The 57,671-nt window shown below is 67.9% G+C and carries 44 protein-coding genes and 2 pseudogenes (1 of these 46 only partly in view); 27 read left to right on the forward strand and 19 right to left on the reverse strand.

The window, feature by feature from the left end:
* The 5 genes from ACFVHY_RS07000 to ACFVHY_RS07020 all read left to right on the forward strand — a co-directional run.
* Positions 1-1,580, forward strand: a 1,580-nt coding sequence (locus tag ACFVHY_RS07000; protein WP_390270068.1) for a phosphoenolpyruvate carboxykinase (GTP), incomplete at its 5' end; no start/stop codon positions are given.
* A 75-nt stretch (positions 1,581-1,655) separates the two neighbouring features.
* Positions 1,656-2,663 (forward strand): esterase-like activity of phytase family protein, encoded by a 1,008-nt coding sequence (locus tag ACFVHY_RS07005; protein ID WP_390270071.1) that lies wholly within the window; start codon positions 1,656-1,658, stop codon positions 2,661-2,663.
* Positions 2,664-2,996: 333 nt separating this feature from the next.
* On the forward strand, positions 2,997-3,812 hold the full coding sequence (locus tag ACFVHY_RS07010) for an ABC transporter ATP-binding protein (protein ID WP_277243527.1): 816 nt from the start codon (positions 2,997-2,999) through the stop codon (positions 3,810-3,812).
* Positions 3,813-3,833: 21 nt separating this feature from the next.
* Complete coding sequence (locus ACFVHY_RS07015; protein WP_390270379.1) at positions 3,834-6,380, forward strand: ABC transporter permease; 2,547 nt, start codon at positions 3,834-3,836, stop codon at positions 6,378-6,380.
* A gap of 55 nt (positions 6,381-6,435) precedes the next feature.
* Entirely contained in the window at positions 6,436-7,257 is an 822-nt protein-coding gene (locus tag ACFVHY_RS07020) for a hypothetical protein (RefSeq protein WP_390270075.1), read from the forward strand.
* Between the two features lie 84 nt (positions 7,258-7,341).
* Here ACFVHY_RS07020 and ACFVHY_RS07025 read toward each other — a convergent pair whose 3' ends face one another.
* Entirely contained in the window at positions 7,342-8,109 is a 768-nt protein-coding gene (locus tag ACFVHY_RS07025; protein ID WP_390270078.1) for a class I SAM-dependent methyltransferase, read from the reverse strand.
* 103 nt (positions 8,110-8,212) lie between these two features.
* Between ACFVHY_RS07025 and ACFVHY_RS07030 the strand changes: the two genes are divergently transcribed.
* On the forward strand, positions 8,213-9,373 hold the full coding sequence (locus tag ACFVHY_RS07030) for a glycosyltransferase family 4 protein (protein ID WP_390270081.1): 1,161 nt from the start codon (positions 8,213-8,215) through the stop codon (positions 9,371-9,373).
* On the opposite strand, the gene ACFVHY_RS07035 is transcribed toward ACFVHY_RS07030, so the two are convergent.
* The gene (locus ACFVHY_RS07035) at positions 9,330-11,060 is read right to left on the reverse strand and encodes a hypothetical protein (protein WP_390270083.1); all 1,731 of its coding nucleotides are present in this window, start codon (positions 11,058-11,060) and stop codon (positions 9,330-9,332) included. The genes ACFVHY_RS07030 and ACFVHY_RS07035 overlap by 44 nt on opposite strands.
* Before the next feature lie 13 nt (positions 11,061-11,073).
* Entirely contained in the window at positions 11,074-12,012 is a 939-nt protein-coding gene (locus ACFVHY_RS07040) for an HpcH/HpaI aldolase/citrate lyase family protein (RefSeq protein WP_390270382.1), read from the reverse strand.
* A gap of 197 nt (positions 12,013-12,209) precedes the next feature.
* On the opposite strand from ACFVHY_RS07040, the gene ACFVHY_RS07045 reads away from it, so the two are divergent.
* Both ACFVHY_RS07045 and ACFVHY_RS07050 read left to right on the forward strand, forming a co-directional pair.
* A complete protein-coding gene (locus ACFVHY_RS07045; protein ID WP_390270086.1) occupies positions 12,210-13,394 on the forward strand; it encodes a polysaccharide biosynthesis protein in 1,185 nt (394 codons plus the stop codon).
* A gap of 49 nt (positions 13,395-13,443) precedes the next feature.
* Positions 13,444-13,914, forward strand: coding sequence for an SRPBCC family protein (locus ACFVHY_RS07050; RefSeq protein WP_390270089.1), 471 nt, complete (start codon positions 13,444-13,446; stop codon positions 13,912-13,914).
* Between the two features lie 149 nt (positions 13,915-14,063).
* Here the strand turns inward: ACFVHY_RS07050 and ACFVHY_RS07055 are convergent, their stop codons facing one another.
* From ACFVHY_RS07055 to ACFVHY_RS07065, 3 genes are all read right to left on the reverse strand, one after another.
* Positions 14,064-15,896, reverse strand: coding sequence for an ATP-dependent helicase (locus ACFVHY_RS07055; RefSeq protein WP_390270092.1), 1,833 nt, complete (start codon positions 15,894-15,896; stop codon positions 14,064-14,066).
* Complete coding sequence (locus ACFVHY_RS07060; protein WP_390270094.1) at positions 15,896-17,713, reverse strand: AAA family ATPase; 1,818 nt, start codon at positions 17,711-17,713, stop codon at positions 15,896-15,898. Before ACFVHY_RS07060 ends, ACFVHY_RS07055 begins: the two co-directional genes overlap by 1 nt.
* A 161-nt stretch (positions 17,714-17,874) precedes the next feature.
* Positions 17,875-19,038, reverse strand: coding sequence for a DUF3068 domain-containing protein (locus tag ACFVHY_RS07065; protein WP_390270097.1), 1,164 nt, complete (start codon positions 19,036-19,038; stop codon positions 17,875-17,877).
* A gap of 134 nt (positions 19,039-19,172) precedes the next feature.
* On the opposite strand from ACFVHY_RS07065, the pseudogene ACFVHY_RS07070 reads away from it, so the two are divergent.
* Positions 19,173-20,216 (forward strand): annotated as a pseudogene (locus tag ACFVHY_RS07070) (acyltransferase family protein); the annotation flags it as partial.
* A 17-nt stretch (positions 20,217-20,233) separates the two neighbouring features.
* Here ACFVHY_RS07070 and ACFVHY_RS07075 read toward each other — a convergent pair.
* The 5 genes and pseudogenes from ACFVHY_RS07075 to ACFVHY_RS07095 form a co-directional block, all read right to left on the reverse strand.
* Positions 20,234-24,547, reverse strand: coding sequence for a DUF3367 domain-containing protein (locus ACFVHY_RS07075; RefSeq protein WP_390270385.1), 4,314 nt, complete (start codon positions 24,545-24,547; stop codon positions 20,234-20,236).
* Between the two features lie 166 nt (positions 24,548-24,713).
* Positions 24,714-24,914, reverse strand: coding sequence for a DUF2613 domain-containing protein (locus ACFVHY_RS07080; RefSeq protein WP_004023745.1), 201 nt, complete (start codon positions 24,912-24,914; stop codon positions 24,714-24,716).
* A gap of 75 nt (positions 24,915-24,989) precedes the next feature.
* Positions 24,990-25,712 (reverse strand): DJ-1/PfpI family protein, encoded by a 723-nt coding sequence (locus ACFVHY_RS07085; RefSeq protein WP_211539478.1) that lies wholly within the window; start codon positions 25,710-25,712, stop codon positions 24,990-24,992.
* 37 nt (positions 25,713-25,749) lie between these two features.
* Positions 25,750-26,353: pseudogene (locus ACFVHY_RS07090) on the reverse strand (helix-turn-helix domain-containing protein).
* Between the two features lie 337 nt (positions 26,354-26,690).
* Positions 26,691-27,248 carry a universal stress protein gene (locus ACFVHY_RS07095; RefSeq protein WP_390270102.1) on the reverse strand — a complete coding sequence of 186 codons (558 nt, stop codon included), beginning with the start codon at positions 27,246-27,248 and terminating at the stop codon, positions 26,691-26,693.
* Between the two features lie 98 nt (positions 27,249-27,346).
* Here ACFVHY_RS07095 and ACFVHY_RS07100 point away from each other — a divergent pair, with 98 nt between their 5' ends.
* Entirely contained in the window at positions 27,347-28,510 is a 1,164-nt protein-coding gene (locus ACFVHY_RS07100; RefSeq protein WP_390270105.1) for a glycoside hydrolase family 3 N-terminal domain-containing protein, read from the forward strand.
* Between the two features lie 98 nt (positions 28,511-28,608).
* On the forward strand, positions 28,609-29,211 hold the full coding sequence (locus tag ACFVHY_RS07105; RefSeq protein ID WP_058252311.1) for a TetR/AcrR family transcriptional regulator: 603 nt from the start codon (positions 28,609-28,611) through the stop codon (positions 29,209-29,211).
* Positions 29,212-29,444: 233 nt separating this feature from the next.
* On the opposite strand, the gene ACFVHY_RS07110 is transcribed toward ACFVHY_RS07105, so the two are convergent.
* Entirely contained in the window at positions 29,445-30,347 is a 903-nt protein-coding gene (locus ACFVHY_RS07110; protein WP_390270108.1) for a MaoC/PaaZ C-terminal domain-containing protein, read from the reverse strand.
* On the reverse strand, positions 30,347-31,711 hold the full coding sequence (locus tag ACFVHY_RS07115; protein ID WP_137809638.1) for a 3-oxoacyl-ACP reductase: 1,365 nt from the start codon (positions 31,709-31,711) through the stop codon (positions 30,347-30,349). The genes ACFVHY_RS07110 and ACFVHY_RS07115 overlap by 1 nt, the downstream gene beginning before the upstream one ends.
* Positions 31,712-31,801: 90 nt before the next feature.
* On the opposite strand from ACFVHY_RS07115, the gene ACFVHY_RS07120 reads away from it, so the two are divergent.
* The 9 genes from ACFVHY_RS07120 (at position 31,802) to ACFVHY_RS07160 (ending at position 43,050) form a co-directional block, all read left to right on the forward strand.
* The gene (locus ACFVHY_RS07120; protein ID WP_259935855.1) at positions 31,802-33,115 is read left to right on the forward strand and encodes an acetyl-CoA C-acetyltransferase; all 1,314 of its coding nucleotides are present in this window, start codon (positions 31,802-31,804) and stop codon (positions 33,113-33,115) included.
* Positions 33,116-33,415: 300 nt separating this feature from the next.
* Positions 33,416-35,113 (forward strand): VanW family protein, encoded by a 1,698-nt coding sequence (locus ACFVHY_RS07125; RefSeq protein WP_390270113.1) that lies wholly within the window; start codon positions 33,416-33,418, stop codon positions 35,111-35,113.
* 78 nt (positions 35,114-35,191) lie between these two features.
* Positions 35,192-35,971 carry an SDR family NAD(P)-dependent oxidoreductase gene (locus ACFVHY_RS07130; protein ID WP_058252218.1) on the forward strand — a complete coding sequence of 260 codons (780 nt, stop codon included), beginning with the start codon at positions 35,192-35,194 and terminating at the stop codon, positions 35,969-35,971.
* Positions 35,972-36,118: 147 nt separating this feature from the next.
* Positions 36,119-37,684: an SLC13 family permease gene (locus ACFVHY_RS07135; protein ID WP_390270115.1), complete on the forward strand. Its 1,566-nt coding sequence runs from the start codon at positions 36,119-36,121 to the stop codon at positions 37,682-37,684.
* A gap of 94 nt (positions 37,685-37,778) precedes the next feature.
* Positions 37,779-38,996: a glycerate kinase gene (locus ACFVHY_RS07140; RefSeq protein WP_390270118.1), complete on the forward strand. Its 1,218-nt coding sequence runs from the start codon at positions 37,779-37,781 to the stop codon at positions 38,994-38,996.
* Positions 38,997-39,113: 117 nt separating this feature from the next.
* Entirely contained in the window at positions 39,114-40,424 is a 1,311-nt protein-coding gene (locus ACFVHY_RS07145) for a TerD family protein (RefSeq protein WP_390270121.1), read from the forward strand.
* Between the two features lie 21 nt (positions 40,425-40,445).
* On the forward strand, positions 40,446-41,198 hold the full coding sequence (locus ACFVHY_RS07150) for a hypothetical protein (RefSeq protein ID WP_390270124.1): 753 nt from the start codon (positions 40,446-40,448) through the stop codon (positions 41,196-41,198).
* 350 nt (positions 41,199-41,548) lie between these two features.
* Positions 41,549-42,142 (forward strand): hypothetical protein, encoded by a 594-nt coding sequence (locus ACFVHY_RS07155; RefSeq protein ID WP_390270127.1) that lies wholly within the window; start codon positions 41,549-41,551, stop codon positions 42,140-42,142.
* A gap of 161 nt (positions 42,143-42,303) precedes the next feature.
* On the forward strand, positions 42,304-43,050 hold the full coding sequence (locus ACFVHY_RS07160) for a hypothetical protein (RefSeq protein WP_390270130.1): 747 nt from the start codon (positions 42,304-42,306) through the stop codon (positions 43,048-43,050).
* Between the two features lie 103 nt (positions 43,051-43,153).
* On the opposite strand, the gene ACFVHY_RS07165 is transcribed toward ACFVHY_RS07160, so the two are convergent.
* On the reverse strand, positions 43,154-44,989 hold the full coding sequence (locus tag ACFVHY_RS07165) for an acyl-CoA dehydrogenase (protein WP_390270133.1): 1,836 nt from the start codon (positions 44,987-44,989) through the stop codon (positions 43,154-43,156).
* Between the two features lie 253 nt (positions 44,990-45,242).
* On the opposite strand from ACFVHY_RS07165, the gene ACFVHY_RS07170 reads away from it, so the two are divergent.
* Positions 45,243-45,809 (forward strand): hypothetical protein, encoded by a 567-nt coding sequence (locus ACFVHY_RS07170; RefSeq protein ID WP_165629459.1) that lies wholly within the window; start codon positions 45,243-45,245, stop codon positions 45,807-45,809.
* A gap of 8 nt (positions 45,810-45,817) precedes the next feature.
* Here ACFVHY_RS07170 and ACFVHY_RS07175 read toward each other — a convergent pair whose 3' ends face one another.
* Entirely contained in the window at positions 45,818-46,588 is a 771-nt protein-coding gene (locus tag ACFVHY_RS07175) for a deoxyribonuclease IV (RefSeq protein ID WP_068971224.1), read from the reverse strand.
* Between the two features lie 111 nt (positions 46,589-46,699).
* Positions 46,700-46,915, reverse strand: a complete 216-nt coding sequence (locus ACFVHY_RS07180; RefSeq protein ID WP_058252309.1) for a hypothetical protein — start codon at positions 46,913-46,915, stop codon at positions 46,700-46,702.
* A gap of 236 nt (positions 46,916-47,151) precedes the next feature.
* Between ACFVHY_RS07180 and ACFVHY_RS07185 the strand changes: the two genes are divergently transcribed.
* The 4 genes from ACFVHY_RS07185 (at position 47,152) to ACFVHY_RS07200 (ending at position 50,292) form a co-directional block, all read left to right on the forward strand.
* Positions 47,152-48,441: a phosphatase PAP2 family protein gene (locus ACFVHY_RS07185; protein ID WP_390270137.1), complete on the forward strand. Its 1,290-nt coding sequence runs from the start codon at positions 47,152-47,154 to the stop codon at positions 48,439-48,441.
* Between the two features lie 18 nt (positions 48,442-48,459).
* Positions 48,460-48,876 (forward strand): hypothetical protein, encoded by a 417-nt coding sequence (locus tag ACFVHY_RS07190; protein ID WP_390270140.1) that lies wholly within the window; start codon positions 48,460-48,462, stop codon positions 48,874-48,876.
* A 103-nt stretch (positions 48,877-48,979) separates the two neighbouring features.
* Positions 48,980-49,627 (forward strand): DUF305 domain-containing protein, encoded by a 648-nt coding sequence (locus ACFVHY_RS07195; RefSeq protein WP_390270143.1) that lies wholly within the window; start codon positions 48,980-48,982, stop codon positions 49,625-49,627.
* A 155-nt stretch (positions 49,628-49,782) separates the two neighbouring features.
* Positions 49,783-50,292, forward strand: a complete 510-nt coding sequence (locus ACFVHY_RS07200) for a nitroreductase/quinone reductase family protein (protein WP_390270146.1) — start codon at positions 49,783-49,785, stop codon at positions 50,290-50,292.
* A gap of 44 nt (positions 50,293-50,336) precedes the next feature.
* On the opposite strand, the gene ACFVHY_RS07205 is transcribed toward ACFVHY_RS07200, so the two are convergent.
* The gene (locus ACFVHY_RS07205) at positions 50,337-51,407 is read right to left on the reverse strand and encodes a DUF4185 domain-containing protein (protein WP_058252206.1); all 1,071 of its coding nucleotides are present in this window, start codon (positions 51,405-51,407) and stop codon (positions 50,337-50,339) included.
* Between the two features lie 80 nt (positions 51,408-51,487).
* Positions 51,488-52,366: an acyl-CoA thioesterase domain-containing protein gene (locus tag ACFVHY_RS07210; protein WP_390270150.1), complete on the reverse strand. Its 879-nt coding sequence runs from the start codon at positions 52,364-52,366 to the stop codon at positions 51,488-51,490.
* A 107-nt stretch (positions 52,367-52,473) separates the two neighbouring features.
* Here ACFVHY_RS07210 and ACFVHY_RS07215 point away from each other — a divergent pair, with 107 nt between their 5' ends.
* Positions 52,474-53,061: an HdeD family acid-resistance protein gene (locus tag ACFVHY_RS07215; RefSeq protein ID WP_165629465.1), complete on the forward strand. Its 588-nt coding sequence runs from the start codon at positions 52,474-52,476 to the stop codon at positions 53,059-53,061.
* A 152-nt stretch (positions 53,062-53,213) separates the two neighbouring features.
* Here ACFVHY_RS07215 and ACFVHY_RS07220 read toward each other — a convergent pair whose 3' ends face one another.
* Positions 53,214-57,080: a Pls/PosA family non-ribosomal peptide synthetase gene (locus tag ACFVHY_RS07220; protein ID WP_390270154.1), complete on the reverse strand. Its 3,867-nt coding sequence runs from the start codon at positions 57,078-57,080 to the stop codon at positions 53,214-53,216.
* A 159-nt stretch (positions 57,081-57,239) separates the two neighbouring features.
* Between ACFVHY_RS07220 and ACFVHY_RS07225 the strand changes: the two genes are divergently transcribed.
* Positions 57,240-57,671, forward strand: the 5' end (the start) of a protein-coding gene (locus ACFVHY_RS07225) for an alpha/beta hydrolase (protein ID WP_058252202.1). It continues 543 nt past the right edge of the window; the window shows 432 of its 975 coding nt (coding positions 1-432); its start codon is at positions 57,240-57,242; its stop codon lies off the right edge, out of view.

Below are 57,671 nucleotides of genomic sequence, written 5' to 3' on the forward strand. Positions count from 1 at the left end.
GTGTGGAGTCGCGGACCTACATCTGCTCGGAGAAGGAAGAGGACGCCGGCCCGACCAACAACTGGGTCGATCCCGCCGAGATGCGTTCGACGATGACCGAGCTCTACCGCGGCAGCATGCGCGGCCGCACGATGTTCGTCATCCCGTTCTGCATGGGCCCGCTGGACTCCGACGATCCCAAGCTCGGTGTCGAGATCACCGACTCCGAGTACGTCGTGCTGTCGATGAAGATCATGACCCGCGTCGGCCCCCGCGTCCTGGAGATCCTGGGCGAGGAGGGCTTCTTCGTGAAGGCCCTGCATTCCGTCGGTGCGCCCCTCGAGGACGGCCAGGCCGACGTGCCGTGGCCCTGCAACACCGAGAAGTACATCACCCACTTCCCCGAGACCCGCGAGATCTGGTCGTTCGGATCGGGCTACGGCGGCAACGCGCTGCTCGGCAAGAAGTGCTACGCCCTGCGCATCGCCTCGGTCATCGCCCGCGACGAGGGGTGGATGGCCGAGCACATGCTGATCCTCAAGCTGACCAGCCCGGCGAACAAGGTGTACTACATCGCCGCCGCGTTCCCGAGTGCCTGTGGCAAGACCAACCTCGCGATGCTCCAGCCGACGATCCCCGGCTGGAAGGCCGAGACCGTGGGCGACGACATCGCCTGGATGCGCTTCGGCGAGGACGGCCGGCTGTACGCGATCAACCCCGAATTCGGTTTCTTCGGTGTCGCTCCCGGCACCAGCTACGACTCGAACCCGAACGCGATGAAGACCATCGAGGCCGGAAACACCCTCTACACCAACGTCGCTCGCACCGACGACGGCGACATCTGGTGGGAGGACATCGACGGCCCGGCGCCCGCGCACCTCACCGACTGGCTCGGCAACGACTGGACACCGGAGTCCGATCACAAGGCCGCGCACCCGAATTCGCGCTACTGCACCCCGATCTCGCAGTGCCCGTCGCTGGCCGACGAGTGGGATGACCCGAAGGGCGTGCCGATCTCGGCGATCCTGTTCGGCGGCCGCCGCAAGACCACGGTGCCGCTGGTGACGGAGGCCCGCGACTGGCAGACCGGTGTCTTCATGGGCGCCACCGTGGGCTCCGAGCAGACCGCTGCTGCCGAGGGCAAGGTCGGCACCGTGCGCCGCGACCCGATGGCGATGCTGCCGTTCATGGGCTACCACGTCGGGGACTACCTGCAGCACTGGGTGAACATCGGCAAGAATGCCGACGAGTCGAAGCTGCCGAAGGTGTTCTACGTCAACTGGTTCCGTCGGGGCGACGACAAGCGCTTCCTGTGGCCCGGATTCGGCGAGAACAGCCGCGTGCTGAAGTGGATCATCGAGCGCATCGAGGGTGAGGCCGAGGGTGTCGAGACCCCCATCGGCATCGTCGCGAAGCCGGAGTCGATCGACGTCAGCGGTCTGGACGTGCCTGCGGAGGACGTCGCGGAGGCGCTCGCCTTCAAGCCCGACGAGTGGCGCGAGGAGATCCCGTCCATCGAGGAGCTGTTCGACTTCGTCGGCGAGAAGCTGCCGAGCTCGTTGCGCGACGAGCTCGACGGTCTGAAGCAGCGCCTGGCCTGACGCGGCCTTGCTGCGCGGTTCCGGGGCTGAACGTACGGATGGGTCTGAAGTGACGGTTGAGGTATCGTGCCCCTCATGAAACTACGTCTGTGGGGCGCCTCGGTCGCCGCTGCCTGCGTGCTGGTACTGGGGTCGTCGATCGCGGTCCAACCGGCTTCGGCGACACCGTCTTCCGGGGCCGGGGTCACGGCGTTCTTCACGGATTCGACGACGATCGGGAACGGGCTTCCCACCGTCAATCGGATCTCCGGCATCGATCGGACCGGTAACGGCAACTACGTGATGATCGCCGAGGACGTGCTTCCGGCCCGGTTCTTCACGGCGTCGATCGGGTACACCTCCGTGACCGCGTCCTTCATCGGACAGCCGCGGATCAACGGCGGCGGCACGGTCCTCGGCCCGTGGTTCCTCCCGTTGCTGCCCGGACAGGCCCAGTTCGAGGGCATCCGCCAGTCCGCGGGCGGTTACACGGTCGTCAGCGGCGGCAACAACCAGTTCGTCCGGCAGATCGGGCCGATCGGACAGGTCCTCCGCGACCTTCCGCTCCCCTCGGTCTGGCGTCCGTCGTCGAAGTCGGGTCTGGCAGGCCAGCGCGGACTCACCGGCGTGGCCGTCGGACCCCAGGGCCAGGTCAGCGTCCTGACCGCCGGCGGACTCCGGCAGGACGCCGCACGATCGGCCCGTCTGCTGACCTTCGGCAAGACCAATCGCGAGTTCGTCTATCGCACCGACGCCAACAAGGTGGCCGCCGATGTGCTGGCCATCAACTCGACGGACTTCCTCGTGCTCGAACGTGGCCCGGGCAAGCTGTCGAACATCTTCTGGACGACGACCCGGGGCGCCACCTCGGTGACGAACAAGAAGAAGCTGAGCGGACGGGAGAAGGCGATGACCAAGCGTCGGATCTTCTCGACCACCGCGACGCCGCACCTGCTCACCGGCAACATGTCGGGACTCGCCTGGGGTAACTGGCACCCCGACAACCCGTTCGCGAAGACCCGCACCCGCACCCTTCTCGTGGTGTCGGACAACGTCGGATCGCCCAACCGCCTCCACTCGTTCGAAGTCCAGATCCCGAAGTGACCCGCCCCTGAATCGAAGGAACGACCCACCCCACTGCTCCCTGAGGAGCGCCCGGAGCTTGCGGAGGCCGCCACCCCACTGCTCCCTGAGGAGCGTCCGAAGCTTGCGGAGGGCGCGTCACGAAGGGTCTTCGCAACCCGGCTCACCAAGACCCTTCGTGACGCTCGCAAGCTCGCTCCTCAGGGAGCAGGTGGAGACGCTCCCTGAGGAGTGTCCGGAGCTTGCGGAGGACACGTTTCGAAGGGTCGGCAGTGCCCAACGTCACTGCCGTCAGGGTGGGGTCAGGGTGTTACCTGATGGCCAACCGGCGCAGGATTTGGCACCGTTGAGGGCATGACGACGACTGATGTGGCCGCTCGAGACGACGGTGGCGATGATTCCGGGACGCCGAAGCACGCGGTTGCTGCCGGGGCAGACAACCTTTCCAAGCGGTACGGCGTCGGCGACACCGCCGTCGAGGCACTGAAGAGCGTCTCCATCTCGTTCCGGGAGGGTGAGTTCACCGCCATCATGGGCCCGTCGGGGTCGGGCAAATCCACCCTGATGCACTGCCTCGCCGGTCTCGACGTCGCGAGCGACGGCAAGGTGTTCATCGGCGACACCGATCTCACCGCGTTGTCGGACAAGGCGATGACGATGCTGCGTCGCGACCGCATCGGCTTCGTGTTCCAGGCGTTCAACCTCGTGCCGACGCTGACGGCCAAGGAGAACATCACGTTGCCGGTCGACATCGCCGGCCGCACCGTCGACACCGAGTGGTTCGACGCCGTGGTGGCCCGACTCGGGATCACCGACCGGCTCGGACACCTGCCGAGCGAACTGTCCGGCGGCCAGCAGCAGCGCGTGGCCTGTGCTCGTGCGCTGATCGGGAAGCCGTCGATCATCTTCGGCGACGAGCCGACGGGCAACCTCGACTCCCGCTCCTCGGGCGAGGTGCTGTCGATCCTGCGGGCGGCGACCGACGAGTTCAAGCAGACCGTCGTCATCGTGACCCACGATCCGCGCGCGGCGTCGTACGCCGATCGAGTGGTGTTCCTGGCCGACGGCCAGATCGTGCAGGAGCTCTCCCGGCCCTCGGCCGACGACGTCTTCGAGGTCATGAAGAACCTCGACAACGTGCCTGCGCCCGACACCGCCGAAGCGCTCTGAGCCGTGGCGTCCTCCACGGTGATGCGCCGGGTCTCGCTACGGAACCTGCGCGCACACAAGCTCCGGCTGTTCCTCACCCTCTTCTCGATCGTCCTCGGGACCTCGTTCGTGGCCGGGTCGATCGTGTTCACCGGGTCCATCTCGAAGGCCTTCAACGACATCTTCGACAGTGCGGCGCAGGGTGTCGCGGTCGAGGTGACCCCAGCCGACCAGCAGTCACCGGGTGTGCCGAACACGATCGTGGACCAGCTCCGCGACCAGCGCGCCCAGTTCGGCATCGACAAACTCGTCGTCAACAACAACGGCCTGGTCACGGTCGCCGACTCCGACGGCAAGGCCATCCAGACCGGTGGCGCCCCGAGCGTGGGCAGCACCTACATCCCGCAGGCGGAGGCGCTCGACCCGGACGAGTCGCGGATCCTGCCGGGTGGACGCGGCCCCGAGAACGCCGGCGAGATCGTCTTGAACACCTCGGCGGCCGAGGCCGCGGGGCTGAAGGCCGGGTCGAAGACGAAGATCGTCGTCGGGCAGGGCAACTCGGAGCCACTCGAGGTCACCGTCGTGGGTCTCGTCGACGCGCCCAGCTCGACGGGCGGTTATGTGAACGCCCAGTTCGACGCCGCGACGTCGGCCCGCCTGTTCACCGACGGTGAGCACGTCGGCGTCGTCGACATGTCGGCCGTCGCCGGGGTCACCCCGGAACAGTTGCAGGAACGGATCATCTCCGCACTCGGCGCCGACGCCGATCTCTACGACGTCCGCACCGGCGACCAGGTCCGCGAGGACCAGAAGGCGCAGGTCAACGAGTTCCTGCAGATCTTCCAGTACATCCTGCTGGCGTTCGCCGCGATCGGTCTGGTCGTCGGCACGTTCATCATCTACAACACGTTCTCGATGATCGTCGCGCAGCGGAATCGGGAGTTCGCGCTGCTCCGGGCGGTCGGCGCGAGCCAGCGCCAGGTCTCGCGCTCGGTGCTGTTCGAGGCCTTCGTGGTCGGTGTCCTCGGTGGTGCGCTCGGCCTCGCCATCGGCATCGGGCTGGCGGCCGCCCTGAAGGCCATCACCAGTGCGACATCGGGCCTCCCGGACGGTGAGCTGGCGATCGGTCCGGATGCCATCCTCGCCGGCATCCTGGTCGGCGTCGTGGTGACGATGGTCAGTGCGTGGGTGCCGGCGGCGAGAGCTGCCCGGGTGCCGCCCGTGGAGGCCATGCGCGCATCGGCCGCCGAGGGGTCGGCCTCGTTGCGCAACCGCACGATCATCGGCGCGGTCATCGGGGTTGCCTCGATCGCCGCGATCGTGGTCGGTGCGATGGGCGAAGGTGCCGGCCCGGCGGTGACGGTGGGCGCCGGCGCCGCGGGCGCGGTCCTGTCGGCCGTCCTCATCGGCCCGGCGATCGCGCGCCCGTTCGTCAGCGTGCTCGGCCGGGTCATCGGTGCGCCCTTCGGCATGATCGGGCGCCTTGCCCGGACCAACGCGGTCCGCAACCCGCGGCGTTCGGCCGCGACGGCGTTCGCACTCACCCTCGGGCTGATGCTGGTCGCGATCATCGGCACCCTCGGACAGTCGTTCAAGGGCACGGTCGACGACGCCGTCGACGCCGGCATCACGGCCGACTACATCGTGGCCGGCACCAACCAGTCGCCGCTGCCGCCCGCGGTGACCGGGGCGATCGACGGTGTGCCCGGCGTCGCCGAGGTGGTGTCGTTCGGCATCGTCCAGGCCAAGGTCGACGACAAGTCGGAGACCGGGTTCTCGGCGCTCGGCGGACCGCTGAACAGCGTGACCGTGATGGACATGCAGGACGGCGCGTCGTCGGATCTGCCCGCCGACGGGATGCTGATCAGTGAACGGACCGGCAAGGCGAATGGCTGGCAGCGTGGCGACGTGGTCACGTTCACCTCCGCAACGGGCGAGCAGGTCCAGGTCCCGATCGCCGGCGTCTACGCGGACAACGAGGCGCTGCAACCGTGGGTCGTGGGTCCGGACGTCTACGAGAAACTGGTCCCGCCCTTCGCGCGGGTCAATGTCACGCTCTTCGTGAACGCCGCGCCGGGCACCGACCTCGAGACCCTGCGCACCGATCTGGAGAATGCGACGTCGGACTACCTGACGGTGCAGATCCAGGACCGGGATCAGTTCAAGGGCCAGATCTCGTCGCAGATCGATCAGATGCTCGGCACGCTGTACGCGATGCTCGGGCTGGCACTGCTGATCGCGGTGCTCGGCATCATCAACACGCTCGCGCTGTCGGTGGTCGAACGCAAACGCGAAATCGGGATGTTGCGCGCGATCGGCATGATCCGAGCCCAGGTGCGACGCTCGATCTACCTCGAATCGGTGCTGATCTCGATCTTCGGCGCAGTGCTGGGTGTGCTCCTCGGGACCGCCATCGGCGTCGCGCTGGTGCGCACGCTCGCCGAGTGGGGTCTGGGTGCGCCGGTGATCCCGTGGTCGCTCATCGCGATCACGCTGATCGCGTCGGCGGTCGTCGGGGTGCTGGCCGCGTTGTGGCCGGCCGTCCGAGCGGCGCGCACCGGACCGCTCGAGGCGATCGCCGACATCTGACACAGGCTCGTGGTGGTCGGGTCGGGGATCGACCCGGGATGACAGAATCGTCCGCATGACCCGACCACCAGAGGGCGATCCCAACGATCCGCGGAACGATCCGCCGGAGACCCGTCAGTTCGATCCGGACTTCGACCCGTCGGCACCGCCGTCGCAGGCCTACACCGAGCAGCAGCCCGGACAGCCGTACCCGGGTCCGTACACGGAACCGCACCAGGCCGGTCAGCCCTATCGAGGTCCGTACACCGAACCGCATCAGCCGGGACAGCCGTATCCGGGTCCCTACACCGAACCCCGGTATGGCGACCCCCAGTACACCGGCGCGTCGCCCTATGCTGCTTCGCCCTACGACGCGCCGGCCGGTGGCGAACCGCCCCGCGGTTCCGGGTCGAAGGGCCGGACCATCGGGCTGGCGCTGGTCGCCCTGATCGCGCTCGTGGTCCTGGGTCTCGTCGTCGTGCTGGTCACCCGCTCCGGCGACGGCGACTCCACCAGCGCGGCGTCATCGTCGACCACCGAATCGAGTGCTCCGGCGACGACGAGCGAGACGACGTCGTCGAGCACCCCGACCACCGAGGAGACGACGTCGACCACGACGACGACGCAGCGCTCCGGGACGATCACCTACCAGCTGACCGGAAACGGGGACGTCGTCGCACTGACGTTCACGCGCGGCCAGGGATCGCCGACGGTGATCCCGGCGATCGGCTCGCCGTGGTCCCAGCGGGTGCAGCTCGAGGGAACCCGCGCGAGCATGTCGGCCATCGTGATCCGCGGACCGGTGTCGTGCGCCATCCTCGCCGACGGCGAACAGCTGGCCGCCGCGACCAGTCAGGGCGGCACCCTCAACTGCACCGCGGACCTCGCCGCCGAGTAGCGATCAGGGGACTGAACCCGCTCCCTGAGGAGCGAGCTTGCGAGCGTCACGAAGGGTCTCTCGACCTCGGTCGCGGACGGCACTTCAAAGTCGACGCAGGACGAGCACGAGGTTGGTGCCGAGCACGTCGCGGAGCACCGGCACGCGCATGACCCACCACATCCAGCGCGGGATGTAGCGGGGGAATGCCGCGACGAGGTCGGCGCGCCCGGCACCGGTCGCCGATCGGGCCCAGCGCAGCCCGTCGGCGGCGGAGACCGCGAACAGCGATGTGCCGTACAGGTTCTTGGGCGGATGACCGTGGCGTCGGGTGTACAGCCGGGCCGCCCGATGGCCGCCGAGATAGTGCGTCAGGCCCATCTCGTGGCCGCCGAACGGCCCCCACCAGAGTGTGTAGCTGATGATGACGACGCCGCCGGGACGGGTCACCCGCAGCATCTCGTCGGCCATCTCCCACGGCGTCGGGGTGTGCTCGACGACGTTCGACGACAGGCAGACGTCGACGCATCCGTCGGCGAAGGGCAGGGCCTGGCCGGAGCCGCGGACCGATCCGCGATGCTCGAGCCCACCGGCATGCATCTCGGTGGGATCGGGTTCGACGGAGACGTAGTGCGCGCCGCGGGCCCGGAAGGCGTCGGCGAAGTATCCGGGACCGCCGCCCACGTCGAGGACCACCGATCCGCCCATGTCGGGGACGAACGCCTCGACCATGTCCGCGGTGTCGCCGGCCAGCGCTCCGTAGAAGCGCGCGGGATCGGATTGTTCGTAGCGGAAGTCGTTCAGCAGTCCCGCGGCGCGTCGCAGGGTGGCGAGCCGGGCCATCCGCGCGCCGCCGGGAAGTGAAGTCGTCATCGTCGGGTCACTCTAGTGGGGTGTCTCGGCGACAGGTTCCTCGCCGGGCGGTCGCGCGGCGGATTCCGGTGCTCACGGCGTGGTCGGTAGGCTGACGGACACCATGCGCACACCGTCGAACGTCCTGCTCCTGTGCTGGCGGGACACCCGCCACCCGCAGGGCGGCGGCAGCGAGACCTACCTGGAACGGGTGGGCGCCGAACTGGCTCGACGCGGCGCGAACGTCACCTTCCTCACGTCCGCGTACCCGGGGGCGCCGCGCCACGAGCACCGGGACGGCATGCGGTTCTTCCGCGCCGGCGGTCGGATCAGCGTGTATCCGCTCATGCTCGCGACCATCGTCGCGGGCCGGCTCGGGTTCGGCCCGCTGGCGGGGTGCCGCCCCGACGTCGTCGTGGACACCCAGAACGGTGTCCCGTTCTTCTCGTCGCTCGTCTCACCGGCTCCGACGGTCGTCCTCGTCCATCACTGTCATCGCGAGCAGTGGCCGGTCGCCGGCCGTCTGCTCGGCCACATCGGGTGGTTCCTCGAGTCGCGGGTCTCGCCGCGCGTCCATCGGCGCAACCGATACGTCACGGTCTCGACGCCGTCCAAGTCCGAACTCGTCGCGCTGGGGGTCGATGCCGGGCGGATCGCGGTCGTGCGCAACGGGATCGATCCGGTACCTCAAGGTATCGAGGCGCCCGCGCGCACCGGGGCGTCGACTCCCGGTGTGCCGGTACGGCTCTGCGTGCTGTCGCGGCTGGTGCCCCACAAGCAGGTCGAGGACGCGCTGACCGTACTCGCCCGGCTGCGTCGCGACGGTGTCGACGCCCGTCTCGATGTCATCGGCGGTGGCTGGTGGTCGGACGAATTGCACCGCGCCGCAGCCGAACTCGCGGTGACCGACGCGGTCACCTTCCACGGCCACGTCGACGAACGCCGCAAGCACGAACTGCTCGCCCGGGCCCGGGTCCACCTCATGCCGTCGCGCAAGGAGGGATGGGGCCTCGCGGTCGTCGAAGCCGCCCAGCACGGTGTCCCGACGATCGGTTACCGCAGCGCCGCCGGACTCGCCGACTCCATCGACGACGGGCGCACCGGGCTCCTCGTCGACGGTGTCGACGAACTGGCCAGCGCAACGAGGAAACTCATCGACAATCCGGACGAGGCGCATCGACTCGGCCGGAACGCGCAGACCACGGCGAGTCGCTACTCGTGGTCGGCGACCTGCGACGGGTTCATGGCGACGTTCGACGCCGTGCTGTCCGAGCCGCGCCGCTGATCACACCTACGCCGAGACCGACGAGGCCGGTGATGAGCAACGCGGCCCACACGAGGTGCGCACCGATGGCGATCGCACGGTCGGTGGCGTCCGCGGACCGATCCGCGGCGTCGCTCACCTGATACAGAATCAGGGACGGCCCGTCGAACACGAGGCGTCCGGAGTCCGCGAGTTGGCCAGGTGGAGAACCGTTCTCGACCAGCACCCACCCGACGCCGAGCTCGGCGAGCGCTACCGGTGACCCGCCGGACTCCAGCTCCCGCGTCACCGCTGCGGCATGCTCCCCGGCCGGGTCGATCACCTCGCCGTCCACTCGGAGTTCACCGGATTCGACGACCGGCGCCCGCAGCATCCGTGCGGCGGGATCGAGCGACGGATCGCGCGCGAAGGGGTACTCGCGCACCGTGCCGGGAGGCCACAGGGCGACCGAACCCCGGTCCGGCGGCACGATCTCGGCGACCTGCCGCCACTCGTCGGGATAGTCGATCGCGCGCACCGCACCACCGACCCCCCACGCCAGGTCGGGGAGCGGCGCGACCGCGAGGAGTGCGACCGCGGCGAACGCGAAACCAGACGGGACCCGACGTCTCGCCGCTGCCACGGCCGCTGCCATACACACCGCGACCGCCGGGACGAGAAGTGCGGCGAACTTCTGCGTGTCGCGGAGGAGTCCGCCGCCGCCGACGTGCTCGACGACGAACCCCAGGCCGGTGCGGACCGGTCCGAAAGTGCTCAGCACCAACATGATCGCGGTCACCGCCGCGAGGATGGCGATGGCCCGCACCAGCGGGTCCGACTCCGTGCGACGACGCCACAGGTGACCGGCACCGACCGCGACGACGAGGAGCAGGCCGAGGGTGGCCACCGCGGCCCACCCGATGCTCCGGCTCGCCGGCACCGCATCGGCGTTCCAGATCCCGCCCAGCGACAGGGCCGTACCCACGGGGCCGAGCCACGGCTCGGACCGCAGACCGAATGCCTCCACCCCGGCCGCCGCGGACGTGGTCGGGGCGTCGGAGATGGAAGCCGTCAGCAACCACGGCAGTGTGCTGAGGAGCCAGAGCGCGAGGACGGCCACCGTGGGTCGCAGACCGATCGGACGGGCCACGAGCGCCGTCGCCAGAGTGATCACGGCGAGGACAGAACCAGTGGGGGTCAAGCCTGCGACCGCGAACAGTCCGCCCAGTTGTGAGAACCGGACGGCGTCCGGGCGTTCCCGCAGATCCAGAACCGCGACGAGAATCCACCCCAGTGCCGCATAACCCGCCAGCAGGCTCCAGTGACCCTGGAGAAGACGTTCGGCGACAAACGGATTCCACACCGAGGCGAGCGTGGCCGCCGCGGCACCGGTGCGCCCGGCGCCCGGGACCAGGCGCGCTGCCAGACGTCCGTACCCGACGCCCGCGCACACCAGGGCCGCGGCGAGGACCGCCAGCACGACGATCCCACCGTCGACGACGGTGCTCACCATCGCGAGGAACCAGTCCTGCGGCACGGCGCGAGGCGGCAGGTCACCGATCCCGAGAGTGGTGTCCGTGACATGGGTGCGCGGCGTGGACACCGCATCGCGATACAGCAGGTACCGGTCGCCGGCCCCGGTCAGACCCGGCAGCAGCGGCGCCAGGATCACCGCGGCCGCAGCGACACCGGTGCCGTACAGGACCGGCAGCAGTCGTCGGGGAGTCACCGCGGCGAGCCGATCAGAAGTGGTGGGTATCCGAGGGTGCGGGGGCGTGCACCGGGTCGTCGTCGTAGTCGGATTCGGTGATGCCGTACGACCGCGCCAGATCCAGGATCTTGGTCGCCCGCGCGATCCGCGGCAGGTCGGAGCCGTTGCGGATCTCGCCGCCGTCGCGCTCGAACTCGGCGAAGAACTCGCGCGCCCAGGTGATCTCGTCCTGCGAGGGGGACAGTCCCTCGTTCACCTGCGCGCACTGGCCCGGGGTGAGGCAGATCTTGCCGGTCATGCCGAACTCGGCGCTGACCGCGGTCGCCTCACTGAGTTTGAGCGCGCTCGACCCGACCGTCGGGCCGTCGATGGCGCTCGGCAGGTGGGCGGCCTTCGCGGCGATCGTGAAACGCGAACGGGCATAGGCCAGGGTCTGCGGGTTCTCGCCGAAGCCGGTGTCGCGGCGAAAATCCCCGATACCGAACGCGAGACGGAACGTGCCCTTGGTGGCCGCGATCTCACTGATGCGTTCCAGCCCGCGCGCGGTCTCCACGAGCGCGACGATCGGCAGACCGGGCAGTCGCTTGGCGGTCTCGGTGACGTGGTCGACGGACTCGACCATCGCCAGCATCACCCCGCCGACGCCGGTCTGCGACAGCGCCTCGAGATCATCGGCCCACCACGGTGTGCCGAATCCGTTCACGCGAACCCAGTCTCCGGCGCCGGGGCCGGCCGCGCCCTCCTTCGGCCCGAGCCAACGGACGACGTTGTCGCGCGCGGCGACCTTGTCCTTCGGAGCAACCGCGTCCTCGATGTCCAGCACGACGATGTCGGCGCGCGAACGCGAGGCCGGCTCGAACTTGGCGTAGTGGGAGCCGTTGACCAGCAGCCAGCTCCGGGCCAGCACCGGGTCGATGCGCGAACCGATGTCGGTCGACTCGGCGTCGTAGGTGGGGTTGTCGTCGTACATCACGGTCTCTCGGTCCGGTGGACACGCGCGATCGGGGGGACCCGCGCTCGGCAACAGCCTTCCCATCGTTGCCTATGCCCGACTGCCCGTGCAAAACCCGGCACGCGCGTCCCGCGCGGCGCATCACGGAAGTCCCGCGCGGCACCTCGCGCCCGCCCCGCGCGAGACCGCGGCGGCGTAGTCGGCACACTTGGTCCATGCAGCAGACGCGTCGGACGACGGGCACGGTCGGCGCCGTCGGGTCGGTGGCGATCGGGTCGATGGTGGCCAACGTCTGCATGTACGTGGTGCACCTCGTCGCGAGTGCGCATTTCCTCGACGTCAGCGAATACGGCGAGTTCGCGGTGCTGCTGTCGGCGATGCTCGTACTGGGTGTGCCGGCGATGGCGCTGCAGAACGTCATCGCCCGGGAGGTCGTGCTCGGCGGTGACGAGGGACGGCTCCGCGCACTGGGTGTGGTGACGACGTGCTGGGTCGTCGTCCTCACCGTCGTCGCCACCCCGCTGGTCGCGCTGCTGTTGCGCACCGACGTCGCGACGACGGCCGCGGCACTCGCCTCGGCGCCGCTGCTGGCGCTCATCGCGGCAGGTCAGGGGATTCTGCAGGGGCGCGGCGAGTTCCGGGCGCTGTCCTGGGTGCTGGCCGTTGTCGGAGTCGCACGATCGATGCCGATCATCGGGGCGTTCGCCGCCGGCGCCGGACCGGCCGGTGGGCTGCTGGCCGGGACGCTGGGTGCCGCCGCGTCGGCGGCCGTCGTCTGGCTCGTGGTCTGGTCGATGTCACGGGCCGGACGGCCGGGGCGGGCGCCGTCGGGAGCCGCCGGGGTACTCAGCGTGGTCCGCGCGTCGCAGGTCCAGCTGGTGTTGATCGTCGCGTCGTCGATCGACCTGCTGCTCTCGCCCCGGGTCCTCGACGCCGAGGAGGTCGGGGTGTACGCCCTCGGGGCGATCGCGACGAAGGTGGCCTTCTGGCTCCCGCAGGCGATCGGCGTCGTCTTCTATCCGCGCCTCGCCGACCCCGCACGGTCGTCGGCCTCGTTGCGTCAGGCGGTGACGGTGGTCGCCGGGATCGGGGTCGTCCTGACCGTGCTGGCGGGCGCGGCCGGCCCGGTCGTCCCGTTCGTCTTCGGGGACGGCTACGACGCCTTGGTGCCGATCCTGTGGCTCTTCGCCTACGTCGGCGCCGCGCTCGCCGTCCTGCAGGTCGTTCTGCTGTCGGCGATCGCGCGCGACCGGACGCGCGTGGCGCTCGGCACCTGGCTGGTCGTGGGCGCCGAGGTGCTGATCATCGTCACCCTCACCGGCTCGGTGGTCGGGGTCGCGGGCACCGCGGCCGTGGCCGCCACGATCGCCGCGCTGGGGACGTGGGCGGTCGCGCGCTGAGTTGAGGTCGGACGTTGCCGAGTGCCCGAAGTTTCGGCAGTGTTGTGTCATGAGCGACAACGAGAGCACACAGGTCACTGTCCAACGCACGATCGAGGCGCCCGTCGACGCGGTGTTCGACGTCCTCTCCAATCCCGAGCGGCATCAGGCGCTCGACGGTTCGGGTTTCATCCGCGGCGTGGACCACGCCGATCGCATCCAGCAGGTCGGTGACGTGTTCACGATGAACATGTCGGGCGACCACATGGGCGGCGACTACAAGACCGACAACCATGTCACCGGTTACGTCAAGGACAAGCTGCTGGCATGGCAGACCGCCCCCGCCGGCACCGAGCCGCCCGGGTGGGAATGGCTGTGGGAGTTGGAGTCCCAGGGTCCGAACGAGACGCTGGTGCGCCACACCTACGACTGGTCGAAGGTCACCGACAAGAAGCTGCTCGAGAAGGTCAAGTTCCCGCTCGTCACCGAGCACCAGCTGAACGACACCCTCGGCAGGCTCGCCGCCGAGTCGACCTCCTGAGCAAGCACGTATATAGGCGCTATTACTTCGACCAGGATTAACCCATCATTGAGCACGCTGAATTGGTGTCCCATGACTGAGTTACCCGGTTGGGGCGCGCATGTACGAACATCTCTGAACCGCCCCTGTGACAACAACAGGGGCGGTTCCTAAGACGACCTGAGGTAGCCTAGGAATGGTGACGGGCTAGTTCGCCGGGTTCCGTACTGAGTTGCCCTACTTTGAGATCGTGTGAGAAGTAGTGCTCGGCGTGCGCGTGTTACTGCGACATAGAACGTACGGAGCTCCGCGCGTGTCTCCTCTGCTGATTGAGCCCTAAAGTCCGGGATTTGTCCGTCGTTCATTCCAACTAGGGCAACCGCACGGAACTCACGACCTTGGGCTTTGTGAATAGTCAGTAGTCGAACCCCCGGCGCCAAATCGTCGCCGCGTTGCTGCCTAGAGCAGAATAGTTTGAAGGCGGACCACGTCACGTCATTTCGGTCGACAGACTGGTCGAATTCAATCCACGATTCACGAAGCTGATTTACATCCGCCTGCCAAGACGCGAGCTGGCTATATTCGGTGTTCGATGGAACTGGCAGACGCTCTAGAGTAGCGACGAACTCTCCGAGAGTATGTGCCCCACACAGAGGTGCGAGCATGGCGACTGTTGGATCGGTACTGCGCTTGAGTTGTGTGTACAGGTCATCTGCGTGGGTCACAAGGGACGAGTCGACGCCTAGTAAGCGCGCTAGTTGCCAGTGCACCGATTGGTGACGATTGGCTGCGCGAAGGCCAATAATCTCGAAGACAATTTTTCCGGGTGTGCTGTCTAGCCAGTCGTCAGCTCCACTCGAGGAGACCCACGGAATACCTCGTGCTGTCAGCTGTTGAGCAACCTGACGCAGCGCGGTCGCGGAACGTCCCAAAATGGCAATCTCCTCAGCTGTAATGGCTGCCACGTCTGAGGGAGCGAGGGCATCTCTTGGGAGTCCGTTCGAAATCAAATTGTCGACCCAGGCAGCGACAATTTCTCCTTCGTGTTCTTCGTCCCTAGCTTCGTTAAATAGGACTGATCCGGGCGCTTGATTGTGAGTCTCAACAGATTCAGAGTTTCTGTGCCCGAGTGCCTGGGCGATCGTGTGCGCAAGCCGAGAAATTGCTATTGCTGATCTGAAATTGGCGCTGAGGTAATACGTCCGCGCTCCATATTCAACAATGAACTTGTTGATTAATCGGGGATCGGCGCCCGCGAAACTGACAATTGATTGTTTATCGTCACCCACTAGCATTACAGATTGAATGTTCGCGGCGCTGGGTTCTCCTATAAGCGCTGTCAAGAGATCGTACTGGGCGGGAGTCAAGTTCTGTGCCTCGTCAACGATGAGGTGCCCGTACACTCGAGAAATTTGCCTTCTAGTCGATTTGACCTCGAACAACTTTTGAGCAGCTGACAAGAGTGCAGGATAGTCGAGCGCACGGGAATTCGACAGTGCGGCTTCCCACTCGTCCACAAGGCCGCCCCCCTGGTTGCGAGCGCGGCGAATATCGAGGTCCCGAAGGGTGGCTTTTATGTCATTCGGGGCCGATGCTCCCTGATCCTCGAGCCAACGGGTCAGCAGTTCAGCGCGATCCTCGTCCCGTGTTAGGAGCTCAGGTTCTACCGGCAAGCCGATCTTGGTGCCATGTTCTCGAATGATTGTGTAGGCAAACCCGTGGACCGTATCGGTTTCGACTCTCGACGCCAGTGCGCCAAGGCGCTCACTCAGTCGGGAGCGCAATTCATCTGCCGCCTTCTTTGTGTACGACAATGCGAGAATCTTCTGCCCGTCGCTCGTGCTCTCCTGTAACAGGCGTTGTGCTCGACGAGCGACGACCTCGGTCTTTCCGCTTCCAGCGCTAGCAATGACTGCCATTGCAGACTCAGCAGCCATCACCGCAGTAAGTTGCTCGTCACTTAGCGGCGGCTGAGGATCTTCGGGACTACCCTTGTATGGCATTACAACTCCTGCTGTAGTCGTTCGATCAGGATCCTCAATGGCTCCGGCCAGTCTGCGATATCTGGGTACTCCGCGATGAGCCTACTTGCCAGCGAGACGCCGACGCTGCCTTTGACCTTCTTAAGGGCCTTGTGAAGCGGCATCGAGTCGGAGATGTCCGAGCGGACATCTTTGCAGGCGGCTCGACATAGTTCAGAGTCGAAAGTGGTCATCATGGACTCAAAAGCACCGTCGGTTGACTTGGTTCCACCAGTGTTCTCTATCCAAATTAATCTGGATGGATCGCTGTCGCCCTGATCGTGGAGTAAGGTCGTCGCCGCCGCCTTGCCGGAAGGGTCGCTATCGGCAAACACGTACCACGGGGTCTCGGTCAAGGTTGCGAATTTCACCGCAGCTGTCGCAACTGGGCTTGCAAGGCTCTCCGGATCGACTACGCAGATGCCGTGAGCGCGATGCTGCAAGGCGTATCGAACCACCACGGGAAGGAATGCGCGCTCAGTTGCGCCGTCCCCGATGATCACTGCGGTCGCAAAAACCATCTCTCCAAAAGGTCTTTCCACCAGCCGTTTTAGGGTCTCCATTTCCGCCGTATGAAGATCAGGTCGCAGCGCTCGGTGGGGTGCGTCAGCCGCGGTCGCCGCAGGACCAAGATCAATGATCCTCAGACCCGCTGTCTGCTTTCTCAGCAGCCGGATGCTACGGGGGGGAACGGCAGTGACCAGCTGGGCTGAATGTGTGGACACTACCTTTTGGCCACGGAGAGATACGAGCAGCTCGCACAGTTCCAGGGCCGCCTGTGGGTGCAGGTGGGCCTCAGGTTCTTCAACCAATGACACGGGATGCGGCGCTAGCGCAGATCCGTCCTTTCCCAAGCGGCGGTCGTACAAGACACCTTGCACCTGCAGCGAGGCTAAACTGCGTGAACCCGATCCGTGCATACGGATTGGCAACGCGCCAGAACCGGTGTCTAAGTCGACCGACACGGACCGCGCGAGCTCGTCAAGGGTCATGGGAAGCGGATTTAGGTGGGGCGCTCCCATGCTGCCAATTAATCTGTGGAGACCGTCGAGCGCTTCGCGCAAAGACATGAGGGTGTTGCTGCCGGAAATGATGCTTGCGCCAAGCGCCGTCAACCCGTCCTCGATCTCCTGACGATTACTTTCTGTAAACTCGAGATCGCTTAGTATCTTTCTTATCGGTGATCCTCGCCTGCTCAGTTCCTCGACCATGTCCCGCTTTGTGTCGATCAATTCCGCGGCAAACAGAGAACGCTGGTCCGCGTTCAGAGCCCGAGCGTCTGTGCGTTGTGTCCACCGTCTATTTGTTACGTCAAATGTTAATAGGCGAGTTTCGGCGAAAGCGCCGAGGCCTTCCGCGGAGCGACGGACATATGTTCGCCATGCGAAGCGTTCGCGGAGCGGTTCTTCTTGTAGGGTCTGCACCCCGGTTCCGAGCTTGCGTCCGACGTTGTCTTCGAATGACTCGTCTGCGGGATCCCCTCCAGACAGGCGAGGCGCGAGAACGACATCGATATACGGCTCGAGTTCCTGTCCGACAGTAAAATCGTCAGGATCGGCTCGGCGACCTCCAAGTGCAAGGTTCAGGGCGGAGAGTATTCGTGACTTGCCAGCATTGTTGTGTCCTGCCAGGAGGGTTAGGTCCGGTTCTAACTCCAGCTTGCATTCGTCGATTCCACGAAAGCCATGTACCTCGAGGCGCTCGATATACACTTCCGCGAACCGGCCGGGGTTCGTTGGGGGCGACACCGCCGAGGTAGGGGCGCCATCTGCGCTCTCGTCGGTTGAGGCCTCAGGCATGGCGTCGGGCTCCTAATGGCTGTTGATGGCTACGGGAGTACATTGAACCACTGCTGCCTGACAAGGTGAGAACTGCATTTTTCAGGAGTTTTGTCTCCTTCGCTGCCGGTTGCACACGTCTTGACCGGGCCCCAGTAACTCTCGGAGAACGTCTACGGGGTCTACGCGAGGACACTCCGGCGCCGGAACCGGGCGGGTAGCCAGGCCGGGTTGATTAGTATCAATCCGGCCACCAGTGCCACCAGGCCCAGGACCGCGGTGCCGATCGGTACGAGCCGGCCCCAGATCAGGATCGGGGACGCGAGATCGTCGGCCAGGTCCGTCATTCGGGCCTGCGTGTCGTCGTCGTAGCCGAAAGTCGCGCGCAGATGCGGCAATTCGAAGTCGGCCGGGACGCCGGGGATGCCGTCGGGGAAGCGGTACGCCTCGTCGACGGTGATCGTGGCGTCGACAATGGTGCCGGTCCGGGTGTCGACGGCGAGATCCCACGAACTCCGGTGATGGAGGCTCACGGTCAACGGCCGGCTCGAGTCGCCGAACCCGAACCACGACGTCGGACGCGTGATCGAGACATTCGTGCCGACCGGTCGACCCAGCGCCTCGCGGGCGAGGTCGGTGTCAGGGACCTCGGCGCGGAACCGTGCGACGTCGCGACCCTGCACCTCGGTGTCACCGTCGTGGACCAACGGCACGGTGGTGCGGGTGATCGGGTCGAAGAACTCGCGGTCGGCGGTCGCCGTGTCGAAGGGCAGCAGATAGGTGACGCCGCGACGGTCCGGGACGAGCACCGCGGCCTGACCGCTGTCGTACTGGATCTCCGACGCCCCGCGGGCGGCGAGTCGGGGCAGCGCGTTCTTCCGGTCGAGTGTGACCCTGTCCTTGATGGCATTCACGGTCGCCTCGTTGCACGGTTGTGCCGGGTCATCGGCATCGACACCGGGGCGCGGATCGCCGGGGTCGACCTCCCGATCGTCGATGCGCAGCTTCTCGGCCTGGATCGACGTGCCGGCCTGCAGCGTCACCCGGTGTTCGTCGGACGGCTGCACCGCCACGACGCGCTGCTGCCGGACGAGGTCGGCGCCGACGGTACGGGCCGTCCGGGTCTCCAGCGAGCACCGGTCGAAGATCGTCGCGTCGTCGGCGGTGGCGACGGTGGTGAAGTCGGTGCTCAGCGGGATCGTGCGGAACCCGCCGACGAGCAGGGTGGGCAGCGCGATCGTCACCGCGAGCAGGAACGCGCCGACAAAGATCAGCGTCGGTCCCGCGAGGTCCGCCGTCGACCAGCGATGGGGCTCCGGGTGCGACGAGGAGGACGGCGAGGACATGGTGGCGAGGGTACGCAACGCCTCCCGGCTACCCTGTCAGCAGCATGACCAGCACCGACCCCGGCCCCACCAGCCCCGCCACCGCCGAACCCGCAACGGGTTCCGCCCGGCGGTTCTATCCGCAGCTCGAGGGCATGCGGGCCATCGCCGCGATCGGGGTCCTGGTCACGCACGTGGCCTTCCAGACCCGCGCGGTCGAGATCCCCGTGCTGGGGCCGGTCCTCGGTCGTCTCGACCTAGCGGTCGCCTTGTTCTTCGCGCTCTCCGGATTTCTGCTCTGGCGGCCGTGGGTCGACGCCGCGCATCGCGGGACCGGTCATCCGTCGGTGCCGCGGTATTTCCGCCATCGGGTCGTGCGCATCTGGCCGGCCTACGTGGTCGTGGTGACGCTGGTGATCCTGCTGCTCCCCGAAGCGCAGGGAGCCGATGCGCAGGTCTGGCTGGCGAACCTCACGCTCACGCAGGTCTTCGTGCCGCTGACACTGACCGCCGGTCTGACCCAGATGTGGAGCCTCTCGGTCGAGATCGCCTTCTACGCACTGCTGCCGCTCATCGGCTTCGCTCTGCTGCGGCTGCGCGGGAGCCGTCTGTGTGCGCGGGTGCCGGCGCTCGTCCTCCTCGGTGCGCTGAGCCTCGGCTGGGCATGGGTCGGCACCTCGCTGCCCGTGGCCGACGGCGTGGAGACCAAGAACTGGGTGTTCGGCCACCTCCCGTGGTTCGTCGCGGGTCTGGTCCTGGCCGAGATCGCCGGAGTCCTCGAACGTGGACCGGCATCGGGTTCCGCATCCGGGACGTCGGGGACGGGCCGCTGGATGGCGGGAACGATCCGCCTCAGCGCGAATCGCCCGCTCATGTTGGGCGTCCTCGTCGTCGCCTACGCGCTGGCGTGCACCAGGATCGCCGGCCCGACGGGTCTCGGTGCAGTCACCGAGATCGAGTTCGCCACCAAGATGGTTCTCGGCGCGCTCTGCGGATATGCGCTGCTCGCCCCACTCGTCTGCAACGACGGGCCGTTCCGCATCCTCACCTCACGCGTGATGCTCGCGCTCGGGAGGTGGTCGTACGGGATCTTCATCTGGCACGTCGCGATACTGGCAGTGGTCTTCCCGCTGTTCGGCATCGTGCCGTTCAGCGGCGACACCCTCCTGGTGCTCGTGATCACCCTCGGTCTGTCGATCGGCGTCGCTGCGGCCAGCTATGCCTTCATCGAGGAGCCGGCCCGGAACTGGTTGCGCAACCGCGAGAATCGTCGTCGCAACCGTCGCCACGACGCGGCCGACGCCCCGTCGTCGTCAGGCCCGTCGTCGTCAGGCCCGTCGTCATCAGGCCCGCCGTCGACGGCCGACCAGAACACCAACCACGCCGTCATCGACACCGCCACCAGCGCCGGTAGCTGAACCCACCATTGCGACCCGTGGTACCCGCCCGAGGCGTGCCAGGGGCCGGCCGCCAGCCCGATGGTCGCGGTCATCATCGCCACGAATGTGATTGTGACGCCGGCCTTCTGCGGTACCGCTGCGGCGAGGGTGCCGACCACGACGGCGGCCGCGAGTCCCCACCAGCCGGACACCAGCCACGCCGCGGCGAACACCGCACCCGCCGCGACGAGCACGGTGCCGCGCCCGGACGGAATCACGACGGGGTCGCCGGCCCGCATGCGACGCGCGGACGGCCACCACGCGGCGACGAGCAGCAGCGCCATCAGCGCGAGCCCGATCCCCAGCGACCACCGGTACAGCGAGTCGAATCGGAAGGTGAGTTCGACGGTTCCGCCTGCACCGGCGGGGACGACCCAGCCCTGTTGCCACCCGTCGACGACGACCGGCCGTAGCTGCGTGTCGTCGAGGTGCGCCTGCCACCCCGGGTTGGTGCTCTCGGGCACGACGAGCAGCCGTTGCGCACCGGCGTCGACCGTCACCGCCCGCCGCACCGGCGACCACTCGGTCACCTCGGGGGACGTCGACGCGGGCGCCGAGACCGGATCACCGTCCACCAGCGACAGGGCGTCGACGGTGAAGGCGTCGCCGGGATTGACCGACACCTCCTGCTGGCCGGCGGGCAGCACGAGCCGGCCGCCGTCGCACGGGCGCCCGACCACCGGCTGTCCGCTGCGCAGCTCGGACGCGGTGGCGCGCACGGACATCCGGACGACCTGACCCGCGGCGGTCAGGCCGATCCCGGCGTCGCAACCGATCTCGACGATCCGGTCGGCGTCCGTACCGGTCGCCGGCGACGGGAACACCTGGACCTCGGCGATCCCCGGTGGTGCGGGACTGGAGAATCCGAGGCTGTTGACGTCGATCAGGTCGGACTGCGCGCGGATGGTGATCTCGACGCGGTCGGTGACCGCGGGATCGAGTCGTAAGACGCCGTTCTCGTCCACCTCGCGGATCTGTTCGCCGGTCCCGAGGTCGACCGCGACCTCGGTGGGCGCCGCGGGATACCCCCGCGGGGCGGCGATCGTCAGCGCCTCGACCCGCTGTTCGCGCGGGAGGTCCAGGACCAGGGTGGGAGTGTTCTCGTCGGCTGCTGCGTCGTCGTCTGCCGAGGAATCATCGCCCGCTTGCGACGTCCGCTCGTCGGGGATCTCCGGTGCGGTCCACGAGGTTCCGGGGTCGCCGTCGACGGCGGCCGCGGGCCCGCCACGAGGGTCGGTCACCGGGCGGGGCCCGCGCGCCGTGACCCGGTCGTCCTCGGCGAGAAGCCGATCCAGAGCATCCCCGGGTCGGGGTCGCAGGATCGCGGTGGGGGAGACGGTGACATCCGACGGCACCGAGAGTGCGCGCCCGAACACCGCCGACGTCTCCGGCGAGAGTGCGAGACCTGGTGCGCACCTGGTCATCTGCCGCTCGGGGTCGGAGACGCACGATGCCCGCCCGGACAACTCCTGGTACAGCAGCCACTGGGCCACGTCGGTGCCGGCCTCGAGTTCGGGCAGCACAACGCGATGGCGGATCCGCAACGGCGTCGCGGTCCGCAGATCGGAGACCGTCACCTCACCGAGCGCGAATTGGTTCCCCGCCGTGCCGTCGTCGGTGCGGAGCGCGCGGATCTGGAGCCAACCGGTGGGGCCGCTGGGGGCGGTCACGGTGACCGGTTCGCCGGGAGCGAGACCGGAGACCACCGTGCTGCCCGCCTCGGTGGTGATCAGCGCACTCGTGACGTCGGGTCCGAGTGCCTTCGCGGTCGTCAGGGTCACCGCGAGATCGGTGCGCGGCGTCGTGAAACCGATGCGCATCCATCGCCCGACCGCGGTCTCCAGTCCGCCGCTCACCCAGGCGCTCTGCGGGTTGCCGTCGAAGGCTGCGGCCGCCGAGTTGGCCGGCGAGGTCTGTCCGGGCTGGACCGCGTCCGCCGCCGATCCCGACGTCGACACCTCGACTTCGCCGCTGTCGTTGTCCAACAACCATTCCCCGTGGACCAGTGGTTGGCCGTCGACGGGGTAGTCGGCGACGGCGTTCTGTGTCCGACGCGGGTCCGACGGCGACCTGATCGCCGAACTGTGGTCGTCGACGCGTCCGAAGTCGGTCTCCCGGTCAGCGGGTGTGTCGGTCACGATCAACGGGCCGTCGACGATCCCGGCGCGGCGGGCGTCGGCGTCGAGCACGACGGGTCCGAGCGGGGGAAGCCCTTGGCGTGCGCGGACGTCGGCCAGTTCGGCGATCGCCTCGGGCCCGCCGGCAATGCGGGGGAGCCCGGTGGTGTCGACGAGTCGCGGGCCGGTGCCGGTCATCGGCGTGCCCGGTTCGCCGACGGCGTAGATCTGCACCGCGGGCATCGGCGGACGTAGCCCGTTGTCGCGCACCACTCCTCGGACGCTGGGTGGCCCGATCGGCGGACCGAACTCGGCGACGCGACGGAGCCCGGGCGACTCGTCGAGTGCCTGTTGCACGAGCAGCGGGCGGGCCGACCGCGAGGTGTCGGGGTCGAGATCGGCTCGGAGGACGACGAATCCGATGCCCTGCCCGGCGAGGGTGGCGGCGAGGCCGGGGGATCCACGGCCCGCGGCGATCTCCCGTTGTACGGAGTCGAGGGCGCGGATCGCGCCGGGCGGGGTGAGCGGGATCGCGTCGCGGACCGCCCACGGGGTGTCGGACAGGGGTTGCAGCGGTTCGTCGCGGGTGAGCCCCCAGAGCTGGTCGGCGAACGGGGCGCCGGGGACGACCAGCGCGCGGGCGGGCGGGGCGCCGTCGTCGCGTTCGCTGTGCTTCGCCAGCCAGTCGGCGGTCTGCTGCCAGTGGCGTGGAATCGCCTGGTACGTACCGTCCGGCGCGAGCTGGCCGGTCCACATCAACGACCCGGCGCCGATGACGGCGACGAGCAGGACGATCGTCGCGGCGACCGGTCGTGACCGCTGGGGCTGGGCGAAGGCGGAGAGCGTCTCGCGGCGACTCGCACTCCCCGGCAGCGGAACCCGTGCCAGGAGATGTGCGACACCGAGGACCAGCGGGATGCGGAGCAGCGGCTCGAACTTGTGGATGTTGCGCAGCGGGGCGCCGGAGCCGTCGAGGAAGACGCGTACCTGCTCAGCGACCGGCGACCCGAGTTCACCCGCGTGGCCGACGCACATCAGGACGAGGCCGACGCCGAGAATCGCGACGAGACGGCCGCGGAACGGCATGTGCCGCATGCACAATCCGGCGAGCCCCGCGGCTGCGATGGCCCCGGTCGCCAGCACCGCGGCGGGCTGGGTGACGAGCACCGCCCCGGCGACGCGCTCCGGCGACACGAACGGCGTCCACGAACTCGCCCCGCGCAGCACCTCGGTGAGAGAGGTCCACTGCGTGGTGACCCGCGACGATTCGATGTAGTCCAGGAACGGCGGACTCACGCGCGACAGGATCAGCAGCGGGACGAGCCACCACGCGCACGCCAGGGTCAGGCCGGCCGCGGTCCAGGCGCCGAACCGCCACCAGCGTCGGTCGCGCGGACTGTGCAGCAGCCACCACAGGGCGGCGACGCCGAGCGCTGCCAGCGTCGCGACGGCGTTGACCGCGCCCATCAGCGCGACCGCGGCCGACGCACGCGCGGCCTCCCGCCACAGCGGGGCAGCGTTCTCGGCCCGCGTGTCGAGTGCCCGCACCACCGGGATCAGCACCCACGGGGCGAGCATCATCGGCAGGGTCTCCGACGAGATCGAGCCGAGCGTGGTCAGGACCCGCGGGCTGAGCACGAAGACGGTGGCGGCGATGATCCGCGAGGCGGGCGAGCCCAGCCGCAGCATCTCGGCGAGGCGGACGATGCCGACGAACCCGACGGTGAGCAGCACCGCCCACCAGAGGCGTTGCACGATCCACGGCGGAACGGCGAGAAGGTCACCCAGGGCGAAGAACGCGCCGTGGGGGAAGAAGTACCCGTAGGCCTGGTTCTGCACCTGCCCCATCGGTGCGTTCGGCGTCCACAGATGCGCGGCGCGCGCGAGGAATCCGAGCGGATTCGCGGTGAGGTCGAGTTTGGTGTCGGCGGCGATGCGGCCCGGTGACTGCAGCAGGCAGATCAACAGCGAGATCGCGGCGACGACGGCGACGCCGCGCCGACTCAGCCCAGACCGGTCGAGCCCAGACCGATAGAGCCCAGACCGATCCAGGATGGACTGATCCGGTGGCGGAGGCGGAGTACTCAGTTGCGGCTGCTGTCGATCAGGAGACGCCGGGACCGGAGGCGTCGTCGAGGTGTCAGTTGGTCTCGCCGGCTCCGCCGCGCGAACCGTAGTCCACCGAACCCTGGACGAATCCGTTGTTCGGGCTGATGTTGTTCAGATCGGTGGACGGGCTGTTCTCGGAGGCCAGGAACCCGCCGAGGAACACCGCGCCGAGTCCCACCAGGATGCCGGCGACCCCGGCGACGGCTCCGGCGACAAGGCGGTTGTTGGTCATGGCGATGAAACTACCATCGCCGAAGTCCGTTTCCGGGTGACACCCGCTCACACCTGCGGAACCGCCGCGCGGTGCTCAACGCCCGGAGCGCACTTTCGTGAGGGCGCGATCCCACAACAGCCGCACGCTCGACTTCACCATCTCGGGTTTGTCGACGTCGCGGCTGAGCAGCATCGTCGACGTCGCGATCGTCTTGGCAGACGCCTTGGAACGATGCCCGGAGTCCAGGTGGGGCTGCGGGTCGTACTCGATGATCAACTGGATCGCCTCGGCGCGCGCACGCCCGGCGATCTGTTCGGCCAGCCACAGCGCGAGGTCGATGCCCGCGGACACGCCGGCCGCGGTGACCAGGTCGTCGTCGGGCGCGGCGCGCACGATCCGCTGGTCCGAGACCGGCTTCGCGCCGTGCAGCGACAGCCCGGCCATCGACGACCAATGCGTCGTGGCCGGCTTCCCGTCGAGCAGACCGGCCGCCGCCAGGATGATCGAACCGGTGCACACCGACGTCGTCCACTGGGCGCCCGGCCGTACGGCACGCAGCCAGTCGAGGACCTTCTCGTCCTGCGAGGCGGCCAGGAAACCGGGACCACCCGGCACCAGGACGACGTCCGGCGAAGGTGTCTCGTCGAACGAATGCGTGGCTCCGACGACGAGCACGCCCGAGTCGGCGACGACCGGTCCGGGTTCGTGCCAGACGAACCTCACCTCGGTGTCGGGCAGGGCCCGCAGCACCTCGTAGGGGCCGATGAAGTCGAGCGCGGTGAACTGCGGGTAGAGGACGATCGCTATCTGGGTCATGGATGCCCTTTCGGGTCGTGGGTTCTCGGGTGTGCGTCTAGCGGAAGGTGCGGCGGTACTGATCGGGCGGCACGCCGAGCCGGCGGACGAAGGTGCGTCGCATCGTCTCGGCGGATCCGAACCCGCACCGGGTGGCGATCACCGGCATCGTGTCGTCGCTCTGGGTGAGTGCCCGGCGGGCGGCGTCGGTCCGGACCCGTTCGACATAGGCGCCCGGCGCCTCGCCGGTCTCGTCGGTGAAGATGCGGGAGAAATGGCGCGGGCTCATCGACGCGTCGCGGGCGAGAAAGTCGACGCGGTGCACCCGGCCCGGCTCGGCCTCGATACGTTCCTGGATCTCGCGGATCGCCGTGCGCCGGGCCCGGGGCATCCACGCGGGAGGCGTCGTGGACGCCGGTGCCGCCGGGGAGGATCAGGATGTCCAGCGGCTCGGCCGGGTCGGGCAGCGGCTGCGCGACGAACTCCAGCCCGACGCCGGTGCCCACCGGCAGACCGGACTTCGACACCAGCCGCAGGTCGTAGCGGACCTGCGCGCCCTGGTCGGCGAGGGCATACGACGCGGTGGTGAACACGTCGGCCGGACCGGTCACGTCCAGGGCCTGCACCCCGGGGTATCCGAGGATCAGCACCGATCGACTCATGAGGACATCGTTTCCGACCCGCACCGTGGCGTCCAGGCCACGCATCCCACAGATCAGGACATGTCTCTGCTGGCTGGACGGAGACCGACCCGCCGCTGGTTGAGCGGGCACCCGCCCCGCTGGTCGAGCCGGCTCGCCCCCCGCTGGTTGAGCCGGCCCCGAGCGGAGCGAGGCGCCGTGTCGAAGCCACCCCCGCTGGTTGAGCCGGCCCCGAGCGAAGCCGCCGGGCCGAGCAAGCGACGAAGGAGCGCGTCGAGGTCGAGGCGCCGTGTCGAAGCCACTTGGTGACCTCGACAAGCTCGGCCGTCAGGTGGGGACGCTCGGCCAGCAGATGGCGCTACAACGTGACCTGTGGTTCTTTCTCGCACTTGGCAGGAACGATGAACACCGGCCGATGGCAATGTTTGAGGACCCGCTCGGCGACGCTGGACCGCAGCAGTGCCTTGAGTCCCGACGCCCCGCGCGTTCCGGTGACCAGGAGATCGACGTCGAGCGCTTCGGCGGCGGCGACGAGCGCACCCCACACCGTCGACTCCACCTCCACGAGCGATCCGCGCGCAGTCAGTCCGCACTCGGCGGCAAGTGTCACGCCGCGCTCGTTGATCGCGGCGGCCTCGTCTTCGAGGGCCTGGTCGACGCCGGCGTCGAGTTGGGTGTCGATGAACGGCTGCATCCCGCCTGCCAGGGTGGACATACGTGCCGGCGTCATGCCGCCGGGCTGCCAGGCGGTGACGACCACTGCGGATTGCGCGCGGAGGAATTGTCCGGCGTATCGGATGGCGCGGTCGGCGTTCGGGGACCCGTCGTAGGCGATCATCAGTGTTTGTGCGGCACTGTTGCCGCCGCTACCGCTCCCGGCGGTGGCGGACCCGGACGAATCGGACCCCACGTCCATTGGCTCAGACTACATGCCAGACTCGTGCCATGGGCCCAACTCGCAGACCCCGGCGGATTCGTCGCGAAGGGATCCGTGACAACTGGATCCGGAATGCGATGACGACTGGGACGGTCGCCGTACTGTGCGCGGCGCTGGCGGCGTGCGCGTCATCGACGCCGGACTCACCGCCGCCGACTCCCTCGTACTCGGCGTCGTCGCACGCTTCGGCGTCTTCATCGGCGTCGCCGACGACCGTTCCGGTCGCAAACAGTTGTGGTGCAAACGAACTCGCGAAGTTGTCCGTACGCCAGAAGCTGGCGCAGCTGATCGTCGTCGGCGTCACCGGGGCGGCCGACGCGCAGCAGATCGTCGAGAACGAGGAGATTGGCGGGATCTTCGTCGGCAGCTGGACCGACAAGGCGATTCTGACGAGCGGTGCGGCAGCACGTATTTCGCAGAACTCATCGATCCCGCTGATGGTCACCGTCGATCAGGAGGGCGGGCGGGTGTCGCGCCTGTCCGCGCTCGGCATCGACCACGCCTCGCCCCGTCAACTCGCCCAGACCAAGACGCCCGAGCAGGTGCGTGCGATCGCGGCCGACGTGGGCCGCAAGCTCAAGCGGCTCGGCGTCACCGTCGATTTCGCGCCGGTCGCGGACGTGAGCGACGAATCCGACAACGAGGTGATCGGTGACCGGTCCTTCAGCAACGACCCGGCGGTCGTCACCGAATACGCGGGCGCGTACGCGGCGGGGTTGGCCGACGCCGGAATCACGCCCGTGTACAAGCACTTTCCGGGGCACGGGCACGGCTCGGGTGACTCTCATCTGGGAGTCGTGACGGTCCCGTCGCTCGCCGAGCTGCAGGACAGCGATCTCGTGCCGTTCCGGACGCTGCTGCGTGACCCCGGAACCGCGGGCGCGATGGTCGGCCACCTGATCGTCCCCGGCCTGACGCGGGGACTGCCCGCCAGCATCAGCCGGCCGGCGATCCAGATGTTGCGCACCGGCGTCGGCTACGACGGTCCGCGCTTCGACGGCGTGATCTACTCCGACGATCTGTCGGGCATGGCCGCGATCAGCGCGCAATACCCCATCGAGCAGGCGGTGGAGAAGTTCATCCTCGCCGGTGGCGACGTCGCGCTGTGGCTGTCCACCGACCGTGTCGGTTCGGTGCTCGACAACCTCGAGCGTGCGGTGTCGTCCGGTCGCCTCGCACCGGCCCGCCTCGATGACAAGGTCGTGCGCATCCTGCGGTCCAAGGGTGTGGTGAACTGTTGAACTGCTGAGACCCCGCGTCGAAGGGGGTTTCACCTTACCGATTGGTAAGTTGTTGATATCGTCGGTCGGAACAGTTGTCGTGAACGGAGGTGGCGGTCATGTCGGGCGGAACCAAGCGCCTGCCCCGCGCGGTGCGCGAGCAGCAGATGCTCGATGCTGCCGTCAAGGTGTTCGCGCAGAACGGTTTTCGCGAGACGTCGATGGACGCGATCGCATCCGAGGCGCAGATCTCCAAGCCGATGCTCTACCTGTACTACGGCTCGAAGGACGAACTGTTCAGCGCGTGCATCGCCCGTGAGTCCGGTCTGTTCATCGACGCGATGAGCGTCGGTTTCGACCCGTCGCTGTCGCAGCGTGAGCAGGCCGTCACGGTGATCCGTGAGTTCCTTCGCTTCGTCCACGAGCACCGGCAGTCCTGGCGAGTGCTCTACCGCGTCGCCATCGGCACCGCCGGTTTCGCCGGCATCGTCTCCGAGAGCCGCCAGCGGGTCACCGAGATGGTCGCCCAGCTGATCAAGGCGGGCACGACCGTCGAGGTCGACAGCGACATCGACTTCGAACTCACCGCCGTCGCGATCGTCGGCGCCGCCGAGGCCGTCGCCGACCGCATCACCGAGGGCGACGTCGACCTCGAGCGGGCCACCAGCCTCCTCGTCGGCATCACCTGGCGCGGCCTGAAGGGCGTCGGTACAGACGCCTGAGGTGACCACCACCCCTGCTCCCTGAGGGCGACCCACCCCTGCTCCCTGAGGAGCGCCCGGAGCTTGCGGAGGGCGCGTCACGAAGGGTCTGGCGACCGGGGTCGCGAAACCCTTCGTGACGCTCGCAAGCTCGCTCCTCAGGGAGCGGAGGGTGACGCTCGCAAGCTCGCTCCTCAGGGAGCGGAGGGTGACGCTCGAAAGCTCGCTTTTTCAGGGAGCGAGGGCGACGCCCCTCAGCCCTCCCGCGTCGTCGCGGTGAGGTGCGGGAATCCCTTGCGGCGGTCGCGGATCGCGATGTCGAAGCTGCCCCTGCTCTCACCACTGCCGCCGTCGATGCGGCGGGTGTAGAGGTTCACCTTGGCCGGCAACAGGATCGGCTTGCCGAACCTGACGTCGTAGGTGACCGCGTCCGGCAGCTGCGCCTCCACGTTCGCGACAGCTGCTGCGGCACTCCACATCCCGTGGGCGATGGCCTTGGGGAAGCCGAAGGCCTTCGCCGGCAGGTTGCCCATGTGGATCGGGTTGCGGTCGCCCGAGGCGGCGGCGTACTCGCGGATCCGCTTGAGGTCGACGGCCAGGATGGCGTCCGGCGGCGGCGGGGTCTTCGACTTCGGTTCAGGACCCCGCGGCTCGTCGGACAGGCTGGTGCGCTGCTGCTTCAGGAACGTCGCCGTCTGGGTGGTGACGAGTTCCGATCCGACGCGGATCTCGCTGACGACGTCGATCAGGATGCCCTTGCGGTGCTCGCGCAGGTTCTGTGCATGCGTGACGATGTCGAGCGGCTCACCGACCTCGATGGGCCGCGAACGTTCGATGGTGTTCGTCATGTGTACCGAACCGACGGCGCCGAACGGGAACTCGTCGGACGTCATGAGCTTCATGACGACCGGGAACTGCAGCACGAACGGGTACGTCAGCGGCAGGGTGCCGCCGAACCGCTGCCCGGTCGCGTGGCAGTACGCCTGCAGCGCAGTCGAATCCACCCGCACGCCGTCGAGTCGGTAACGCGTCTCGGGTGCGGTGGCGTCGGCCGGCACCCGTGGCGGCTTGCCGATGCCGGGCAGCAGCGCGGTGACCGCCTTGCCGTACAGCTCGGCGGTGCCGGGTGCGGACGGGAGGGTGATCGTCTTGCCCATCAGGCCCCCAGGAATCCCTGGCCGCAGACGCGGACCACATTGCCGGTGATGGCATTGCTCGCCGGGTTGGCGAAGTAGGCCACGGTCTCGGCGACGTCGACGGTCTGACCGCCCTGCTGCAGCGAGCTCATCAGGCGGCCGGCCTCACGGGTGGCTAGCGGGATGGCCGCGGTCATCTTGGTCTCGATGAAGCCGGGCGCCACCGCGTTGATGGTGATGCCCTTCTCGGCGAGGATCGGCGCGTAGGCGTCCACGAGGCCGATGACACCGGCCTTCGAGGCGCCGTAGTTGGTCTGGCCGCGGTTGCCCGCGATGCCGGCGATCGACGAGACGTCGACGACGGCGCCGCCCTCGCGCAGAGCACCCTTCTCGAGCAGCGTCTCGACGAGGGTCTGCGGTGCGATGAGGTTGACCGCGATGACCGCGTCCCAGCGGGAGTCGTCCATGTTGGCAAGCAGCTTGTCGCGGGTGATGCCGGCGTTGTTGACGATGATGTCGATGCCGCCGTGACGCTCGAGAGCGTGCTCGGCGAGCTTCGCGCCGGCGTCGGCCGCGGTGACATCGAGCGGGAAGGCGGTGCCGCCGACCTTGTTCGCCGTCTCCGACAGCGCGTCCCCGGCCTGCGGGACATCGGCGGCGATCACGTGTGCGCCGTCGCGGGAGAGGACCTCGGCGATCGTCGCGCCGATGCCGCGGGCGGCACCGGTGACGACGGCGACCTTGCCCTCGAGGGGCTTGTCCCAGTTCTTCGGCGCGGTGGCGTCGGCGCCGCCGACCCGGATGACCTGGGCGTCGACGAAGGCCGACTTCGCCGACAGCACGAAGCGCACGGTCGACTCGAGGCCGGTCAGCCCGGTCTTGGCGTCGGGGGAGACGTAGACGAGCTGGACGGTGGACCCCTTCAGGAGTTCCTTGCCCAGCGAGCGGGTGAAGCCTTCGAGTGCACGCTGCGCGACGCGCTCGGAGGGGTCGGTGACCAGCTCCGGCGTGGTGCCGATGACCAGGAACCGCGCGCAGGCCGCGGTCGAGCGCATCGCGGGCTGGAAGAACTCGAAGAGCTGACGCAGCTCGGCGGGAGTGGTGATGCCGGTCGCGTCGAAGACCAGGCCGCCGTACTTGTCGGCGCTGCGGCCGGTCGTGGCGTTCTGGATCAGGTCGTAGTCCTCGGTCGAGAGCATCTCGCGAAGCGGTTCGACGAGCCGGCCGGACCCGCCGAGCAGCACGGGGCCGGGCAGCGGCGGCTCGGAAGCCTTGTAGCGCCGTAGCGGCGGCGGGACGGGCAATCCGGCCTGCTTGGCGATGAATGCGCCGGGCGCGGAATGGACGAAGCTCGAGTACAGGCCAGTGTTTCCGTTGGCGGCCACGTTGATCTCCTCTGACTGTCGTTCGACAACGAACTTACTGATGAGTAAGAATACGCTATAGATACCGCACCCGACCCTTGGGAGATCGACGTGGCCGAACAGTCCAACCCCACCAGCAAGCCGAAGACCCGCAGCGATCGTCCCGTCGCGATTCTCGGCGGCAACCGCATCCCGTTCGCACGTCAGGACAAGGCGTACGCGAAGGTCGGCAACCAGGAGATGTTCACCGCCGCTCTCGACGGCCTGGTGAGCCGCTTCAACCTGCAGGGCGAGCAGCTCGGCATGGTCGCCGGCGGCGCCGTGCTCAAGCACGCCCGTGATTTCAATCTCATCCGTGAGTCGGTGCTGGGCTCGGCGTTGTCGCCGTACACGCCCGCCTTCGACATCCAGCAGGCCTGCGGCACCGGATTGCAGGCCATCACGACGGTCGCCGACGGCATCGCCCGCGGTCGCTACGACGCCGCGATCGGCGGTGGCGTCGACACGACGTCCGACGCACCGATCGCCGTGGGCGAGGGCCTGCGTCGTCAGCTGCTCGAGGTCAACCGGGCGCGTAGCACCAAGGATCAGATCCTCGGCGCCGCGAAGCTGCTGACGAAGCTCGGTATCGAGATCCCGCGCAACGGCGAGCCCCGCACGGGCATGTCGATGGGCGAGCACGCCGCCGTCACGGCCAAGGAATTCGGCATCAAGCGGGCCGACCAGGACGAGTTGGCCGCCCGCAGCCACCAGAACATGGCGGCCGCCTACGACGCCGGCTTCTTCGACGACCTGATCACCCCGTTCCTGGGCCTGACCCGCGACCAGAACCTGCGCGGCGACTCCACCGCGGAGAAGCTCGCCAAGCTCAAGCCGGTCTTCGGCGTCTCCCTCGGCGACGCGACGATGACCGCGGGCAACTCGACGCCGCTCACCGACGGTGCGTCGACCGTGCTGCTCGCCAGCGACGAGTGGGCCGCCGACCGCGGACTGCCGGTGCTCGCCTACTTCGTGGACAGCGAGACCGCCGCGGTCGACTACGTCAACGGGCCCGACGGTCTGCTCATGGCCCCGACCTACGCGGTGCCGCGTCTGCTCGCCCGCAACGGGCTCACGCTGCAGGACTTCGACTTCTACGAGATCCACGAGGCCTTCGCGTCGGTGGTCCTCGCGACCCTGCAGGCCTGGGAGTCCGAGGAGTACTGCAAGGAGCGCCTCGGCCTCGACTCGGCACTGGGTTCGATAGACCGCAGCAAGCTCAACGTCCACGGTTCGTCGCTCGCGGCGGGTCACCCCTTCGCGGCGACCGGCGGCCGGATCGTCGCGCAGGCGGCCAAGCAGATCAAGGAGAACGGCGGCGGTCGCGCCCTGATCTCGATCTGTGCCGCGGGCGGCCAGGGCGTCACCGCGATCATCGAGGGCTGACGACTCGTAGCGGACGTCATCGAGGGTTGGAATCCCGATAAGTGAGACGGATCGGCGACTGATCGGTCGATCCGTCTCACTTTCGTGGGACGAAACCGGGTACTTCGTCACATATTCGACAGATTTGGGGCTCCGGGGATGCCCTCGGCCGAAAAGTAGCGTAAATATGTCTATAGCTCCGGCTGCGCTGTCAGACCCCCGACCCGACAGCTCGGCCGGAGCGCCTACTTTTCCCGACCGTAGTTCTGCGGCCACCCCCTGATCGGCCCAGTCGTCAGCCCCGCGCGGCTGCCAGCCACGATGGATGGAGTTGTGACCCCAGGCTCTCGCCGAGCACGAACCGCGCTCCGCGCCGTGCTCGCCGTCATCGCCGTGATCACGCTCATACTCGCCGCCGAATTCGTGGCCACCCGTTCCGACTCCCCACGCAACGCCGTCGTCGGCGGTATCGATGCGGGCGGTCGGAACTCCGCCGAACTCACCTCCGTACTCGACGAGCTGACGGCGCGTTCGCGACAACCGGTCGTCTTGCGGACGCCGGAGGGCTCGGCCGAGGTCGCGCCCGCCGAGCTGGGACTCGCATACGACGCCGATGCGACGCGGGCTCGTCTCCTCGAGCAACCGCGCAATCCGCTCGCCCGTCTGGCCGCGCTGTTCGGCCGCGACTTCGACGTCGAGCCGGTCGTCACGCTGGATCGGACGGCGATGAACGCGGCGCTCGACGCCCAGCGCGCGTCACTCGAGAAGGCGGCGGTCGAGGGTGGTGTGCACTACGACGGCACCGAGCCCGTCGGGGATCAGCCCGCCAAGGGTGAACGCATCGCGCGAGACGCGGCCGCCGCGACCCTCGTCGACCGTTGGCTGGACGGTGCCCCCGTCGACCTGCCCATGGAACCCTTCTCGCCGACGGTGAGCGCCGAGGTCGTGGCCGTGACCGTCGCCGGACCGGCCGAACGGGTGGTCGCGGCTCCCGTGAGTCTCGTGGACCGCCGCAAACGGACGGTCGAGGTGCCCGCGGGAGACCTCGCTGCGATGGTGACCTTCGGGCCCGACGGCCGTGGCGGGCTCACTCCCCGAGCCGACGAGAAGGTGGGGCGCGAGATCCTCGCCCCCGACCTCGACGCCTCGCAACGGGCCCCCGTCAGCGCGACGTTCAGTCTGGCGTCCGGCCGTCCGCAGGTGGTGCCGGGCGTCGACGGCGCCGCGATCAACTGGCCGAAGACCCTCGCCGCCGTCGCCACGAGTGCTGCGGCCGACGGTGGCGATCGCAGGGTCGAGGTCGTCTACGACGACGTCGAGCCGAAGCTCACGACCGATGCCGCGCGCAAGCTCGGCGTCACCGAACTGATCAGCGAGTACACCACCGGTGGCTTCTCGAGCGCTTCCGGGGAGAACATCCGGCTCGTCGCCGCCGAGGTCGACGGCGCCCTCGTCCTGCCCGGAAAGGTGTTCTCGCTCAACGGGCACACCGGGCCGCGCGGTTCAGAGCAGGGGTACGTGGAGTCGACGATCATCGACCACGGTCGGGCGTCGAACGCGGTCGGCGGCGGGATCTCCCAGTTCGCGACGACCCTGTACAACGCGACGTATTTCGCCGGGCTCGAGGACGTCGATCACACCGAGCACGCGTATTACATCTCGCGGTACCCGGAGGCGCGGGAGGCGACCGTGTTCGAAGGCGCCATCGACCTGAAGTTCCGCAACAACACGCGGCACGGCGTGCTGATCGAGACCGCCTGGTCGCCGTCGTCGGTGACCGTGCGGCTCTGGGGCACGAAGGCGTTCGAGGTCGAGTCGGTCACGGGTGAGCGGGTTGCCCCCACCGATCCGCCGCGAGTCCGCGTTCCGCGCGGGGACGACTGCATCCCGAGCAGCGGGAGCAAGGGTTTCACGGCATCGGACACCCGGATCATCAAGGACGCGCGTACCGGACGGGAGATCGATCGGTCCACCCGCACCGTCCGCTACGCGCCCGAACCCATCGTGAAGTGCGTCTGACCCGTCGGGGCGATTCGATGCGGGGTGTTTCGCCGAAGGGCTTTACCGAGCGATAGAACGCTCGATAGGCTCCGGGGCGTGGATATCAATGGAGCTAGTGCAATCGTCACGGGTGGCGCGTCCGGCATCGGCGCGGCTGCGGCTCGCCAGCTGGCGGCCAAGGGTGCAAAGGTCATCGTCGCCGACCTGAACGCGGACAAGGGCGAGGAACTCGCCAAGGAGATCGGCGGACAGTTCGTCGCCGTCGACGTGACCTCGACCGAACAGATCGAAGCCGCCGTCAACGCGGCCACCGAACTGGGCCCGCTGCGTGCGCTGGTCAACTCGGCCGGCATCGGCTGGGCGCAGCGCACCATCGGTCGCGACGGTGAGTTCGGGTCGGCCCACAACCTCGACGCCTACAAGAAGGTCATCGCGATCAACCTGATCGGCACCTTCGACTGCATCCGTCTCGCGGCCACCGCCATGAGCCGCAACGAGCCGCTCGACGGCCACGGCGAGCGCGGCGCGATCGTCAACATGGCCAGCGTTGCGGCCTTCGACGGCCAGATCGGCCAGGCGTCGTACTCGTCGTCCAAGGGCGGCGTCGTCGGCATGACCCTCCCGGTCGCGCGCGACCTGGCCGCGGTCGGCATCCGCGTCAACACCATCGCCCCCGGTCTGATCGACACCCCGATCTACGGTGAAGGCGAAGCGGCCGAGGCGTTCAAGGCCAAGCTCGGCGAGTCGGTCCTGTTCCCGCATCGCCTGGGTGCACCCGACGAGCTCGCCTCGATGGTCGTCGAGCTGGTCACCAACAGCTACATGAACGCGGAGGTCATCCGCGTCGACGGTGGCATCCGGATGCCACCGAAGTAGATCCGACACCCCACCGAGGTAACCGCGCAGACCCACCACCGGCCCGATCCGGTGGTGGGTTTGCCGTCTGTTCACCGGTTCTTTCCGTGAAAGAACTTTCATTCGCGCCTCATGAAGGTGTCACGCCGGCACCGCAGAGTGGTCGCCATGAACGTTCCGCACGCGATCGACCGACTTCCGGATCACCCGGGCCCGGTGACGATGTACGCGACGCGCCCACCCGTGCGCACGGTGACGCCGCCACCGTCGCCACGACGCACCCTCCTCGCCGCCGTCGGCAGCGCGCTGTCCCCGTGGGCGGCAGCCGGTCTCGTCGTCGTTCTCGGCGCCGGCGCGTTCGTCGGACATGCCGGGTGGACCGGGGAGTTGCCGTTCGACGCCGTCGTCACCCTCCTCGTCTTCCTGATCGCGGTGTGGGCGTGGATCTTCTCGCCGCTGGACGACACCTATGTCGCGCTGGGTGGCGGTATCGCTCTGGTGGTCTTCGGCATCATCGACGCCAACACCTTCGCGGGCACGCTCGGCTCCGGCGTGATCTGGTTGCTGATCGGTGCTTTCGTGATCGCGGCCGCGGTCACGGCGTCAGGTCTGTCGGCTCGTGTGTCGGCGCGGGTCGTCCGCCGGGCCCGGACGCCTCGTCAGTTGGTCCATCTGATCACCGCGGCCCTGTTGCTGACCACGTTCGCGATCCCGGCGACCTCCGGGCGCGCGGCCCTTGCTCTTCCGATCTTTCTCGCGCTCGCCGCGGTCCTGCGTGACCGACCCCGCCTGGTGCTGTGCCTCGCGCTGGTCTTCCCGATGGTGATCCTGTTCTCGGCGGTGGGATCGCTTCTGGGCGCCGGTGCACACCTCATCACCGTCGAGATCGTCTCGGCCGCAACCGGTGGCGGTATCGGATTTCTGCACTGGGCGGTCCTCGGCATCCCCCTGGCCCTCGTGTGGTCGCATCTCGCGGCCGAGTCGGCACTGTGGTTGATGACCGATCACGCCGAGCGGGCACGTCCGCTGTGCGTGCCGCCGACCGCTCTCGCGACGACCGGCACGGTGACCTCCGGACCGCTCACGTCTGCACAACGCCGGGTGTCCGTCATTCTCGGACTCGTTGTGACGCTGTGGTGTTCTGAACCCTTGCACGGTGTCGACCCGGCCATCGTCGCGGTGCTCGGCGCGCTGGCCGCGTCGGCGCCGGCGGTCGGCGCGACGACGCTGGGCGCGGCGCTGAAGACCGTCCCGTGGACGCTTCTGTTGTTCATGGCCGCCACCCTCGCGCTGGGGATGGCGCTCAACTCCAGTGGTGCCGCGGAGTGGCTGGCGGATCAGGCTTTCGGGTCCATCGCCGAGACCGGGCCGGCGGCCGCGATGGTGTTCGTCGTCGTCGCGGCGATCGTCTCGCTGCTCGCACATCTGGTGATCCAATCCCGTTCGGCCCGTTCGGCGGTACTGATCCCGATCATCGTGGTGACCGCCCCGGCCGTCGGGGTCGACCCGGTCGCCGCGGCCTTCCTGTCCACCGCGGCCGCCGGGTTCTGCATCACTCTCACCAGCTCGGCCAAACCGGTCGCCATGTTCGCGGCGAGCGACGACGTCCCGGGTTACGAACCCCGACATCTGCTCACGATGTCGGCGCTGCTCGCGCCGGTGTCGCTGGTGCTGCTCATCATCTTCACGTTCTGGGTCTGGCCTTATCTGGGTCTGCCCCTGCTCTCGTCCTGACCGTCGCATCGCCGCGACTGTCCCGAATGTGCCTCCGGGTGCGAGTTCCCGTCTCTTCATCAAGACCTTGTCCGATCGATCAACAGGAGTGCCGATGTCCGTCCGAGTTCCGCAACGAATCCTGGTCGCCCCGAGTGGTTTCAAGGAGAGCCTCGACGCCGTGTCCGTGGCGACCGCCATCGCCGCGGGGGTGCGGCGCACGCTCCCCGGGGTGCGCGTCGACATCGCACCGATCGCGGACGGCGGGGAGGGAACGGCGCGCATCCTCGCGGCCGCGGGCAACGGGCGGCTCCACGAGCTGACCGTCTGTGGCCCCACCGGTGAGCCGGTGCAGTCGCACTGGGCCGAGGTCGGCGTCGGTCGGAACCGCATCGGCGTCGTCGAGATGGCTGCCGCCGCTGGATTGGCACTCGTTCCGGCGGGGCAGCGAGATCCCGGCGCCACCACCACTTACGGAGTGGGACAACTGATTGCCGCGGCACTCGACGCGGGGGTGTCGGCGATTCTCGTCGGCTGCGGCGACTCGGGGACATGTGACGGCGGGGCCGGGGCGCTCCAGGCACTCGGTGCGCGCGTCCTGGACCAGGACGGTCATGAGATCGGGCGTGGCGGAAACGAACTGGCGCGCGCGGAATCGCTGGACCTCACCGACCTGCATCCGCGGTTGCGGGAGACCGAAGTGGTGGTCGCGGGCAACCCGCACAACGTCCTGTGCGGACCGAGCGGCGTCGCCCGCGTCTTCGGGCCGCAGAAGGGGGCGACGCCCGCACAGGTCGACTCGCTGTCGGCGGCGCTCGACGTCTGGGCGGACGTCCTGATGCGGGATGGGCTGGCCGACATCGACTATCGGCAGGGGGCCGGATCCGGCGCGTCGGGTGGACTCGGTGCGGGGCTGGCCGCAGCGGGTGGGAAGCTGCGGTCGCGGTTCGACGCACTACTCGATTCCGGGCTGTCCGGCATCGACCTCGATCATCGGATCGGCAAGGCGGATCTGGTGATCACCGCAGAGGGTTCGATCGACTTCCAGACCCCGCGCGGCAAGGTGCCCGCCGAGGTGGCCCGCCGCGCCCAGTTGCGCGGTGTGCCCGTTGTCGCGCTGGCGGGTTCACTCGGGCACGGTGCGCCCGCCGTCCACGACGTGGGGATCGGGGCGATCGCGTCGATCATCACGGTACCGATGCCCTTGGCGGAGGCGGTCGCCAACGGAGAGAAGCTCCTCGCCGACGCCGCCGAACGCACCATGCGGATGATCCTCCTCGGCGCCGCGGTGTCCGCCCGGGCCGGCCAGCGGAAGCGGAAGAAGGCGGTCTGATCTCCGCGCCCGAGAATGTGCGGGACCGATCCTCCGATCAGTCGAATGAGCCTCGAATACGACCCACTTGTCCGATTCGCCACACACTGAGAAGGGTGTTGCCAATAAGTTGGCGAGGTGGAGCTTCGTGAGCTGTCCAAGGGTGGAAACGTCTCGGTCGACGAAGTCGCCGGCGAGAACTCACCGCGGCTGGTGGTCGTCATCCAGACCGAAGCGGCTGCGGGCAAGGAGATCGGACTCGACGCCGGCATCCTCATTCTCGGTGACGACGGGCAAGTGCGGTCCAATGACGACCTGATCTTCTACAACCAGCCCACGGGGGTGGGAGGCGCTGTACGGCTGGTCTCGCACGAGGTGCACCAGCAGGACCCGGACGGCAGTTCGTTCAGTCACAAAGATGCCGTGGAGGTCGATCTCGCGCGCATACCAGATTCGGTCGCGCGGATCATGGTCACGGCCAGCACGGACCCTCGGACGGATGCGAGCTTCGGAGACGCCGAGCTCGTCAACATGTACGTCGCCCATGCAGACGAGCCAGATGCTCCGCTCGTCGTGCACGCAATGGAAGGTCTGTCGTCGGAACGCGCCTTGATCTTCGGCGAGATATACCGACGCAACGATGCCTGGAAGATCCGAGCCGTCGGTCAGGGTTACGACGGAGGGCTCGAGGCCCTGGTTTCCGACCATGGGATCGAAGTCGACGACACGGAGTCTGTCGACGGCAGCCTGGATTCGACTGGTGAGGACGAGGAACCGGACACGGAACAGAACATTGCCGAGTCGGTCCCTGACGCAAGTTCGGCCGCGGCGGCTCTTGCCGCCGACACCGGAGTGCCGGGTGCCGATGACGCCGTGCAAGAAACCGCATCTTCACAGAGTGAGCCCGGTACGAAGGTCTCGATCGGTCGAAAACGACGCCCAGCGCCGTTGCCGAAGGACTGGGCGTCGAGAACCCTGGCATATCTACCTCGACAGGTTGAGTCGGAGTGGAAGCGGGCGCGACTCTTTCCATCTGCAGGCATCAAGTCGACTGCCGAACAAGAGATGCGCACGACGTCCATTCTGTTGGCCACAATGGAAACGGTCCCCGAGTTCGGCCGCGCGGTCCTCAGCCAGACCGGAGCGCCGCGAGGACGTATCGAAGCATTCACCGAAGTTCGATTCTCGATGTCGGGTGAGGACGTGCGCCCGGACGGACTGATCAAGGTGAGTCGCGGTAGCAAGGTGTGGCGAGCACTTGTCGAAGTGAAAACCGGCCGGGCGGAGCTGACCGGGGATCAGGTCGGAACCTACCTCAAACTGGCCAAGGCGAAGTCGTTCGACGCAGTGATCACCATCAGCGGCGACCTGATGGCCTCCCCAGATCTCCACCCTTTCGCTATCGAGGGTCGGCCTTCGAAGAACACTGTGCTGAAACATCTTTCGTGAGAGGAGGTCGTCGCCGAGGCAATGATCGTGCACGAGCATGTCGGCGTCGACGACAGGGTGCGAGCTCGTCTTCTCGAGGAACTCCTCTGGTACGCCGCCGACGGCCAGTCCGGTATGCGGACCTTCGACGACATGGGCAAGCAGTGGGTCAAGATCCGGGAAGCGGTCAAGAACAAGACCGTCGGCGCGTCGGACGACTCGACGTCGGACGTGTGCGACCGATTCGATCGTCTGGCCCGCCACGTTGCGCTCCGGCTCAGCGCACTGACCGGGCAGCGCGTGACTGCACAAGCCCCGGCGAGCCGAGTCGATTCGGTCAGCCGCGCTCGGCAACTGGCCGATTCGGGGGAACTCTTCGCGTTGTTGCGAGTATCCGGAGCGGCTGGACCGGTGGCGATGCACGCAGACCTCGGTCGGGGCCGCATCGGGTGCTCGCTGAAAACCGCAGCCCCGCGGGCCGGACGAACGCAGACCAAGATCAACTGGCTGGTCCGTCAACTTTCCGGCGCGCCCGATGATCTGCGGATCACGGCGCATCACGCGGGAAGTCGGGTCGAGTCGACCGCGGCGTTGCTGAAAGACATTCGCGCCGATGCCACTTCCGTCATGCCTTCCGATGGCCGGGACATCCGCGAGTTCACGGTGACCATGGAGTCGTCCATGGGGTCGAAACGGACCGGCAGCGAAGGCGGATTCGTGACGGCCATGGTTCTCCTGGCCACCACCTTCTATGCGGATGTGGTCGAGCGGGTGCGGTCGGGACGGGATGCCTGAGCCGCAGACGAATTCATCAAATCTGGGCCGCCATCCGGTCATCGGGCCCCAACCGACGAACTTCGTTTCGACTGATGGACTTCGATCGAAGTCCATCAGTCGAGCTGAGGTTCATCGGTGAGTCGCCACGCCGATGCCCCCTCGGTCACGAATCGACAGGTGGATACGAAAGCCCGTGATCGAGGGGTTCAGGATAGTGTTCGCGCGTGACCAATTCGCCATATCAGTCGGGGGACCCGCGAGTCGGACCACAACCCCCGCCCGGGCACTATCCTCCGCACCCGGGCTTCTATCCGTCGAACCGGCCGTACGCGGCGCCGCCTCCCTACGGCGGTCCGATGCCTGGAGGCATGCACCCACCAGGCCCGCCGTTCCCGCCGCCGCAGCGGAAGAAGAAGCGCACCTGGTTGTGGGTTTCGCTCGGTGTTGTCGGTCTTGTGGTTTTCGCGGTGGCGGGCCTTGGCGTCCATCGACTGGGAGAATCGATCCCGCCCAGCAGAGTGCTGACCAGTAGTAGCCACATCTCCATAGGTGAATGCGTCCAGATGGAGGTCAGGCAGGGCTCGCTCATCCCGAAGCGGGCCTCGTGCTCGGGTTCTGAATTCCGCTACGTCGTGGTCTCGATGTCGACCGGCAGGGAGAGCTGCGGTCCGGAGTATGCGAAGTTCTGGTTCTCGACCAAGTATCCGTCTGCGGCCGGCGGGTTGTGTCTCGCGGAGGTTCTGAACCTCGGCAGCTGCTACTTCCTCTCCGCTGCCACCGAAGGCGTCGCGATCGCCGAGACTCGCGAGATCGATTGCGCCGAGCCGATTTTGGTTCCCGGCGCAACCAACATTCGTGTCGATTCGAAAGTCGAGGGCAAGCCGACGTGCCCCGAAGGCCAGTCGAAGTACTTCATCCCGAAGCCGACCCCCACTGGTTACTGTCTCACCTTCCTGGAGTGACCAGCCTGCGTCTATGAGTTCCGAGGGGTGACCAAGGTATGGTTCCCGCCGCCGGACCGGCGAACCTCACCTCGACTGATGGACTTCGATCGAAGTCCATCAGTCGAGTCGAGGTTCATCGGTGCCCTGGACGTGGCGGCAGGTGGCGGTAGTCTTCGCGCGTGACCAACTCGCCATATCAGCCGGGGGACCCGCGATTCGGGCTACAACCACAGCCCGGGCAGTACCCACCGCAGGGCGGGTTCCCGCCACGGGACCAGCCCTACGGCGCACCGCCGCCGAACCAGGGGCCCTACGGCGGTCCCCCCCAGTACCCGGGTCCGATGCCGGGCGGGATGTACCCGCCCGGGCCGCCGTTTCCGCCGCCACCGAAGAAGAAGCGCACCGGTCTGTGGGTCGCGTTGGGAATCGTCGGGGTGCTGCTCTTGATCGTGATCGCCGGTGGCGTGGCGCGGGTGCTGGTGTCGTCGGCGCAGGGAGGTGGGGTCACCGACACCAGTGACGTCGCGGTTGGCGAGTGCATCGTCGTGACGGCGGAGCCGGAGACCCTCAAGGCCGACGAGGTGTCCTGCGGCGACACCGACTTCCACTACGTCGTCGCGGAGAAGTCCATCACGCAGGGACTTTGCGGTCCCAACTACTCGCGCTACTGGGTCGCGGGCGAGGAGGGTGCGCTCTGTCTGGCGCCGGTGTACCAGGAGGGCCGTTGTTACTACATCCCGTCCGCGACCGGTGGTACCGCGCTCGCCGACATTCGTGAGATCGACTGCGGTTCGCCGGTTTCCGGCGGAACGAACATCCGCGTGGACACCAAGGCCACGGGGGAGCCCGAATGTCCCGACTCGGACGGGACCTACTTCGCGGAGAAACCGCGCCCCGTCGGCTATTGCTTCAGCGTGATCGAGTGACGATGCCGCACCGCGGGGTCTGAGCCGCGATGTGCACCGGCTCGACGCAAAGAAGAACTCCCACCGGCGGATTCGCCGGTGGGAGTTCGCGGTTTGGTCGGGCTCAGAAGGCCGCTTCGTCGAGTTCCATGATGTCGTTGTCGATGTTCTCGACGGTGACGCGAACCGAGGTCAGCAGCGGGAGCATGTTCTTCGCGAAGAAGCTCGCCACGGCGACCTTGCCCTCGTAGAAGGACTTGTCGGCGTCGGAGGCCCCGTTGTCGAGAGCGGCGAGGGCGACCTCGGCCTGGCGGAGGAGCAGCCAGCCGATGAGCAGGTCGCCGACGGCCATCAGGAAGCGGACCGATCCGAGGCCGACCTTGTACAGCTCGGCCGAGTTCTCCTGTGCCGCCATCAGATCGTTGGTGAGCGAGGCAGCCATCGCCTGCACGTCGTCGAGCGCCGTCTTCAGTAGTGCCCGCTCGGTCTTCAGCCGACCGTTGCCCGCCTCGGAGTCGATGAAGCTCTGGATCTGTCCGGCGACGTGCGCGAGAGCCTGTCCCTTGTCGCGGATGATCTTGCGGAAGAAGAAGTCCTGGGCCTGGATGGCGGTGGTGCCCTCGTACAGCGAGTCGATCTTCGAGTCACGGATGTACTGCTCGATCGGGTAGTCCTGGAGGAATCCCGACCCGCCGAGCGTCTGCAGCGACTCGTGACCGAGGGTGCCGTAGGCGCGCTCGGAGCCGACGCCCTTGACGATCGGGAGCAGCAGATCGTTCACGCGGTGGGCCATGTCGGGATCGGCGCCGGACACGATCTTCGCGGCGGCGGTGTCCTGGTGCGACGCGGTGTAGAGGTAGATCGCGCGCAGACCTTCGGCGTAGGCCTTCTGGGTCATCAGCGAACGACGCACATCGGGGTGGTGGGTGATCGATACGCGCGGCGCGGCCTTGTCGGTCATCTGGGTCATGTCCGCACCCTGGATGCGCTCCTTGGCGTACTCGAGCGCGTTCAGGTAACCGGTCGACAGGGTCGAGATGGCCTTGGTGCCCACCATCATTCGCGCGTGCTCGATGACCTCGAACATCTGCGCGATGCCCTTGTGGACGTCGCCGACGAGCCAGCCCTTGGCGGGGGTGCCGTGCTGACCGAAGGTGACCTCGCAGGTGGCGGACGCCTTGATGCCCATCTTGTGCTCGACGTTGGTGACGAAGACGCCGTTGCGCTCGCCGAGTTCGCCGGACTCGAAGTCGAAGTGGTACTTGGGCACGAAGAACAGCGACAGACCCTTGGTGCCCGGGCCGGCGCCCTCGGGGCGGGCGAGCACCAGGTGGAAGATGTTCTCGGTCATGTCCTGATCGGCCGAGGTGATGAATCGCTTCACACCGTCGATGTGCCAGGAACCGTCTTCCTGCTGCACGGCCTTGGTGCGTCCGGCGCCCACGTCGGAACCGGCGTCGGGCTCGGTCAGCACCATGGTGGCGCCCCAGCCGCGCTCGGAGCAGATGGCGGCCCACTTCTTCTGCTCGTCGGTGCCGTTGTTGTAGAAGATGTTCGCGAAGCCCGCGCCGGCGGCGTACATGAACACGGGCGGGTTGGCGCCGAGGATCATCTCGCCGATGGCCCAGTACAGCGAGCGCGGGGCCGGCAGGCCGCCGAGCTCCTCGGCGATGCCGATCTTGTCCCAGCCGCCCTCGACCAGGGCGTTGTACGACTTCTTGAACGACTCGGGGATCGTGACGGTGTGCTCGTCGGGGTCGAAGACCGGGGGATTGCGGTCGGCGTCGACGAAGGACTCGGCGATCGGGCCCTCGGCCAGCGCACGGACCTCGCGCAGCATGTCGACGGCTGTCTCGTGGTCGAGGTCCCCGAAGTCGCCGGACTCCAGTACCTTGTCGAGCTCGAACAGTTCGAAGAGATTGAACTGCAGGTCGCGCATGTTGCTCTTGTAATGGCCCATGGTTGTTCCTTGTCTGGTGTGGCCGTCTGCGATGGCGTCCTCGACCCGGTCCGATCGCTCACGGTTGTGCGCGTACCGGCCGGATGAGGGGGCTGTTCGGTCCGAGCTATGTTACTCGCCGGTAACCCTAGAGTAGCCCCATATCCCCGCCGGATCAATCGAAAGATGTGTGATCTGCGCCGGTTGGCGCACCCGGAGCGCCGAGAAATCCGCAACGCCGGCGCGGGAGCCGCGAGTACGTTCCAATGAACGAATGCGCAGACTGGTGATCGGACCCGCACGTGTCGGTGCGACAGGTTTCGTGAGCGTCGTGATCTCGATCGTCGCCCTGGCCGCCGGACTTCTGGTGGCTGTCGCCCCGGCAGACGCCGCGGCGACGCCCTCGTGGGATGGCGTGTATTCGTTGAAGCGGTTCGCCGCCTCGAAGACGGGAACGAGCCTCGCGGCCCGGCAGGCGGAGCCGGACTTCTCCGACGACTACACCTTCAGGACATCGTGCGACGGCGGTACGTGCGTGGCGACGGTGATCGACGGGCCGAAACCCGCGAATCCGACGCTGCCGCAGCCGCCGCGTTACACCTGGGAGGCAGGATCCTGGGTGCATCGTTATGACTGGGAATGGGACTGCTGGCAGGGCGCGGGGGTGCCGAAGGTGTGGCGCCCGGCGACGTCGATCGCGACCTACACCCCGCAGGGCGACGGCACGCTGAAGGGCGTGTGGCGGACCACGATCGACGGCGGGCCCTGCGACGGGACGGTCGTCATGAACGTCGCCGCATACCCGGTGACTCCGCCGGCGCCCGCCTGGAATCTATCGTGATCGACGTCTTATAGCGCCGAGCGCAGGTACTCGAGATCGTCGGGGATGCCGTCGCCGGGTGTCTCCAGGATGACCGGTGCGCCCGCCGCCTCGGCGACCGCGACGAGCACCTCGGGGTCGATGTGGCCCGACGCGAGGTTGGCGTGTCGGTCGCGGCCCGAGTCGAACTCGTCGCGAGAGTTGTTGAGGTGCACGAGATCGATCCGGCCGGTGATCTGTCGGACGCGCTCGACGAGTCCGACGAGATCCTCGCCGCCGGCCCAGGCGTGGCAGGTGTCGAGGCAGAAGCCGGCCTGGTCGAAGTCGCCGACGGCCTCCCACAGACGGTCGATGGACTCGAGCGTGCGTGCCATCGCGTGGTCGCCGCCCGCGGTGTTCTCGATGAGGATCGGGACGCCGAAACCGCCCTTGTCGGCCTGGCGGTCGAACAGCTTGCGCCAGTTCGCGAATCCCTCGGCGCTGTCCTCCCCGTCGCGCAAATGTCCGCCGTGCACGACGAGCCCGAAGGCGCCGAGTTCGGCGGCGGCCGCGGCCTGCTGCTCGACGGCCTTGCGCGACGGCATCCGCAGCCGGTTGTTCAGGCTGGCGACGTTGATCTGGTAGCTCGAGTGCACGACGACGTCGATGTCGGACTCACGGAACTCCGCCGCGCGCGGGTTCGGCTGCGGCTTCTTCCAGCTCTGAGGATCCGTGACGAACATCTGGAAGACATCGATCCCGAGCTCGGCGGCAGTGGCCAAGGGGTCGGCGTCCTCGCGAAGATGGGCTCCGATGCGCATGTGACAACGATAGTGGCCCGCCCCGACACGCCGACGCCCCCGTCGTCGTCGATCAGTGGGACCGGGTCGGACGCCGCCTTCGTCCAACCGGCTCTCCGCGGCGACGGGAGATCAGTCGCCCAGACAGGGCTCGGTCTCGATGGTGATCGGGACCCCGGGTGCGATGAGGAGTCGACACGGTGCCGCGCTGTCGTGATAGAGGTTCAGCCACTCGTGACCGCGGGTTCCGTCGGCGTACACCGCGTCGAGGGTGCGGTTGAGACGGGCCTCCGCCTCCTTGTTGATGATGTAGCGCTGGTCGCCGTAGCGCAGGTAGCGATTGGGCACCGAGACCTCCTTCAGGGGATCGACGCCCTCCAGTGTGATCCACAACACCCTGATCGGCGAGGTGTCCGGCGAAAACCGCTGGCGGAGACCGTTCGCCCTGGGTCGCGGCGCCGGAAATGCTCAAATCCGACATGCCTGGCCGTCGGCTTGGCTCGCGAACAACAGATGGCCATTACACTGACGGCAGTTTAAGTGGGTGGTTGCCCTGCGGGGTGTGACGGGCGGGGTTGTGTCGGGTGAGTGTCGACGAGACGGTGGGCGTCCCGCAGCCGGGCAGACCCTCCAAGCGCGACGAGCGCGAGAGCGCCGAGACGACCACCTCCGACACCAAGGACTCCGTGGTGGCCACCGGTCGTGAGGACACCGACCGCGACGACACCGGACGCGCGGGTGTGGAACCGATCCTCGACGACCTGGCCGCCGCCGCCGAGATGGAAGCCGATCCCGAGAGCCGTCGCGATCTGACGATGGTCCGGCGCATCGCGATCGGTGCCTGGATCGTGCTGATGGCGGTGCACGTCGCCCTCTACGGTCTGGCCTTCGACCGCACGCGCCTGATCATCCTGATGTGTCTGGGACTCGCGGCTGCCTGTATCGGCCGGCGCAAGTTCATCACGATCCTCATCGACTGGGCGCCGTTCGCGCTGATCCTGATCCTCTACGACTGGACCCGGGACGTCGCGCGCATCGTCGACATGCCCACCCACTGGCATCTGGCGATCGATTTCGACGCTTGGCTGACCGGCGGGGTCAACCCAACGGCATGGCTGCAGGAGCACCTCAAGCAGGCGAGTCCGCCCTGGTGGGAGGTCATCGTCAGCATCGTCTACATGTCGTACTTCATCATCCCGTACGCGGTCGCGGCCGTGTTGTGGCTGAAGGACCGCGCCGCCTGGCGACGCTACGCGGCGTGTTTCGTGGCGACGACCTTCCTCGCCCTGGTCGGTTACACCCTCGTCCCGGGCGCCCCGCCGTGGGCCGCCGCGCGATGCACCGCGGCCGAGGTCCAGGACTTCCCGCGTGACCCGATCTGCATGTACTCGCCGGAGGCCAAGGAGCCCGGCGGTCTGCTCGGGACGCTGGACAACGAGTACCCGGACGCCAATCCCTACGTCGAACGGATCTCGGCTCGCGGCTGGGGTTACCTCAACATCCATGCGGCGTCGAACCTCGTCGAGGTCGGGCAGGGCAAGTCCAACCTGGTGGCCGCGATCCCGTCGCTGCACGCGGGTCTGACAATGCTCCTCGCGCTCTTCATGTGGCCGCGGGTGAAGGCGCTCGGCAAGACACTGTTCATGGGCTACGCCCTCGCGATGGCGTTCGCCCTGGTGTACACCGCCGAGCACTACATCTTCGACATCGTGCTCGGGTGGCTGCTGGCCGCCGCGGTGGTCGCGACCTACCAGATCATCGATCGCAGGATCTTGATCCCACGACAACGACGCCGAGCCGCCGAGGAAGCCGCGGCGGAGTCGGGAGACGATCGGCGTCCCGACGACGCCAGGGCGTCGACGACAGCATCGTGACCTCCTAACCTGGCACCCGTGAGCCGCCGCCGCCGAACCGGTCGTGGCGCCGTCGTACGGCGCCACGCACTCGTTCTCGTACTCGCTCTCGCCGTGATGCTCATGCACACGGTGGTGTCGGGTCATGGCGGGCCTTCCGGTGGCGAGAGCGGGATGTCCCACCATGCAGAGCATTCGGCGCTCACGGCATCGTCGACGATGACGTCCGCCCCGGAGATGACCGGAACCGACGACTGCGGTGAGCACTCGCACGACTGCGTCTTCATCCGTGCGGCGGGCGTCGATCTCCCGGCCGTGGTTCTCGTTCTCCTGCTCTGGTCGCTTGCGGCGTTTCCGCGGATCGTCGACACCGCTCGCCGTCGGACGACGATCCTGGGTCGTCCGCCGCCGTGGGCCATGTACTCCCATCTGCAACTACAGGTGATCCGCTGCTGAGTTGACCTCCGCGGACCGCTCGGTCCGTCGTGTCGTCATCTCTCCTCCCTCTCGGCCGGCGTCGCGCCCGCCGGGAACTCCGACAGCAGCAAGGAATGCACTCATGTACGTACACAACACATCTCGGCGCCGTATCCGGACGGCGTCAGGGGTCGGCCTGGTCGCGGCGGCACTCATCGCGGTCGCCGGTTGCTCACCCGACGAAACAGCGAGCGACGCCACCTCCGCCAACACCTCGGCATCGGTGGCGACGCGAGCTCCGGCGTCGGCCACTCACAACGAGGCCGACGTCGAGTTCACCTCGACGATGATCGGACACCATGACCAGGCCGTGGAGATGGCCGAACTCGTCGAGGGCCGGACGGACAATGCGGAGCTGATCGCCCTCGCGTCGACCATCGAGAAGGCCCAGGACGCCGAGATCGAGCAGATGGAGAACCGTCTGGAGAGTTGGGGCGTCAGTACCGACGGCCTCGACGACGGCCACGAGAACATGGGCCACGGTGGTCACTCCGCGATGCCGGGCATGCTCAGCCCAGACCAGATGACCGCCTTGCGGGACGCACGCGGTCCCGAGTTCGACCGGCTCTGGCTCGAGGGCATGATCCGGCACCACGAGGGCGCCATCGCGATGGCCGATGCGGTACTCGCCGACGGCGTCGACCCCGCGACGAAAACCCTTGCCCTAGAGGTCAAGCGGACCCAGCAGGCCGAGATCGACCAGATGAAGGGGATGCTCGGCCAGAGCTGAGCACCAACAGAAGGCGCCGGGGCGGTTGGGTCCGGAAACGGACGTCAACCGCCCCGACGTGTCGGCGGGTCACCTACCGACAGGCGGCAGAACGAGTTTTCGTAGCGATCTGAGTTAGGACCGTAACTGTCCTAACTCGACGACACACTCGGATCATGAGTGAAACCGAATCGACAGCAGGACAACCCGATCAGGCCATCATCACCGACTACGACGATCCGAACGCGCCGTGGAACCAGGCGTGGGATCAAGAGGGTGGCATCGCCAACTGGAACGATGATGTGATCAAGGAGTTTCGGGAGAACGCGGGCAAGGTGGGCGGCGCTTACGCGGGCGCGGACCTCATCCTGCTCACCACCACCGGGGCCAAGAGCGGGAAGGCGCACACGGTTCCACTGGGGCCCTGTTACCGCGACGACACCATGTACGTGAGCTCGTTCATCGAGGACAAGTACCCGGCATGGTGGTACAACATCAGGGCGAATCCACAGGTCATGATCGAGTTCCGAAACAATACGCATCAGGGGACCGGCAAGGTGCTCGAAGGCGAGGACTACGACGAGTTCGCAGCCTGGGTGCTGGCCAACAACCCACTGCTGGCGGACTTCCAGTCCAAGGTCGACCGCCCCATCCCGCTGGTCGTGCTCACCATCGCCGCCAGTTGATCATCGGCAGCCTCGGGGCAACCGCCCCGAGGCAGTGGTCGAGATCAGCCGCGCCGCAGCGGCAGACGCATGAGGTACACCTGATAGCCGATGGAGACCGAGTAGGTGAAGTAGAGGGTGCTGCCCTTCGACCACGGGTGGATGTACGGCGCGTAACCCGTGTACGGGTCCACCGAAGGTGCGACGATCTCGCCGGAAGTCCATGGGCCCCAGGGGTTGTCGGCGGTGCGCAGGGTGACGCCGACGTCCTGGCTCGCCAGCGAGATGTACTTGCCCAGATAGTCGTTCCACTGGACCGACATCTCGCCCGTCGGGGCGCCCATCACCGGGGTGGCGGCGTCGGGGTTGTTCGGAACCCAACGGCCGTATGAGAAGTACTGCCACTTGCCGAGATTCTCGATGTCCTTCTCGTCGACGCGCGCGAGGTAGACACCGCCCCAGCGGCCGTCGGGTGTGCCGTAGTAGTAGACGGTCTTGCCGACCTTCAGGAAGGCGCCCATCTGGAACTTCTTGTTGCCGCCGCCATTGGGGCGGAACGCACCGACCGAGCGCCAGTTCTCGCCGTTGTCGGTGGAGGAGACGAGGCCCGCCCAGTTGGTGGTCCAGATGCCGGGCGAATCCCACCGTTTGACCGACATCACGGTCATGTACTGCTTGCCGTTGGCGGCCACGCCGGCGGTCGGGATGATCGTGATCTCGCGGCGGACGTTCGGCTTGAGCAGGCGCTTGGCATGACCCGGCCGGCCGGCGTGCGAGGTGAACGTCATGCCGTCGGCCAGGTGGCGGTCCGTGCTGCGCAGCAGGACGTTGGACCGCCAGTAGTAGAGCTCGCCGTACAGGAGGGACCACCCGTTGAACGACTGGGTGTCACCGAACGCCGTGAGGATCTCACCTCGGCCGTTGTCCCACATGACACCGAGATCGGTACCGACGATGTTGAACCGTCCGATGGTGTCGTTCATCGCGAACGGCCCCGTCAATCGGTTGACGATGGTCGCCGGACCGTTGGCGTAGCGGGCGGCGTGGGCGGGGGAGGCGGCCAGGGTCGTCGTCAGGGCCAGAGCGAGCAAGGTGACGACTAGACCCAGGAAAAGCCGTGCGAGGCGCCGTGTCATGGCCGTGACCTTATCAAGACCTGAGAGATATGTGTGAGGTCCGCTACGGTGCCCGACCACCGCGAACGGTCGTGTCGAACTCAGGCTTCGCGATAGCGTTCCGAGGTGTCCACGGTGGTGAAGTCGATCTGCGCGGCGGCATTGTTCACCGCGGTCACGAGCGCGGTCCCGAACATGCCGTCGGCGTCGTAGAGTCCCGCGTTGCTGACCGAGACGCCGTCGTCCTCGATGTGGACGTCGGCCTCGACCCCGACCCGCTCACCCGACGGCAGGCGGCTCAGGGCGACGGTCAGATCGCAGTTGATGAAACCGATGCCGGTGGTGCCCCAGTTCGACACCAGGCTCGCGGATTCGGCGCTGACGACCGCCCGCTGGAACGGGGTGAGCTTCTCGCCCGCCACGATGGGTGCGGCCCGCGACCACATCCGTTTGCGGTGCCCGTTCTGGTGATTGCCCATGTCGCGCTCCCATTCGCCGACGGTGTCGTCCGCGGCATCGGAGGCGAACCGGGGGGACAGGTCGTCGTCGGAGGCGATCTCGGGTGGGTGGAAGGTGACCGCGTCCGCGGGGCGATGCCACCGCTGCCCGGGCGGGTTGGTCGAGGTGCGCAGGAACACCGTCGTGCCGCGCGCGACGAGCACCTCATCCGCACCTTCGGGGTGTTGGAGCACGTCGACGTCGACGACCCGGATTCGTCCGCCCGATCGGACGATTCGGACCCGGGTGGAGGTGACGATGTCGCGCGCGGCCTTGAAGAGGTCGATGGTGCACCGGGCGGGTACGAACTCATCATCACCGAACTCGGTCTCGACCGCCCGCGCGGCGAGGCCGCACACCGCCGGACCGTTCAGGGTGCCGGGCGCCCACAGGCTGGCGGCGAAGGGTGTCGGCCGGTATCGGAGACCGGCGTCGGGCCGGCCGGTGTCGGAGATCGGCTCGAAGAACGCGATGTTGGTCATCGTTACTTGTTACCCCGCTGTTCATCCGCGTCGGCGATGCGGTCGGGTTTGTGCCGCTCCTGAGCGAATAGCGCGCCGGATCCTGCTGTGCCGGATAACCTCCCACCATGACTTTCGCCACGGTGTACACCAAGCACTTCCCCGACGAACTGGTCGGTGCCGTCCGCACGGCACTCATCATCACGTCGATCGTCGGCATCGTGATCGGGGTCGTCGCGATCCTGTGGCCGGGGCCGACCATCGTCGTCCTCGCCATCCTGTTCGCGATCTCGCTGATCATCGCCGGCATCTTCCGCATCTATCAGGCCTTCGCGGCGTCGTTCCTGAGCACCGGGGTCCGGGTGATGCTCGGCATCGTCGGCGCGATCGTGCTGCTGGCCGGCGTGATCGCGCTGTTCAGTCCCGGCGATGCCGTGTGGCTGCTGGCCGTGTTCATCGGCATCGGCTGGATCTTCCAGGGAGTCGCCGACCTGTACGCCGCGATCACCAAGTCCGGGCACGCACCCACTTGGTTCCTGATCCTCTCCGGCATCATCGCGATCATCGCGGGCATCGTGATGATGGTGTTGCCCGCGTTCTCGCTCGAGGTGCTGGCCTGGGTCGGCGGCATCATGCTCGTCGCGCTGTCGATCGCCACGCTGCTCACGCTGCCCAAGAAGGTCGAGCAGCCGGCCACCGGGGAGCCCGCGGTCTGAGCCGGAACATCTCTGCTCCCTGAGGAGGCCGGAGCTTGCGGAGGCCGTCACGAAGGGTCTTCCGCAAGTCGTCTCGCCAGGACCCTTCGTGACGCGCCCTCCGCAAGCTCCGGCCGCTCCTCAGGGAGCAGGGGGTATGCGGTTCTTTGGTATCAGCGCGGCCAGGGAGCGATGGGGTTCCCCTGCCAGCGGGTGTGGGCCGGAACCACGTCGCCGCGCATGACCAGCGATGCCGGTCCGACGGTCGCCGAGTCGCCGAGTCCGGACGCCGGTAGGGCGACGCAGTGCGGGCCGAGGGTCGCGCCCGCCCCGAGCGTGACACGGTCGATGGCCATGACCCGATCGTGGAACAGGTGGGTCTGCACGACGCAGCCGCGCTGCACGGTCGCGCCGTCGCCGAGGGTGACGAGGTCGGCCTCGGGCAGCCAGTAGGTCTCGCACCAGACGCCGCGGCCGATCTTCGCGCCGAGCATCCGCAGCCACAGGTTGAGGATCGGCGTGCCGGTCGCGGCGTTGGCGAACCACGGAGCCGCGACCGTCTCGACGAAGGCGTCGGACAGCTCGTTCCGCCACACGAACGAACTCCACAGCGGATGTTCGCTCACCGTGATGCGGCCGACGACCAGCCATTTCGCCGCCGCCGCGGTGACGCAGGCGATCGCGCCGACGACCAGCAGGAGCAGACCGCTCACCGCTGCCGCGAGCCCGTAGTGCTCATGGACGGCCACGTACTGCAGCGCGAGCAGTAGTCCGACGCCGAGCCCGAACGAGACCATGACCGGCACGAGGCGCAATGTCTCGATCAGCGAGCGGGCGACCTTGAGCGTCGCCGGCGGGTCGAAGGTGCGCGAGGTGTCGATCTCGGCGGCGGTGCGGCGCAGGCGGACCGGTGGGCTGCCCAGCCAACTCGAGCCCGACTTGGCCCGGTCGGGCGTCGCCGACAGCACGGCCACCAGACCGTTCTTGGGGACCTTGCGCCCGGGGCCGGTCATGCCGGAGTTGCCGAGGAATGAGCGCTTGCCGATCTTCGCCTCGTCGATGTGCAGCCAGCCGCCGCCGAGTTCGTACGACGCGACCATCGTGTCGTCGGCGAGGAAGGCGCCGTCGCCGATCGTGGTGAATCGGGGGAGCACGAGCGCGGTCGAGATCTCGGTTCCCTCGCCGACCTTCGCGCCGAGGATGCGGAACCACGTGGGGGTCAGCAGGCTGGCATACAGCGGGAACAGATACGTGCGGGCCGCGTCGAGGAGGCGTTCGGTGATCCAGACCTGCCAGCCGACGCGGGACCGGACCGGGTGATACCCGGTGTGGAGCCCGATCGAGGCGAGCCGGACCAGGACCGCGGTGATCGCCGCGAACACGAACAGGCTCGTCACGGTGGCCACGGGTAACAGGATCAGCGCGCGGATCCCGACGTCGCGCAACCGGTCCGCGGTCAGCGCCCAGGCGCCGATGACGGCCAGGCCCGAGGCCAGCGAGAGCAGGGGGATCGCGGCGAGCCCCAACGACGACAGTCCGTAGATGGGTACCCACCACGTCGCCCGCGGGGGCCGGTGGTCGGGCCAGGGATGCTCGGCCTTGCCGATCTTCACCGCGGGCGACCCGGCCCAGTGCTGCCGGGCCTTGACCCGCCCGAACACCGCCGAACCCGGGGCGACGACCGCGTCACGTCCGACGACCGCACCAGGGGTGAGCGTCGACCGGGCGCCGATCGACGCGCCGCGTTTGATGGCGATCTCGCCGATGTGGACGTCGTCGCCGTCGATCCACCATCCGGAGATGTCGACCTCGGGTTCGACGGACGCGCCGTCCCCGACCGTGAGCAGTCCGGTCACCGGTGGGATGGTGTGCAGGTCGACGCCGCGCCCGATCGACGCCCCGAGAGCCCGCGCGAGGTAGATCATCCACGGCGCACCGGACAGGTTGGCGGCACCGCTGGCGTCGAGGAGTCGCTCGGCCACCCACAACCGGACGTGGACGCTCCCGCCCCGCGGATGAACGCCCGGAGCGACCCCGGCGAGGAGCACCCGCGCACCGAGCGCCGCGATGCACATGCGACCGGGCGGGGTGATGAAGATCAGGAACGCCGCGAGCAGGACCCACCAGTTGATCTCGACCAGCCACTCGACCGTGCGATCCATCCGGTCGGCGACGAGCAGCGCCACGTTGTTCGCCACACCGAGCCATGTGGCCCACTGCAATCCGGTGAGCGTCGTCAGCGGGATGGTCAGCAGGAGCTGCGCCAGCCCGGCCGAGCGTGGGGTCGGTTCGACGAGGCGTTCATCGATGCTCGTCGTCGGGCGGCGGGCGTCGAGCATCTCGGCCATGGACCCGAGGCGCGGACGGTCGTAGAGATCGGCCACCGAGATGTCGGGGTAGCGTTCCCGCACCGCGGTGACGAGCTGGGCCGCGGCCAGTGATCCACCGCCCTCGGCAAAGAAGTCGACGTCCGGGCTGGAGACGGTCATGCCGAGGACGTCGGTCCACAGCTGCGCCAGCCACAGTTCAGTCTCGCTGAGTTCAACGTCGTCATCCACTGGTCTGTCGCTGCCCGGCAGGGGCCAGGGCAGCGCATCACGATCAACCTTTCCCGAAGTGCGCGTAGGCAATTCGTCGACGAGGGCGAGGGTGGGGACCATCGCGGCGGGCAGCTGTCGCCGCAGCTCGGCGTGCGCCTCGGCGACGTCGAAGCCGGGATCGGCCGACACGAGATAGCCGACGAGCAAACTGTTGCCGGCCGCGGACTTGCGGACCGCGGCTGCGGCTCCGCTCACGCCGGGCAGGTTCTGCAGAGCGTTGTCGATCTCGCCGAGTTCGATGCGCCGTCCGCCGACCTTCACCTGGTCGTCGGCGCGGCCCATGAACAACAGGCCGGCGGTGTCCAGGCGCACGAGATCGCCACTGCGATAGGCGCGTTCCCAGCCGAGCGTGGGCATCGGTGCGTACTTCTCCGCGTCCTTCGCGGGATCGAGGTAGCGCGCCAGGCCGACGCCGCCGATAACCAGTTCGCCGACCTCGCCTTCGGCCACCGGCTGGCCCTGGGCGTCGACGACCGCGAGATCCCAACCGCGCAGCGGCAATCCGATACGGACCGGGCCGTCACCTCCCAGCGGGGCGGCGCACGCCACGACCGTCGCCTCGGTGGGGCCGTAGGTGTTCCACACCTCGCGGCCGGTGACGGCGAGCCGGTCGGCGAGCTCGGGCGGGCAGGCCTCGCCGCCGAAGATCAACAGCCGCACGGCTTCCAACGCCTCCGGCGGCCACAGGGATGCCAGCGTGGGAACCGTCGACACGATCGTGATGTCGCGCGCCACCAACCACGGACCGAGGTCCATGCCGCTGCGGACCAGCGAGCGCGGTGCGGGCACCAGGCACGCGCCGTTGCGCCACGCCAGCCACATCTCCTCGCAGGAGGCGTCGAACGCGACCGACAGTCCGGCCAGGACACGGTCGTGCGGGCCGATCGGGGCGTCCGGCAGGAACATGGCCGCCTCGGCGTCGACGAACGCCGCCGCGTTGCGGTGGGTGACCGCGACGCCCTTCGGCTTGCCGGTGGAACCGGAGGTGAAGATGATCCACGCGTCGTCGTCGGGTGTGGGGCGGGCAGGGGGTTGCGCAGGCGTCGACGCCGGTTTCGTCGAACGGGGTCCGTCGGCGTCGACGATGGCGTCGACCTCGGCCTCGCCGAAGACGAGCTCGGCGCGTTCGTCCGGGTCGTCGGCGTCGACCGGCACGTACGCGGCGCCGGCATAGAGGGTCGCCAGGATCGCGACGTACAGGTCCCGCGACCCCGACGGCATCCGGATGCCGACCCGGCTTCCCCGCCCGACGCCGACCTCGCCGAGACGTGCGACCGTGCGGCGGACCACGGCCAGCAACTGGCCGTAGGTGAGGGTCATCTCGCCGTCGTCGATGGCCGCGGCATCCGGGTGTGCACGCGCGGTGGCGGTGAGCACGTCGCAGAGGGTGCGCGGCGGGTCTGCCTGTGCAGACAGGAGGAATTGAGGTGGAATGGGCACCTAAGCGGCACCTGCCGGGCGCATCCGCGATCTGGTCACGAGTCCGAGAATATAGCCGACGAAGGTGACCGAACGACCTCGACACCGTGAACGGCGACCCCGACGAACGGACTGAAACGGACGCTCCCGGGGTGTACGTTCGGGCACAGGAGGAATCTGATGCCCATCGTTCATCACCGTCGGCCGAGCCTGCGGTCGTTCCCCATCTGGTTCGGTGCGCGTGCGCTCCTGAAACCGACCCTGGCGCTGTGGCCGGTCAACAAGCAGGGGCTGGCGGGGCTGTTCCTCATCGACCGCATCTTTGCCGTCGGACCCAAACCCCGCGGCGTGGTCCGTGAGCAGCTGGTCCTCGCCGGGCGGCCCGCCGAGCTGATCATGCCGGTCGGACCGTCACGCCGGGACGGCGACACCGCGATGCTCTACCTGCACGGCGGCGCCTTCGTGGTCTGCGGGCTCGGCACCCACCGATCGATCGCCGCGCGGATGGCGCGGGCGTGTGAGGTGCCGGTGTTCGCACTCGAGTACCGGCAGCTGCCGAAGGCCGGTGTCGGGACGTCCGTCGTGGACGCGGTCGACGCCTACGCCGAGCTG

This window comes from Gordonia sp. NPDC127522 (assembly GCF_042672305.1).
GTDB lineage: Bacteria > Actinomycetota > Actinomycetes > Mycobacteriales > Mycobacteriaceae > Gordonia > Gordonia hongkongensis.

What these genes read in the sequence shown, in the direction of transcription:
- ACFVHY_RS07175 (WP_068971224.1), bottom strand. Translation starts at nt 46,588, where the DNA reads ATGCGCATCGGAGCCCATCTTCGCGAGGACGCCGACCCCTTGGCCACT.
- ACFVHY_RS07010 (WP_277243527.1), top strand. Translation starts at nt 2,997, where the DNA reads ATGACGACGACTGATGTGGCCGCTCGAGACGACGGTGGCGATGATTCC.
- ACFVHY_RS07165 (WP_390270133.1), bottom strand. Translation starts at nt 44,989, where the DNA reads ATGGGCCATTACAAGAGCAACATGCGCGACCTGCAGTTCAATCTCTTC.
- ACFVHY_RS07080 (WP_004023745.1), bottom strand. Translation starts at nt 24,914, where the DNA reads ATGACCAACAACCGCCTTGTCGCCGGAGCCGTCGCCGGGGTCGCCGGC.
- ACFVHY_RS07065 (WP_390270097.1), bottom strand. Translation starts at nt 19,038, where the DNA reads ATGTCCTCGCCGTCCTCCTCGTCGCACCCGGAGCCCCATCGCTGGTCG.
- ACFVHY_RS07095 (WP_390270102.1), bottom strand. Translation starts at nt 27,248, where the DNA reads ATGGACGTGGGGTCCGATTCGTCCGGGTCCGCCACCGCCGGGAGCGGT.
- ACFVHY_RS07155 (WP_390270127.1), top strand. Translation starts at nt 41,549, where the DNA reads ATGCACCCACCAGGCCCGCCGTTCCCGCCGCCGCAGCGGAAGAAGAAG.
- ACFVHY_RS07150 (WP_390270124.1), top strand. Translation starts at nt 40,446, where the DNA reads ATGATCGTGCACGAGCATGTCGGCGTCGACGACAGGGTGCGAGCTCGT.
- ACFVHY_RS07215 (WP_165629465.1), top strand. Translation starts at nt 52,474, where the DNA reads ATGACTTTCGCCACGGTGTACACCAAGCACTTCCCCGACGAACTGGTC.
- ACFVHY_RS07005 (WP_390270071.1), top strand. Translation starts at nt 1,656, where the DNA reads ATGAAACTACGTCTGTGGGGCGCCTCGGTCGCCGCTGCCTGCGTGCTG.
- ACFVHY_RS07195 (WP_390270143.1), top strand. Translation starts at nt 48,980, where the DNA reads ATGTACGTACACAACACATCTCGGCGCCGTATCCGGACGGCGTCAGGG.
- ACFVHY_RS07170 (WP_165629459.1), top strand. Translation starts at nt 45,243, where the DNA reads ATGCGCAGACTGGTGATCGGACCCGCACGTGTCGGTGCGACAGGTTTC.
- ACFVHY_RS07055 (WP_390270092.1), bottom strand. Translation starts at nt 15,896, where the DNA reads ATGCCATACAAGGGTAGTCCCGAAGATCCTCAGCCGCCGCTAAGTGAC.
- ACFVHY_RS07045 (WP_390270086.1), top strand. Translation starts at nt 12,210, where the DNA reads ATGCAGCAGACGCGTCGGACGACGGGCACGGTCGGCGCCGTCGGGTCG.
- ACFVHY_RS07040 (WP_390270382.1), bottom strand. Translation starts at nt 12,012, where the DNA reads ATGTACGACGACAACCCCACCTACGACGCCGAGTCGACCGACATCGGT.
- ACFVHY_RS07015 (WP_390270379.1), top strand. Translation starts at nt 3,834, where the DNA reads ATGCGCCGGGTCTCGCTACGGAACCTGCGCGCACACAAGCTCCGGCTG.
- ACFVHY_RS07105 (WP_058252311.1), top strand. Translation starts at nt 28,609, where the DNA reads ATGTCGGGCGGAACCAAGCGCCTGCCCCGCGCGGTGCGCGAGCAGCAG.
- ACFVHY_RS07100 (WP_390270105.1), top strand. Translation starts at nt 27,347, where the DNA reads ATGACGACTGGGACGGTCGCCGTACTGTGCGCGGCGCTGGCGGCGTGC.
- ACFVHY_RS07200 (WP_390270146.1), top strand. Translation starts at nt 49,783, where the DNA reads ATGAGTGAAACCGAATCGACAGCAGGACAACCCGATCAGGCCATCATC.
- ACFVHY_RS07050 (WP_390270089.1), top strand. Translation starts at nt 13,444, where the DNA reads ATGAGCGACAACGAGAGCACACAGGTCACTGTCCAACGCACGATCGAG.
- ACFVHY_RS07135 (WP_390270115.1), top strand. Translation starts at nt 36,119, where the DNA reads ATGAACGTTCCGCACGCGATCGACCGACTTCCGGATCACCCGGGCCCG.
- ACFVHY_RS07085 (WP_211539478.1), bottom strand. Translation starts at nt 25,712, where the DNA reads ATGACCCAGATAGCGATCGTCCTCTACCCGCAGTTCACCGCGCTCGAC.
- ACFVHY_RS07030 (WP_390270081.1), top strand. Translation starts at nt 8,213, where the DNA reads ATGCGCACACCGTCGAACGTCCTGCTCCTGTGCTGGCGGGACACCCGC.
- ACFVHY_RS07210 (WP_390270150.1), bottom strand. Translation starts at nt 52,366, where the DNA reads ATGACCAACATCGCGTTCTTCGAGCCGATCTCCGACACCGGCCGGCCC.
- ACFVHY_RS07025 (WP_390270078.1), bottom strand. Translation starts at nt 8,109, where the DNA reads ATGACGACTTCACTTCCCGGCGGCGCGCGGATGGCCCGGCTCGCCACC.
- ACFVHY_RS07125 (WP_390270113.1), top strand. Translation starts at nt 33,416, where the DNA reads ATGGATGGAGTTGTGACCCCAGGCTCTCGCCGAGCACGAACCGCGCTC.
- ACFVHY_RS07020 (WP_390270075.1), top strand. Translation starts at nt 6,436, where the DNA reads ATGACCCGACCACCAGAGGGCGATCCCAACGATCCGCGGAACGATCCG.
- ACFVHY_RS07060 (WP_390270094.1), bottom strand. Translation starts at nt 17,713, where the DNA reads ATGCCTGAGGCCTCAACCGACGAGAGCGCAGATGGCGCCCCTACCTCG.
- ACFVHY_RS07205 (WP_058252206.1), bottom strand. Translation starts at nt 51,407, where the DNA reads ATGACACGGCGCCTCGCACGGCTTTTCCTGGGTCTAGTCGTCACCTTG.
- ACFVHY_RS07110 (WP_390270108.1), bottom strand. Translation starts at nt 30,347, where the DNA reads ATGGGCAAGACGATCACCCTCCCGTCCGCACCCGGCACCGCCGAGCTG.
- ACFVHY_RS07140 (WP_390270118.1), top strand. Translation starts at nt 37,779, where the DNA reads ATGTCCGTCCGAGTTCCGCAACGAATCCTGGTCGCCCCGAGTGGTTTC.